Genomic DNA, 57671 nt, shown 5'->3' with positions numbered 1-57671 from the left:
AGGCCAAGCGTGCATGTACGAGCACGTCGAGTGACGAGATCACCTTACCGTTACTTGACCAACACGATACGTCATCATGCCATTCTTCTCCGGGTCAGGAGGGGTGGGACCAGCGGGGGCCGGTGGGGGTGTCCTCGATGGTGATGCCGCCTCTGGTCAGCGCGGCGCGCAGCGCGTCGGCCACGTCGTACGCGCCCTTGTCCCGCAGCTCGGCCCGCAGCTCCAGCAGGGACTCCGCCAGGGCGGGCAGCGCCCGGGCGCGCTGGTGGGCCGTGGCCGCCAGGTCGCCCAGGCGGCCCACCAGCAGCCGCATCAGCTCCCTGGCCTGCTCCACCCCGCCCGCGTCCTCCTCCGTGTCGGCCGCCCACTTGACGATCTCCGCCTCCAGGTCGAGCACGGCCTGCGCGGCCGCCACCGGGTCGGAGCGGTCGGCGGCGGCCTTGAACCGCTCCTCGCACGAGCGGATCGACTCCTCCAGCGTCGCCTCGGCGGGCGCCTGCGCCGCGGATGAGGGGGCGGGAGGGGGCGGGGCGGTCGTGCCGGCGCGGCCCTCGGCCAGGTGGCGCAGCTCGGCGAGGGTGGTGCTGGTGCCCGCGGGCAGGACGGCGAGCGAGCCGGGCCGCCGCACGGTCAGGCCGCCCCGGCCCGCCACGCGTACCGACTCGTCGTCGAGGCCGATGAGCAGCGCCGTGTGCTCGTCGAGCCCGAGGACCGCGGTGCCGGGCGGCAGCTCGCGCTCCATGCGCGAGAGCCGGCGCTCGCCGAGGTAGCAGTAGCGCGTGTCGTGGGTGCCGCCCTCGGCGTTGTCGAAGTGCGGGATCAGCACCGCCTGCAGCCCCAGCGGCTCCAGCAGGTCGATGCCCTCGCGCCAGTGCGGCTCCGCGCCCACCTTGTAGATCTCGTACACCGGTACGGTGGCCAGCCCCGCCGTGCAGGCCGCCGCCGAGGCCAGCACGGTCACGCCCTCCCTGGCCCTGATCCTGGCCCGCAGGTCGCCGGCCAGGCCGGAGCCGGCCCACCGGTCCAGCGCGTACGTGGGGCTGCCCGGCCCGGAGAACACCCAGTCCGCGCCCGTGATCGCCGACCCCACCTCGACGTCCAGGCCGACGCTGCGGGCGAAGTACCGGCAGGCGCGGGCGGAGATGTCGGCGCGGTTCTCCTGGAAGGCGTAGGGCGTGTCGAGCAGCACGGCCCGCGCCCCCGGCCGCAGTGTCCGCGCCACGGCGCGATGGACCTCGACCATGGTCGGGCTCGTCTCGCCAGAACCCATCAGCACCAGCAGACCGGGCATGGATGTCGACCCTCTCTCTCGCACGCCATCGACTACAACCCGGCCCACCGTGAAGTTTCAAGAGCGGGACTCGAATGCCCAGGGTGTGTACCTGCACATGATTGGCAGTAAGTTGGTGGTGGTGACGGGAAGACACGTGGTCTCGGTTGAGACGCTCATGCTACGGGTGGGGACCGGCGGTCGCTGGTCGTACCGGCATGCCATGACCCAGCCGCTCCATGGGGAGAGCCCCGACGAGACGGCCCGCAGGCTCAGCGGCGTGGCGGCCGGCGACCCCGGCACCGTCGTGCACTCCACGAGCTGGCGTCACGAGCCGGATGAGGGGATCGTGCTGACCTATGCGGTCTGCCCCGATCCCGAGCCCTGGCTGCCGGCGGTCGAGGTGCCGGTGCTGGAGATCGCCCGCGGCGCGGCGCCCGCGACGCCGTCACCCGAGCGGGTCGATCTGGCGCACGTGGTCGCGCACGCGGTCAGGCACCTGGCCTTCCTGCTGGCCGAGGACCCGGTGGTCGCGCGGGTCCTGAGGCGTGACCCGCGCCTGGCCGCCGCCCTCGGCCCCGCCCTGCCCGGCGCCCTGGCCGGCGCGGCTCGCGCCTGACACACCGCGGGCCTCGGCCCCGCTCCGGCCGGCGCGGCTCCGGCGTGACAGGCGGCGTGACAGACGGCGGCCCAGCGCCTGCATGGGACGCTCCACGTAGCGGTAGGTCAGCGCGCTGACGCCGACGACCGCGGCCACGGCCAGCGCCGCCATGCCGAGCTGCTGCGCCAGACCGGCCCGGCGCAGGTCCCCGCTGATCTCCACGAAGTACTTCAGCAGCGGATGGTGCACCAGGTAGAGCGAGTAGCTGATCAGCCCGAACCACACGAGCGGCCGGGGCAGCCGCCGCCCGCGCAGCGCCATCCCGCCCGCGAACGTGGCCGCGGCCAGCACGATCGTGGTGATCCACACGTCGGCCCGCACCCACCACCAGCCGCTCGTGACGGCCCACACGGGCGCGATCGCGACCAGCGCCGCGGTGACCGCCACCGGCCACAGCCCGCCCGTGCCGCGCTCCCACCGGTAGACGGCCGTGCCCGCGAACATCACCGCCAGCACCGCGACGCCCAGCCACGGCACCCGGCTGCTCGTCACCAGCAGCACCACGGCCATGAGGCCGAGCGCGCAGGCCGCCGCCGTGCGGAACCTGCCCAGCAGCACGCCCGCCAGGCCGGCGACGAACACCGCGCACGACACGTACGCGGGCCACCCGCCGCCCAGCACCGCCCCCGACGCGACCAGCCCGACCACCACGGCCCCCGCCGCGAACACCATCGACCACAGCCCGCTGCGGCCGTGCCCCCTGGTCAGGAAGAGCGCGGTGACCACCAGGTAGAACACCATCTCGTACGACAGCGTCCACATCGTGTCGGCCACCCCGCCGACGCTGACGACGTCGAGCAGCATGGTCGCGTGCGCCGCCACCGCGCTGCCGTCGCGCGGCACCGCCTCGCGCACCGGCACCCACCACGCCAGGCCCAGCACGAGCGCGATGATGGCCAGGTAGAGCGGGTAGAGGCGGAAGAAGCGGCTGATCCAGAAGGCGCGCACGTCGCCGTGCCGCTCCAGCGAGGCCGGAATGATGTAGCCGCTGACCAGGAAGAACACCAGGATGCCGTAGACGCCCAGGCTGAACCAGTAGGGCCGCAGCCCGGGGACGAACCAGGGCAGGAGGTGCTCGGCGACCACGGCCAGCGCGCCGATGCCACGCAGCGCGTCGAGCCACGCGAGCCTGGCGGCCGGGGCGGCCGGAGAACTGGCGGCGGGCAGGGCGGCGGCGGACACTCGCCACAACCTACCCGTTCCCGGAGGAGTGATGCCAAGGGTCTCCCGAGGCCCCCATCCGCCCGTGGGCGCGCCGAGATCAGGGACGCCAGGTGGCCGGCGTCCGGCTCTGGGGGCGGTGGGTGGTCAGGGAGGCGTGGTGGTCGGCGCCGTCCGGGCCGTCCGGGTCGGTGTGCACGGTGGCGGCCCGCAGGCGCGGCAGCTCGTGGATGAGCCGGTGCTCGGCCTCGACCGCCACCCTGTGCGCCGCCACGACCGACATGTCGTGATCGACGAGGATCTCCACCTCGGCGTGCAGCGCGTGCCCGATCCAGCGCAGCCGTACGGACTCCACCCGCCGCACCCCCCCGACCGTGGCCAGGACGCGCTCGGCGGCGTCCACCAGGGACGGGTCCACGGCGTCCATGAGCCGGTGGTAGATCTCGCGGGCCGCGTCGCGCAGCACGAAGCAGATGGCGACCGTGATCAGCAGGCCCACGACGGGGTCGGCCAGGGGGATGCCGAGCGCGGCGCCGCCCGCGCCCAGCAGGACGGCCAGCGAGGTGAAGCCGTCGGTCCTGGCGTGCAGGCCGTCGGCCACCAGGGCGGCCGAGCCGATCTCCCTGCCCACCCTGATGCGGTAGCGGGCCACCCACTCGTTCCCGGCGAACCCGGCCAGCGCCGCCCCGGCCACCCAGCCGACGGCCCTGATCTCCTGGGGGTCCAGCAGGCGCGTGACGGCCTCGTACCCGGCCAGGGCGGCCGAGGCGGCGATGAGCGCGACGATGACGATGCCCGCCAGGTCCTCCGCGCGGCCGTACCCGTAGGTGTAGCGCCGGTTGGCCGCGCGGCGGCCGAGCGAGAACGCGATCGCCAGCGGTACGGCGGTCAGCGCGTCGGCCAGGTTGTGCAGCGTGTCGCCGAGCAGCGCGACCGAGCCCGAGGCCACGACGATGACGGCCTGGACGGCGGCGGTGAGCATGAGGACGGCGAACGAGACGGCCAGCACGCGCATGCCCCGGTCGCTGCCCTCCAGGGCGCTGTCGGTCTTGTCGGCGGTGTCGTGGCCGTGCGGCGCGACGGCGTGCCCGACCCGGGCCAGCACCACCCCGATCCCCCACCGCGACGAACGCCCGCCCCCTTCGCCGTGCCCATGCCCGGCAGCGTGCCCGTGCCCGGCGCCACGACCGTCACCGCGATCATGCCCATGACCGTGCCCATGCTCGTCAGCGTGCCCCTGACCGTGGCCGTCGCCATGGTCGTGCTGGTCGGACATGGCATCCCTCGCTTGCGCAGCTCATCCCTTCTTATCAGGACGCCTGCCGCGGGCCGGGCGGCGGCACACCCCGGCCTACCAGCCGATCTTCCCCTTGCCCGAGACGAGCGAGCGGGCGATGACCATGCGCTGCACGTCGTTGGTGCCCTCGCCGATGGCCATCAGCGGCGCGTCCCGGTAGAGACGCTCGACCACGTACTCCTGCGAGTACCCGTAGCCGCCGTGGATGCGCATCGCCTCCAGTGACGCCTTCAGCGCCACCTCCGAGGCGAAGTACTTGGCCATGCCCGCCTCCATGTCCACCCGCCTGCCCCCGTCGGCCTGGGCGGCGGCCCAGTACGTGAGCAGCCGGGCGGCCTGGATCTCGGTGGCCATGTCGGCGAGCTTGAGCTGGATGGCCTGGAAGTCGGCGATCGGCTGCCCGAAGGCGGTGCGTTCGCGGGCGTAGCCGAGTGCGGCGTCGTACGCGGCCTGGGCGACCCCGACGGCGCGGGCGGCGATGTTGACGCGGCCGATCTCCAGCCCGCCGAGCACCTGCTGCATGCCGCGCCCCTCGACGCCGCCGAGCAGGCACGACACCGGCACGCGCACCCCGTCGAGCACCACCTCGCACGTCTCGGTGCCCTTGTAGCCGAGCTTGGGCAGGTCGCGGCTGACGCTGAAGCCGGCCGAGCCGGGGTCGACCAGCAGCACCGACATGCCCTTGTGGGCGGGCTCGGTGATCGAGGTCTTGACCAGCACGGGCAACGGGTCGGCGTGGCGGGCGTTGGTGATCCACGTCTTGGTGCCGGTGACGACGTAGTGGTCGCCGTCGCGTACCGCGCGGGTCTGGATGCCCTGCAGGTCGGTGCCCGCGCCGGGCTCGGTCAGCGCGATCGCGGTGCGGCGCGCGCCGGTGGCCAGGTCGGGCAGGTGCCGCCGCTTCTGCTCCTCGGTGCCGTGGCGGGCGATCACCCAGCAGGCCAGCGAGTGGGAGCCGATCGTGCCCGCCACGCCCATCCAGCCGCGCGCGATCTCCTCGAAGACCAGCGCGAAGGAGACCATGTCGGCCGCCAGGCCGCCGTACTCCTCGGGCACGGACAGGCCGAACAGCCCCATCTGCTTCATCTTGTCGACGATCTCGGTGGGATAGCGCCCCGAGTGCTCCCACTCGGTCGCCACCGGCACGATCTCCTTGTCCACGAACGCGCGCAGGGTCTCGCGGAACGCCTTCTGCTCGTCGGTCAGCTCGAAGTCCATCCACCGCCTCGATTCCTCAGAGCGGGCCGCTCTTGGCCTGGGGGAAATAGCCCTTGTCGTGCGGGGCGTCGCGTTTGTAGACCATGACGGTCCGCGTCCAGGACATGACCTCGTCGCCGTCCTGGTTGAGCCCGCGGGTGAAGCAGGTGACGATCCCGGCGTACGGACGGGACTTCGACTCGCGTTTCGCCATGACCTTCGACTCGGCGTAGAGCGTGTCGCCCACGAACACCGGGTGGGTGAGCGTGATGTCCTCCCAGCCCAGGTTCACGATCGCGGTCTGGCTGACGTCGATGACCGACAGCCCGAGCACGATGGCCACGCTGAGGCCGGAGTTCACGATGATCTTGCCGGTCGGGGACCTGGCGGCGAGGTGGGCGTTGAAGTGGTTCTGGTTCGTGTTCATGGTCAGGAGCGTGAACCAGGTGTTGTCCGACTCGCCGATCGTGCGGCCCATGGGGTGCTGATAGACGTCCCCGACGACGAAGTCCTCGTAGTAGCGGCCGATGGCGGGCTCGTGCACGGTCACGCGCTGCTCCTGTTCGCACGTCAGGACGCCCACGTTAACGACCAGATGAATGTTCGGTCAATCACCTCACGGGGCGCGGGCGGCGAGCTTCGAGACCACGTCCACGATGCGGGTGGCGCGCTCCACCTCCGCCCGGTGGAACTCCGGCCCCTCGGCCCTGGCGACGACCAGGTGCAGCCCGGCCGCGACGACGGGCAGCAGCATGAGTCGCAGCTCCTTGGCCTCCAGGGTGATGGCGCGCGGCGGCGGCTCGGGCAGCTCGAACTCGGCGGGCGCGGTCACCGAGGCATGCCGTACGGCGCCGTCCGGGGCCACCGCCATCGACCACTCCGCCCCGCACAGTCCGGGCAGGGCGTCCACCAGCGTGGCGAACCCCCTGCCGGGCTCGGCGGCCACATGCATGAGCAGGTCGTAGTCGGGCGCCGAGCCGGGCACCTCCCTGGTGGCCCAGACCCCCTCCACCCGTACGCCGGGCACGGCGGACAGCCGCTCGCGTGCTTCCGCCGCGGTCACCGGACCCGGCCAGGAGACGGTGAAGTCGTCCACGGCACGTCCGGCCTCGCGTTCGAGCACGGTGACCTGAAGAATGTCGGCTCCCAGCGCGCCCAGCGCCTTGGCGACCTGACCGAGACCACCCGGCCGGTCCGGCAACGACACCCTCAGTCGCAGCAGCATGGCCGCCCCCTTTCCCAGAGGCTCTCACAGTGCCGTGGAAAGGTTTCGAGCATGTTCCACGGACATGTCGCACATGCTGCGGTTATATCCAACAATGCAGTGTTAAGACCGAATTGTCGATAAAGGGAAGGTGAGGGTTACGGCAGGTCCTCCTGTGGTCACGCGGCGGACCGACCGTGGCCGCGCCGGCCCCGTCCTCGGCCGGGGCGCCGTCATCAGCGCCCGTCAGGCGAAGACGTCCTGCTGGTAGCGCCCGTCCGCCTCCAGCCCGGCCAGCCAGGCCGTGCCGTCCTCGCCGGTCTTCTCCCGGTGCAGGTCGAGCAGGACCCGCCGGACGGCCGGGGCCATCCGCAGGCCGTCGCCGCACACGTACACGTGCGCGCCCTGCCCGAGCAGCTCCCACACCTCGTCGCCGTGAGCCGCGACCGCGTCCTGCACGAACCGGTACGGATGCCCCGGCACGGCCGAGTACGCCCGGTGCACGCGCACCTCGTCCGCCGCCTCCCAGGCGGCCAGCTCCCCGGCGTACAGCAGGTCGTGCTCGGGATGGCGGCAGCCGGTGAACACCTCGGCCCGCCCGCTCGCCCCGCGCAGCGCCCGCTCCTCCAGGAACCCGCGCAGCGGCGCGAAGCCGGTGCCGGGGCCGACGAGGATGACCGGCGTGGCCGGGTCTTCCGGCAGCCGGAACGGCGGCGCGGGCACCCGGATGTAGCCGTAGAACACCTCTCCTTCCCGCAGCCCCGCCAGGTACGCCGAGCACATGCCCTGGTAGGTGCCGCTGCCGGACCAGGCGGGCCCCTCGACCAGGCCGACGGTGAGCCGTACCAGGCCGGGGTCGGCCAGCGGCGAGGAGGAGACGGAGTAGTAGCGCGGCCTGATCGGCCCGGCCATCTCCAGGAACACCGGCAGCGGCAGCTCGATCGCCGGGAAGCGCTCCAGCAGGGCCAGCGGCGACAGCCGCTTGGCCAGGACCTCGTCGGCGTAGTTGGCGGTCAGCTCGGCGAGCCGGCCCGTGGTCCACGGGCAGGCGGTGTGTGCGGCCAGCGCCTCCAGGTCGGCCCTGGTGGCCACCTCCTGCAGCTCGGCGAACTCGGTCAGCAGCAGCCCGGCCGTGACCGGCGTGCCGACGGGCAGGTGCGTCGAGCCGGCGGCGCGCAGGCGCACGACCTGCTCGCGGGGGACGCGCAGGCAGCGCAGCGCCCACTCCACCAGCTCGGGGTCGTTCTTGGCGAAGACGGCCACGTGGTCGCCGGCCGAGTACGTCACGCCTTCGGGCAGCCTGGCCACGATGGAGCGCACGCCGGGGCGGGGCGCCTCGGCCGAGAAGTCCCACAGCCCCTCCGGGTCGCCGGTCAGCTCCTCGTTGGCGACCACGGTCAGCGGGACGGCCCGCTCGGACACCACCGACGGCCTGACCTCGGCCTCGGTGAGCACCTCCATCTCGTAGCGCGGCTCGGCGGCGCCGGGGGCGGCGCTGTACTCCTCGGCCAGCGCCGCCCACAGGCGCGCCGTCCACGCGGACACGTCGCCGTCGAAGTCGCCGTCCGTGTCGGCCTCGCCCCGCTCCACGAGCGGGACGGCCCCCGCCGCCGTCAGCTTCTCGAAGGCGCGCCGCGGGAAGTCCTGGTACGTCGGCCACTGCGTGTTTCCGCAGCCCAGCACGGCCAGGCGCACCCCGGACAGGTCGGGCAGCGTCTCCAGCGCGTCGAAGCGCTGCGCGTTGTCGGGGGCCTTGCCGTTGTAGGAGGAGGCCACCACGACCAGCAGCCCCTCGGCGGGCGGCGTCAGCTCGTCCAGCGTGGTCAGCGTCGTCGCGAACCCGGACCGCCCGGCCCGCTCGGCCAGCCGCTCGGCGATGTCGGCGCTGGTGCCGAGGTTGGAGCCGTAGGCGACGGTGAGCGGCACGCCGGTCACCGCGATGTCCTGCTGCTCGCTCTCCCGCTCGGGCAGCGCGGTCACCACGGCGCGCTCGTGCGCGCGCCGCTCGCGGACCCTGAGCGTGAACCCGTCCGGCTTCAGCGTCAGCGTCTGCTTGATCTTCATGCGGTAGACGCCCGGGTCGGACAGGGCGAAGCGCCGCAGGATCATCGCCAGCGCCAGCCGGGCCTCGGTGAGCGCGAACTGGCGGCCGATGCAGGCCCGCTCGCCGTTCCCGAACGGCTTGTACGCCCCGGGGTGGTGCTCCTTCTTGTTCTCCGGCAGCCAGCGGTCGATGTCGAACTCGTCGGGCCGCCGCCACGCCTTGGGGTGGCGGTGCAGCGGCGGCAGCAGCACGCCGACGCCCTGGTTCTCGGGGATGAGGTAGTCGCCGATCATGGTGTCGCGGATCGCGCTCACGCTGAAGGCGGGGATCGGCGACCAGATCCGCAGCGTCTCCTCCAGGATGCGCGGCACGACGTCCAGCTTCATGATCTGCTCGTACGTCGGCGGCTCGTCCCCCGGCAGCAGCCGGTCCACCTCGTCGTAGGCGCGGGCCAGCACGTGCGGCTCGCGCAGCAGGTTGTACAGGGCGAAGGAGAGCAGGCCGCTGGTGGTCTCGTGGCCGGCGATCAGGAAGGTGAGGACCTGGTTGCGGATGTTCTCGTCCGACAGGCGCACGCCGGTCTGCGGGTCGGAGGCCTCCAGCATCAGGCCCAGCAGGTCTTTCGTGCCCCCGCCGCCGTCGGCGCGGCGCTGCTTGATCACGTCGTCCACCAGCGCCTGCATGGTGGCGATGTCGCGCCGGTAGGTCTCCTCCTGGCGCTTGCGCAGCTTCGTGACGAAGGGCAGTTGCTGGTTGCGCAGCATCGCCTCGGTCAGCGCGCCGCCCATGGCCTCGAGGAACGGGTGCAGCTCCGGCGAGCCGAACGAGTCGAACCGGTAGCCGAACCCGGTGAGCGAGATCGTGTCGAGGGTGAGCCGGGTCATGTCGTCGGCGACGGGCAGGTCCTCCCCCTGGCGGGCCGCCCAGGACTCGACGAGCTGCTCGGCCACCTCGAGGAACTGCGGATAGTACGCCTTCATCGAGCGCTGGCTGAAGGCCGGCATCAGGATGCGGTGCGCGTGGCCCCACACCGGCTCGTCCGCGTCGGCCGTGAACAGGCCGTCACCGCCGAAGTCGCGCACGATCGACAGCGGGGGCTTGATCCGCTTGACGAACCTGCTCTCGTCGCACACCTCGGCCACCAGGTCGGGGTCGTAGACGAGCACGATCCTGCGCCCGGCGACCTCGAGCTGGAAGATGCCCTCGTCGTACTGCGAGGCCACCTTGACGAAGTGCTCCATGGGCGTGTCCGAGGGGATCTGCAACGTGTTCCCCAGGATCGGCAGTCCCTGAGGGGCGGGGATCCGGGCCATGAGTGCTCCCTTCCATAGCCATACACCGTATGGCTGACGCTACCATACGGTGTATGGCAGTGAGCGCGCGCAGGGGTGCACCCCTGACACTCGAAGAGATCACCACGACGGCCCTGCGCCTGATGGACGAGGGCGGGGTGGAGGGGTTCTCGATGCGCAAGCTCGCCGGCGAGCTCAACGTCAACCCCATGTCGCTCTATCACCACGTGGAGAGCAAGGAGGCGCTCATCGCGCTGATCTGCGCCACGGCCGCGCGGCGCATGGACCTGCCGCCCGACGACGGCTCCCCCTGGCAGCAGCAGCTACGCGCCCTCGCCCTGGCCTACCACCGGCACGTGGTCGCGCATCCGGCCCTGTGGAGCTACCTGCACAGCAATCCCGAGCTCATCGCGGACAGGAAGCTGGAGATCTGGCAGACGCTCTACCGCATCCTGCGCCAGGCCGGGGTGCCGGAGGCGGAGCTGCGGCGCACGAGTGACGTGCTGCACGCGTTCGTCACGGGGTTCGTCGTCGCCGAGACCCAGGGGCACCTGCCGGCGGAGCCGGAGGAGATCGAGCGCGACTTCGACACGGCCATCCACCTGATCATCCACGGCCTGGCCAGTTTCACCGGCTGACCAGGGCGGCGCACGGACCGGACCCGCCCCGCGTTCCCGGCACGCCCGGCTTCCCCCGGGGCTCAGCCCGCGGCCTCCCAGACCGCTTCGAACGCCTCCGGGGGGATCTCGGTCAGCTCCCAGATCTCCAGCGGCTGGTCGGTCAGGAAGCCGTGCTCGTCCTGCAGATGCCGCCACCAGTAGCGGCGCGCCGCCCGGTCGGAGCCCACCTCGACCTGCCGGACGGCCCAGTGCTCGCCGTCGCCCTCGACGCTCTCGAACAACCAGGCGCGGCCGTCCTCGTCGCCCATGTGCCAGTAGTGGCGGGGGGCGTCGGACTCGGCGAGCTGCCGCACCAGCGGCTGGCGAAGATCTGGAACCACAGCCTTCACCTTAGGGCGTCGGGCCGGCGGGCGGGGGGATCGGGTGCAGGCCCCAGTGCTCCCTGATCCGGCACAACGAGATCCTGGCCTGGTGGTCGGCGGTGCCGATGCGGCTGCCGGTCCTGGCCAGCGCGGTGAAGGAGCGCTCGGTCATGGCGGCCCTGACCCGCTCGCCGTCCAGCTCCCCGGAGAAGACGCCGAGGATCGTGTCGAGGAAGTACAGCCGGTTGGCGATGGTCAGGTCGGAGGTCCGCTCCCCCAGCTCGCGCAGCCGTCCGTACCGGATGTCGGGCTCCGCCAGCTCGACCGCCTCCGGCGGCACCCGGCTGTCACCGGTGCCGGCCAGCCGGTGCAGCTCCCTGGCCACCAGCCGGCGCGCGGTGTCGGGCAGCTCCTCCGCCTCCGGCCGGGCTTCGTGGGGCCGGTCGTCGTGGGAGCGGTCGCCGTCCGGCCGGTCGGTACGGGGCCGGACGGCGAAGAGGATCGCGGCCCTGGCGATGCGCAGCAGGTCGCGCGGGATGCCGCCGGCCAGCGCGTTGAACAGCGCGGTGAAGGCCATCGGCAGCCCGATCACCCGGGAGTCCAGCAGCCGGGCCGCGTCCTCCTGGCCCAGCGGCTCGACCCTGACGACCTCGTCGATGGCGCTGTCGAAGACGTCGCGCCCGCCCACCGGCGCCAGGTCGGCCGCGCGCAGCGCCTCGTCCGACACCGACAGCACGAACAGGCAGCCGGGCACGTCGAAGATGACCTTCAGCTCGTTGAGGAAGTCCTGGGCCGCGGTGGCGGGCTGGATCCGGTCGAGCTCGTCGATGCCGATCACGAGCTGGCCGCCGCCGCCGTCGAGCGCCGCCCCCACCCGCCGCAGGAACTCCTTCAGCTCGTGCACGATCTCGGGATAGCTGAGCGGCTGGCGGGAGCGGTTCCTGCCGCGCATGAGCGACAGGCCCACGACGGGCACGCTGAGGGTGGCCTCGGTGGCGTGCGACTGCAGGTACCAGATCCGGTGCAGGCGCTGGCCCGCCGGCCGGCGCAGGGAGCGCGGGCCCTCGCGGATCACCAGCTTGCACACCTCGGCGAACAGGTGCAGCGCGAAGTCGCGCCGGTCGTACAGGACGGGCGCGTCCACGATGACGCTCAGCCGCTCGCCGCCGCGGCAGTAGGCCGTCAGCAGCTCGGTCTTGCCCACCCCGCGCGGCCCGGACAGCGCGATGCTGCCGTCGTCCATGCCGCGCGACACGACCTCCAGCCGCTCGTCGGCGGGTGTCCTGACGTGGCCCTCGCCGCGGGCCCGCTTCAGGCTCAGCGTGCGCTGGACCGCCAGCCGGACCGAGACCGAGCGCTCGGCCGCGGCCTGGACGTGCGGGCGCAGCACCTTGCGCATGCTCTCCTCCAGCTTCGCGCACCATGCCTGGCGCAGGTTCCGCAGCTCCTGCCGGTCCTTCTCCGCGGCGCCGGGATGGGCCAGCGACAACCACCACACGCGCACGGGGGGCGCGAACGCCGCCGCCCACGCCCCGCCCGCCGCCACCGCCACCGCCGCCGTCCAGCCGCCCTGCTGCGCGGCGAGGAACGCCAGGCCGCCGGTGGTGACCAGCGCCACGAGCGCGGCCGCGGCCAGGAAGGCGGCGTCGGGCGGGCTGCCGCGCTCGGCGTCGGGCGGGGACAGCAGCCACGCCGCCGCGAACACCAGCAGCCCGGCCAGCACCAGCACGAGCAGCGCGATGCCCGCGCCGGGCAGCGGGGACCCGCCGGCGGTCGTCCCCGCCTGGCCCGTGGTGGCCAGGCCGTAGAGCACGCAGGCGGCGATCGTGGCCGCGCCGCAGGCGGCCGGCACGACGGCGCGGAGCAGGAGCGGCCACGGCCCGCCGGCCGGCACCCGGGCGGCCACCCTCTCGTAGTCGGCGCGGTAGCCGTCGCCGAGGCCGTCCATGAGGGAGTCGCGCTCCTGGTCCAGGATGGCGCGCAACTGGCCGGCGGAGGGCAGCGCGAGCCGCTCGGGCGCCGCGGTGGCCGCGGCCGCCGCCTCCTTGAGGACCGCCGCGATCGCCGCCTCGCGCGCCTCGGCGAACAGCCCCTCGTGCCGGCGCCCCTGCCCCGCCGCCGCCCCGGGCCGCGGGCCGGCCTCGGACGGCGGGCCGGTCTCGGACGGCGGGCCGGTCTCGGACGGCGGGCCGGTCTCGGACGGCGGGCCGGTCTCGGGCAGCGGGCCAGGGGCAGGAGGTCCGGTCATGAGGGGCTCCTCACGTGACCCAGTACGGCGTGAAACCGGCCGGCATGTCCTGCACGACGTCCGTGCCGAGCTGCTTGATGGGGATCATCCGGTCCACCGCCCTGCCGTTCTCCTCCTTGGGGAAGCTGAGATCGCCCGACGCCCCGCGTACGGCGTAGGCGAGCACGAGGTTCTCGATGGCCGGCGGGATGTCGGCCGGGGTGGGCACCGCGGGCCCCAGCCTGGCGGCGGCGGCCAGCACGGCCAGCGCGTCGTGGTGCGCGATGGCCATGCCGTCCCTGAGGTCCGCCGGCGGGAAGCCGTGCCCCTGGTGGGCGGCGGCGAACTCCGGGAAGCCGCCGGGCCGCCCGGCCGTCGCGCCCCGCCAGGACTCGGAGTCGGCGGAGGTGGCGTAGACGACCTTCACGTTGGCCTGCTCCAGCACGGGAAGGAGGTCGGTGGTGGAGGCGAACCCGGTCGCCGCGGCCAGCACGGTCAGCGGTTCGCTGCGGCACGGCCGGTCCTTCAGCGCCCGGGCGAAGTGCTCGAAGTCCGCGCCGCGGCCGGCGTACAGGACGGTGTCGAGCGGGTGGTCGTCGGAGTTGACGGCGACGCAGAGGTTCGTGACCACCGTGGCGAACAGGTTGGGGGTGCCCACCCGGTCGATGGTGGCGCCCACATATGACAGGTCGGGAAATTTCAGATAGGTCCGCAGCTCCTGCTGGTAGGCGGTGAAAAGGGAATTGGTGTAGGGGTCGGGATTGCGGTCGTAGACCGCGATCGCCGATTTGAGGGACTTCCGGGCGTCGAGGTAATGCCGCAACGCGCGAGAATACTGGACATTACTGGGCGAGACGCTCCAGAAATTGGGCAGGCCGGTCAGGGTGTCGGCGGAGGTGATGGCGCTGACCATCGGGATGCCCTCGGCGCCGAGCCTGCGCACGACCGTCTCGGTGCCGGCCACGCTGGAGCCGAGCCCGATCACGCCCACCAGCGGATGCTCCTCCTCCGAGACCTCCAGCACCTTGCGCAGCAGCCGCTCGCCGGAGCTCTGCCTGCTGCCCTGGTTGGCCAGGAGCAGTTGCAGCCCGAGCTTGTTGTGGTCGCCGTAGACGGTCGTGGTGTTGGCCCTGATCAGCGCGGTGTAGATGCCCTGCAGCGCGTGCTCGATCTGGTGCAGGGTGATGGCCGACGGCGCGCCGGCGGAGACGGTGAGCGGCATCAGCAGGACGACCTTGACGTAGGGGCCGCCGTCCTCGGCGACGCGGTCGTTCTCCTGCTGGATCTTGGTCTGGATGCGGTTGATCCGCTCCATGACCACCGCCTGGCCCTTGCCCGCGGCGGCGGGGTCGTTGAAGAACGTGCCGCCGTGGCTGATGCCGAGCAGCTCCTGGTGCGGGTCGCCGCTCCACCAGACCGACCGGGCGTTGTCGTGAATCCGCCAGCCACCGAAGATCACCACGCCGACGACGAGCGCCACTATTCCCACAATGGGCCATTTGTGTTTCATCGTCATCCCCCGGGGGGCATTGGGGCCGTGTGCAATTATTCTCGCCCCTCGCGCACACGAAAAAGGCGGAAACGGAGTTGCCGTTCCCGCCTTTCTTCGGTGGCCTCTAGTGCTGGTAGGCTCCCGCGTCCGGCGTGCCGGACAGGGCCTTGCCCCTGGCGTCCTTGGCGAAGGCCTTGCCGCCGTACCACCTGGGGGTGAGCGGCACGCCGCGGCCGAGGGCCGGGGAGCCCGGGCGCAGCCGCAGGTCGGTGCGGGAGACGAACCGGGGGTCGGCCACGACCGACTTCGGGCCCAGCTTGAACCGTTTGGTGCGGCCCAGGTAGACGCTGCCCGCGTCGTCGGCGCCCGCGCCGTCCTCCCAGCCGGCCTCGCCGCCGACGGCGATGACGTTGTTGCGCAGCTTGAGGATCGACGGGGAGCAGCCGTCGTGGCAGGACCAGCCGATCGTGGCCTTGCCCGGGAGGTAGACCGAGTTGTGCACCGCGATCGTGCCCTTGACGGGGCCGACGATGTGGCGGGGGCCGCGGGTGACGAGGAAGGAGCCCCGGGCGCGGGTGGAGGTGACCACGTTGAAGGCGAAGACGTTGCCGGTGGCGGTCTTGCCGTCCTGGGCGCCGAGTTCGGTGAAGGTCACGTTGTCCCTGGCGACGTTGCGGACGATCCGGTTGCGGTCGCCGTTGAAGATCTCGATGGCGGCCCCGTCGTGGCCGTAGTCCTTGCTCCTGGCGGAGCTGCCGGTGATGGTGTTGCCGGTCACCACGTTGTCGTCGCCGTTGAGCAGCACCCCGAACGCGCCGGAGTCGTTGTCGTGGCCCGCGTCGTTGACACTCATCCGGTTGTTGTCGCTCAGCACGCTGTCGCGGATGGTGTTGTGCGAGCCGGAGGGCGTGACGTGGACGCCGGCGATGTTGCGGTCGGCCCGCACGCCCTTCAGCTCGTTGTGGTCGCCGCCGATCTCGAACCCGGCCCAGCGGCAGTTGGAGGCGTGCAGCCCGCTGATGCGCCAGTGGTCGCCCTTGACGACCACGCAGTCGGTCTCGGCGCCGCTGATCCTGGCCAGCGGGCCGCTGCCGTAGGCCGTGATGCTGATGGGCCGGGCGGCGGTGCCGTCGGTCTCCAGCGTGAGCGGCCCGGTGAAGCTGCTGCCGCGCTTGACGGCCACCGTGTCGCCGGGCTTGAGCTCCGCGGTGGCGAGCTGCTCCAGCGACTTCCAGGCGGTGGCGGCGCTGGTGCCGGCCGCCGCGTCGTCACCGGCGCGCGAGTCGACGTAGTAGGTCGTGCCCGCGCGGGCTCCTGTGCGGGCGACGGCCTCGGACGGCAGCACGGCAGGCACGAGCGTGGCCAGGACGGCTACGGAGAGCAACCTCATACGAGCACACCACTATCTGGGTCGGGGCAGGAGGGTCAGCAGAGGCCACCGTAGCGTGATCAGCGCGTGAGGCGCCACATACGCAGTGAAGGTCCTTCGCCCGGGATGACGTCCCCGTCGGCGGCGTTGTGGAGGCCGGTGGCGTGCGCGCCGATGGCCAGCGGCCGGCCCGGCGCGCGGCGCACGCACACGAGGATCGACTCCTCGTACGTCTCGCGCGCGAACACCAGGCAGTCGGCGTCGGCGTGCAGCCAGCGCAGCCCGCCGTGACGCAGCGCGGGCTCGGCCCGGCGCAGCCCGAGCAGCTCGCGGTAGCCGGCCAGCGTCTCCAGGTCCTGGTCGGCGGGCCGGTTCCAGGGCATCGGGGTGCGGGAGTGCTCGCCGTTCACGCCGGTCAGGCCGTACTCGCTGCCGGCGAACACCATCGGCGTGCCCGGCAGCGTGGCCTGGAGGCCGAGGGCGAGCAGGTGGCGCTCGCGCGAGCCGGTGACGGTGCGGATGCGGGGCGAGTCGTGGGAGTCGAGCAGCTGCCAGGAGTGCACGAGCGAGCGCCACGACATCTGGGAGGCGAACGCCCGGAAGGTGGCCAGGGTGGCCAGGCCGTCGCGCTCGGGCACGCCGCCCGGCACGCCCATGAAGTGCTCCAGGTCCAGCTCCGGGCCGCGCAGCCAGGCCCAGACGGGCCGGGTGAAGCCGCCGTAGTTCATGGTGCCCTGCCAGCCGTCGCGGTCGAGGTCGTGCGAGGCGTCGTGGTTGTGCTCGGCGATGAGCGCGGCCTCGGGGCCCAGCCCGGCCCGCAGCAGCGCGGCGACCTCGTGGGCGTAGTCGTCGGCCGCGCGCCTGCCGGTCATGTTGGCCACGTCCACCCGCCAGCCGTCGAACGGGCCGAGCCACCGCTTCAGCACGGCCGTCATCCTGGTGCGCACCAGCTCGCTGCCCCAGTTGAGCTTGGGCAGCGTCTTGTAGCCCCACCAGGACTCGTAGTCGCCGGTCTCCGGGTCGAAGTAGAACATCTCCCGCTCCGGCGCGTTCACGTCGGAGACGGCGGCGGTGAACCATTCGTGCGTGTCGCCGCAGTGGTTGGTGGTGATGTCGCCGAGCAGCCGCATGCCGCGCGCGTGCACCGCGCCGGACAGGCGGTGCAGGGCCGCGTCGCCGCCGAGCAGCGGATCGACGTGCTCGAAGGTGGAGGCGTTGTAGCGGTGGTTGGAGCGGGCCGGGAAGATCGGCGTCAGGTAGACGGTGTCCGCGCCGAGGCTCTGGATGTGGTCGAGCCGGCCGGCGATGCCGTCGAGGTCGCCGCCGTAGAACTGCTCGGAGGTGCCCGGGCCGTGGGGGATGACGGGGTCGCGGTCCCAGTCGCGCGGCAGCGCCCAGTCGGGCAGGTCGTCCGGTGCCGGGGCGGGGCCGGAGCGGTCGTAGCGGTCGGGGAAGATCTGGTAGACGATCGCGTCCGACATCCACTCCGGCGGGGCCTGGTGGCAGACCAGGCGGAAGTCGCCGGCGTCGGTGGGGTCGTGGCCCACCGGGCCCGCCGCCGTCAGCCACGAGCGGCCGCTCCCGGTGTGGAGCAGGAAGCGGTAGGGGGTGACGGGGTTGACCGCGGTGATCTCGGCCCGCCACCAGACGTCGGTGGCGCCGTATCCGCCCGCGTCGCGGCGCGAGCGGTCCACGGACGCCTCGACGTAGCGCGGCTCGCCGTCGTGGACGGCGCGCACGTGCACGGCGGTGACGCCGGCGGCCAGCGGCGCCCGCAGCCAGAGCGTGACCCGCGAGCCGAGCCCGGGCCGCTGGTCGGAGACGTACAGAGCCGAGCCGTCGTGATGCGGCTCCCCCAGAAAACGCAGCACTGCACCTTATCCCTTGACAGCTCCGGCGGTCAGGCCGGAGACGATGTACTTCTGCAGCCAGAGGAACACGCCCACGGTCGGAATCGCGGTAATGAGCGTGGCCGAGGCGAACATGCCGAAGTTGGCGTTGCGGTGGTCGCCGGCGATCATGCCGTACATGCCGACGGCGAGGGTCTTGCTCTCGGGGTCGCGCAGGAACACGTTGGCCATGAGGAACTCGCTCATGGTGCCGATGAAGGCCAGCAGCGCGGTGACCGCGAGGATCGGGGTGACCAGGGGCATGATGACCCGCCAGAAGATCTGGGCGTGGGTGGCGCCGTCCATGGTGGCGGCCTCGTCCAGCTCCTTGGGCACGGTGTCGAGGAAGCCCTTCATCAGCCAGGTGTTCACGCCGAGCGCGCCGCCGAGGTAGAGCAGCAGCAGGCCCCAGACGGTGTTGAAGCCGAAGGCCGGGTAGAGCTCGGTCACCTCGGTGAAGATCATGAAGATCGTCACGATGGCGAGGAACTGCGGGAACATCTGGATGAGCAGCAGCGCCAGCATGCCGACCCGGCGGCCGGCGAAGCGCATGCGGCTGAAGGCGTACGCGGCGAACATCGACAGCAGCAGGGCCGCGAACGACGACACCAGCGCGATGAACACCGAGTTGAAGAACCACCGGGCGAACGGGTACGTGTCGGAGGTCAGCAGGTCGGCGACGTTGCCCAGGCTCGCGCCGGTGGGCAGCAGGTCGGTGGAGGCGAGCGTGCCCATCGGGTTGATCGCGGCCGAGACCACGAACAGGATCGGGAACACCGCGAACGCGCACACGAGCAGCACGAAGACGTGCCGCAGAGCCATCTTCACGCGTAGATCTCCTCCTGCTTGCGGCTCCGCCGGAACGCCACGGCCGAGATGACGGCCACGATGGCGAAGATGAACACCGAGATCGCCGCCGCGAAGCCGAACTGCGCGCCGCCCGCGCCGAACGCCAGCCTGAAGGTGTAGGTGATGAGCAGGTCGGTGCCGCCCACCTGCGGGCTGTCGGCGGGGAACGGGCCGCCCTCGGTGGTCAGGGCGATGGCGTTGTAGTTGTTGAAGTTGAAGGCGAACGCCGAGATCAGCAGCGGCGTGAGCGCCACCAGCAGCAGCGGCAGCGTCACCCGGCGGAAGGCCCGCCACGGCGTGGCCCCGTCGATGGCGGCGGCCTCGGTCAGCTCGCGCGGGATGGCCTGCAGCGCGCCGGTGGTGACGAGGAACATGTACGGGAAGCCGAGCCAGAGGTTGACCAGGATGACGCCGAAGCGGGCGGTCATCGTGCCGCCGAGCCAGTCGATCTCGGTGCCGAGCAGCTGGTTGATCAGGCCGAAGTCGCGGTTGAACATGTCGCGCCAGACCAGCAGCATGGCGAAGGCGGGCATCGCGTACGGCAGGATCAGCACGATCCGGTAGACGCGCGTGCCGCGCATGCGTGGATGGTGCAGCGCCAGGGCCGCCGACATGCCGAGCGCGAAGCAGCCGAGCACGGAGGCGAGGGCGAAGACGAGGTTCCAGCCCAGCACTCCGGCGAAATATCCGGAGATCGTGGGGTTGGTCAGCACGCGCAGGAAGTTGTCCAGGCCGACGTTGACCTGCCAGCCCTGCGCCAGGTGCTCGCCCCTGGCGTTGACGAAGTAGCCCTGGCTCTCGTCGGCCGTCCAGGTGTCGCCGTTGCCGCGCACGCAGTCGCAGGCGGCGTCGTACACCAGGGTGGCCTTGCCCTCGACCGCGCGGCTGAGCCCGTTCGCCTTGATCAGGCCGCCGGCGGTCGGCACGGCCAGCGCGGAGATCTCCTGCCCGCGGGCGGCGGCCTGCGGCGCGGTGAGCACGCTCACGCCGGGCGCGCTCAGCACCTTGCCGGTCGCGCCGAGGCGGGCGCCGTCCAGCCGGGACAGCCCCTCGGCGCTGCCCAGCGAGACCTGCTTGGTCGCCGGGTCCACCAGCAGGAACACCAGCTCCTCGCCGCGCAGCGCCGCGGTCATCGTGTACTCGGGCGAGCCCGGCGCCTGCCGGACCGAGCCGGTCTGGATGGCCTCGACGGCGGCGGCCTTGTCGCCGCGGTGCCCGTCGCCGAAGTTGGTGAACGCGGTGGTGACCGTGTAGACCACCGGGAACACCTGGAAGGCCAGCAGGAAGACGGTGCCGGGGATGAGATATTTCGCGGCGACGAACCGGCGGGTCAGGTAGAGGTAGGCGATGGCGGCGCTCGCGGCGGCCAGCACCCCCAGCGGCACCCACGACCCGGCGGCGATGAGCGGCGGCACGGCGTAGAGCAGGATCGCGGCCGCCACGGCGAGCACCGCGATCCTGCTCACCACGAACGCCGTGGTGATCTCCCGGCGGGGCCGCCCCGGCCCCTGCGCCCGGGCGGCCTCACGCACGTCCACAGCCATGTCGTCAGTTCTTGAGCGAGCCGTCGATGGCCTTCTGGGCCGCCGCGGCGGCCTCGGCCGGGTCGCCGCCCTTGACCACGGCCGTCTCCGCGATGCCGAACGGCTCCCAGATGGCGGCCATCTCGGGGATGGCGGGCATCGGCATGCCCTCCTTGCCGGCCTCCATGAACTTGGCGGCGTCGGGGTCGGCGGCCTGGACCTCCTGCAGCGCGGCGGTCAGCGCCGGGGGCCGCGGGTCGGCCTCGTACAGGGCCTTGGCGACGTCCTTGTTGGTCACGTAGTTGGCGACGAACTCCTGGGCCAGGGCCTTGTTCTTGCCCTTGGAGGCGACGAAGAAGCTCTGCACGCCGACGAACGGGGTGGCGGGCTTGCCGTCCTTGAACGACGGGACGGCGCTGATGTCGTACGTGACGCCGCCCTTCTTGACCTCGCTGATCGCCCACGGGCCGGAGACGAGGTAGGCGCACTTGCCGCCGGCGAAGTTGACGATGTAGTTCTCGTTGGTCAGCGAGGTGCGCAGCGCGCCGTCGCCCTTCTCGCCGAGGTCCTTGAGCTTGCCGAACGCCTTGACCGACTCCTCCGAGCCGAGCAGCACCTGCTTGGGGTCGGGGTCGCCGGCCGGCGTGGTGCCGAACAGCGCGCCGCCGCCGGAGGCGAAGATCGGGTAGACGTGGAAGGCGTCGCCCTTCTGGCCGACGGGGATGCAGAGCACCTCCTTGACCTTGCCGGCCTTCTTCAGCTCCTTGCCCTTGTCCAGCATCTCCTCGATGCTGGCCGGCGCGTCGGGGGCGAGGTCGGTGTTGCGGATCAGGGCGATGTTCTCCACCGCGTACGGCGCGCCGTAGATCTGCCCGTTGAACGTCACCGCCTGGATCGCCTTGGCGGAGAAGGCCGCCTTCTGCTCCTCGGTGAGCGTGACCGGGTCGATGGCGCCGTTCTGCACCAGGTTGCCGATCCAGTCGTGCGCGCCGATCATGACGTCCGGCCCGCTGCCCTGCTGGGAGGCGGTCAGGAACGTCATCTGGTTGTCCTTGCTGATCTCCTTCACCTCGACGGTCACGCCGTTCTCGGTGCCGAACTGCTCGGCGAAGGGCTGCAGCGGCTTGACCCGCATGGGGTCGGCCCAGATCACCAGCGTGCCGCCCGCGGCCGGGGCGGAGGCGGAGCCCGAGGCCGGCGCGCTGGACGCCGCCGGAGAGGCCGACTGGGAACTACCGCACGCCGTCGCGGCGAACGCCAGGGTCGCGAGTGTTGCCACACCCAGAGCCCGCATGCGCATGGGGGACCTCCCGAGGTCACGGAGGAACGGCGGCGCCGCACGCGCCACCGTCGAAGGAGAAAGCTCGAACGTTTCCGGGACGTTAGCGGCTCTTTGCAAGAATTGGAAGAACTTGCGCAAGAGCGTTACCGGATGCACACCCGTTCCGCGCTTTCGACCTGCCGGGTACCCTCGACCAACGAGATGGAGGCCCTCTGCAAGTTTCCGAAACTTGCACTTGACCGTCCACAGGTGATCGCGACATCGTTGATCAGACCATCACCCGACATCTCGGGTCATCCGGGGGAAGGACAACCATGCTCGGCAATGACGACTGGTGGCGTGATGCCGTCGTGTACCAGGTGTACCCGCGCAGCTTCGCCGACGCCAACGGCGACGGCACGGGCGACCTGGAAGGCGTGCGCCGCCGCCTGGACTACCTGGCCGAGCTGGGCGTGGACGCCATCTGGCTGAGCCCCTTCTACACCTCCCCCATGGCCGACGGCGGCTACGACGTGGCCGACTACCGCGACGTGGACCCGATGTTCGGCACGCTGGCCGACTTCGACGCGCTCGTCGGCGACGCCCACGCCAAGGGCATCAGGGTCATCGTGGACCTGGTGCCCAACCACTCCTCCGACCGGCATCCCTGGTTCCAGGCCGGCCTGCGCGACCGGTACGTCTTCCGCGACCGGCCCAACGACTGGGAGTCCATCTTCGGCGGCCCCGCCTGGACCCAGGTCGAGGACGGGCAGTGGTACCTGCACCTGTTCGCGCCCGAGCAGCCCGACCTCAACTGGGACAACCCCGAGGTGCGCGCCGAGTTCCGCGACATCCTGCGCTTCTGGCTCGACCGGGGCGTGGACGGCTTCCGGGTGGACGTGGCGCACGGCATGGTCAAGGCCGAGGGGCTGCCGGACGTCGGGCGGAAGGACGGGCCGCAGGCCGAGATGCTGGGCGACGAGCAGGTGCCGTACTTCGACCAGGACGGGGTGCACGACATCTACCGCGAGTGGCGGCCGATCCTCGACTCCTACCCCGGCGGGCGCATGGCCGTCGCCGAGGCGTGGGTCTCCTCGCCCGAGCGGCTGGCCCGCTACGTGGGGCCGGACGAGCTGCACCAGGCGTTCAACTTCGAGTTCATGATGGCCGACTTCCACGCCAAGTCGTTCCGTACCGTGATCGAGAAGTCGCTGAAGGAGGCCGACCTGGTCGGCGCGCCCACCACGTGGGTGCTGTCCAACCACGACAAGCCGCGCCACGTCACCCGGCACGGCGGCCTGGCCCGCGCCCGCGCCGCCACCCTGCTCATGCTGGCCCTGCCCGGCTCGGCCTACCTCTACAACGGCGAGGAGCTGGGCCTGCCCGAGGTGCTCGACCTGCCGGACGAGCTGCGCCAGGACCCGGCGTTCCGGCGCCGCGGCGAGAGCCGCGACGGCTGCCGGGTGCCGCTGCCCTGGACCTCCTCCGGCGACCTCGGCTGGCGCGACCCGTGGCTGCCGATCCCGGCCGGCTGGGCGGCGCTGTCGGCCGAGGCCCAGGAGGACGACCCCGGCTCCACGCTCAACTTCTACCGGGCCGCGCTCAGGCTGCGCAGGCGCCACCCCGCGCTCGGCGGCGGCACGCTGAGCTGGCTCGACACGCCGAAGGACGTGCTGGCCTTCGAGCGCGACCCCGGGCTGGTCGTGGTGCTCAACACCGGCGAGCAGCCGGTGCGCCCCGGCGTGACGGGCGAGGTGCTGCTGGCCAGCGGCCCGCTGCCGGACGACGGCACCGTCCCGCCCGACACGACCGTCTGGCTCCAGCGCTGACGATGGAGGAGACCTTCCGGGCCGGCCCGACCGTCTGACGGCGGAAACCCTCCCGCCTGGCTCCAGCGCTGACCATTGGGGAAACCTTTCCCCTTACGCGGCAATTGTCAGTGATCACGCTCGGTAGCCTCGTGGGATGGCACCCTGGTGGGCCAGGTCCCTGCGGGGACGCGTCACCCTCATCGCGACGGCCGTTGCGGCCCTCGTGCTCATCCCCGTGGCCATCGTCGGGGTGATCCTGACCAGGTCCGTGGTCGCCTCGGCCGTGTTCGCCCAGACGCGCGACACGGCCGAGCGGGTCGCGTTCGAGATGCGCGGGGGCGCGCTGCCCATGGGCTCCACCGTGCCGGTGCCCAACCCGTCCGTGGACCTGATCCAGGTGGTCGGGTCCGACGGGCGGCTGCTGTCCACGAGCGACGCGGCCCGGAACCTGCCGCCGCTCAGCGACGTGCGCCCGAGCGCGGAGAACCGGGTCGTCAACACCACGAACTGCCTGCCGACCGAGTGCGTCCACCTGTCGGCGGTACGCGTCAGCATGCACGCCGGCTCCCCCATCGTCTACGCCGGCCGCAGCACCCCCGGCGTGCTGCGCACGCGCACCCTCGAAGCCGTCGTGATCGCGGAGGTCGCGCTGCTCATCGGGCTGGCGGCGGCCGCCACCTGGCTGGTCACCGGGCGGGCGCTGCGGCCGGTGGCGACCATGCGCGCCGAGCTGGACGCCGTACACGCCGGCGACCTCAGCCACCGCGTCACCCAGCCGCCGGGCGACGACGAGGTGGCCCAGCTCGCCCGCTCCGTCAACGGCACCCTGGCCCGCCTGGAACGCTCCGCCGAGCAGCAGCGCCAGTTCGCCTCCGACGCCTCCCACGAGCTGCGCACCCCCATCGCCGGGCTGCGCGCCCAGCTGGAGAGCGCCCAGCTCTATCCGGCGGACACCGACGTGGAGGCGCTGGTCACCAGCGCCCTGCGCGACACCGACCGGCTGGAGGCCATCATCACCGACCTGCTGCTGCTGGCCAGGATCGGCTCCCGGGTGGACGTCGTCAGGGAGCGCGTGGACCTGGCCGACCTGGTGCGCAAAGAGCTGGCCGTGCGCAGCGACAAGCTGCCCGTGCGGGTGGACCTGGCCGAAGGGGTCGTGGTGGAGGGCGTACGGCTCCAGCTCGCCAGGGTCCTGTGCAACCTGCTGGACAACGCCCAGCGGCACGCCGAGCACACCGTCCGCGTCACGGTCGCCAGGGAGAGCGGCCGGGACGGCCGCGCGAACGGACGGAACGGCCGCGCGAAGGGACGGAACGGCCGCGCGAGCGGACGGGAGAGCGGCGGTGACGGCGGGGACGTCGCGGTGCTGGCCGTGGAGAACGACGGCGCCGAGATCGCCGAGGCCGACCGCGAGCGCATCTTCGAGCGCTTCACCCGCCTCGACGCCGCCCGCAGCCGCGACGCGGGCGGCACCGGGCTGGGCCTGGCGATCGCGCGGGACGTGGCGATGGCGCACCGCGGCCGCATCAGCGTGGAGGACCTCCCGGGCGGCGCCCGCTTCGTCCTGCGCCTCCCGGCCGTGTGACCCCGCGTCGTCCTGCGCCTCCCGGCCGTGTGACCCCGGCCTTGCCGGAATACGGCCCGCCGGAAGGGACGATTCGGTGGATTTCCCTCGCGGTGGTAGTGGATCATGGGGCGCATGACGGAGCAGGCCCCGCAGGGCGTGAACCCCCACATTCCCAACGCGGCGCGGATGTACGACTACTTCCTCGGCGGCAAGAACAACTTCAAGGCCGACCGTGACCTCGGCGACATGGTGCTGGGCGTGATGCCCGAGGTCCGCGACGGCACCAGGGAGAACAGGGCGCTGATCGGGCGCGTGGTGCGGTACCTGTGCGAGCAGGGCGTCACGCAGTTCCTCGACCTGGGCTCCGGCCTGCCGGCCCAGGAGAACGTGCACGAGGTGGCGCTGCGCCACGCCCCCGAGGCCCGCGTGGTCTACGTGGACAGCGACCCGGTGGTGGCCGCGCACGGCAGGGCGCTGCTGGCCGACCCCGACCGCGTGGCGATGGTGCTGGGGGACGTGCGCAGGCCGGAGGAGATCCTGTCCGCCCCCGAGGTGCGCGAGCTGCTCGACTTCGACCGGCCGGTGGCGGTGCTCATGATGTTCGTCCTGCACCTCATCGGCGACCAGGACGAGCCGCAGCGCTTCGTGGCCGCCTATCGTGACGCGCTCGCGCCCGGCAGCTACCTGGCCGTCTCCCACGTGACCAACGACGTCGCCACCGAGCGGACCGCCCAGGTCACGGAGTTCTACCGCAAGGCCGACGCCGACTTCACCCCGCGGCCGGGCACCGAAATCCGCGCCTTCTTCGGCGACTTCGAGCTCATCCCGCCGGGCCTGGCCACCGGGCTGCCGCCGCACCAGGTCTGGCCGTTCGCCGACCCGCTCAACCCGGTCTTCGTGGACGAGGACCTGGCCCGCATGGCGTACGCGGGCATCGGCCGCAAGCCGTGACCCGGGCCCGTCCCGGCCCTCGCGTGCCCGGCCGGGCCCGTCGTCACGTCCGCCGTGACCTCATGGCCTCACATCAGTGGCGGGCCGCCGCCGGGACGCCCGCGGCGGCGTCCGCCACGCCGGGCGGGTCATCGTCGTCGTCGAGCAGGGTGGCCTCGTCGAACGGCGCCTGCCCGGCCAGCACCCGGCCCGCGCGCTCCCGGTCGAACCCGCCGGTCCAGGTGCCGACGAGCACGGTGGCCACGGCGTTGCCGGCGAAGTTCGTCAGCGCCCGCGCCTCGGACATGAAGCGGTCGATGCCGACGATGAGGCCCACGCCGTCCACCAGCTCGGGCCGGTGCGCCTGGAGGCCGCCCGCCAGCGTGGCCAGCCCGGCGCCGGTGACGCCCGCCGCGCCCTTGGAGGCGATCATCATGAACAGCAGCAGCGCCACCTGCTCCCCGAACTCCAGCGGCGACCCGGTGGCCGTGGCGATGAACAGGGTGGCCATCGTCAGGTAGATCGCGGTGCCGTCGAGGTTGAAGGAGTAGCCGGTCGGCACGGTGATGCCGGCCACGGCCTTGCTCACGCCCAGGTGCTCCATCTTGGCGATGAGCCGCGGCAGGGCGGTCTCGGAGGACGAGGTGGACAGGATGAGCAGGAACTCGCGGCCCAGGTAGCGCAGCAGCGACCACAGGTTGATCCGGGCGACCAGCCACAGGATCGCGCCGAGCACCACGCCGACGAACAGCGCGCACGTCACGTAGAAGGCGATCATGATGATGGCCAGGCTCTTGAGCGCCTCGATGCCGGTGGCGCCCACGACGGCCGCGATCGCCCCGAACGCGCCCACCGGCGCCGCCCACATGATCATGGCGAGGATGCGGAACACGAGCCGCTGGAAGTGCTCCACGCCGCGCAGGATCGGCGCGCCCTTGGGCCCCATGGCCTGCAGCGCGAAGCCGGTGAGCAGCGCGACGAGCAGCGCCTGCAGCACGGAGCCGTCGGTCAGCGCCGACACGACCGTCTCGGGGATGATGCCGAGCAGGAAGTCGACCGTGCCGGACTCGGCGCCCTTGGCCGCCTCGGCCTCGGCCGCCTGCCTGGCGCTGTCGGTGAGCTGCAGGCCGGAGCCGGGGTCGATGACGTTGCCCACGATCAGGCCGATGACCAGCGCCACCGTGGACATGACGATGAAGTAGCCGAGCGCGAGCCCGCCGACCTTGCCGACCTGGGCCGCCTGGCGGACCGAGCCGATGCCCAGCACGATCGTGCAGAAGATGACGGGGCCGATCACCATCTTGATCAGCGCCACGAAGCCCGTGCCGAGCGGTTTGAGCTCCTTGCCGACGTCCGGCCAGACGAAGCCGACCAGGATGCCGAGCAGGACCGCCACGATGACGGCCAGATAGAGATAGCGAGTGCGATCGCGCATAGGGGGGTTCTCCGTGCATTTGGAGGGACCTTTTCGTTGTGCGACTATGCGCCTCACCAGTGATGCAGGTCACTATTGCGTAAGTTTCGTACACGGAGGGGTGTGAGCATGCGGCGCTGGAGCCTGGCGGGGCAGATGCTGGTCCTGCAGTTGCTCGTGGTCGCCGTCACCGCGGCGGGCGGCGCGGTGCTCGCCCTGGTCCAGGCGCACCGGCTGCTCACCGAGGAGGCGGGGGCCACGGCCACGGCCGTGGCGGTCAGCGTGGCGGTCTCGCCCGACGTGCTGGCGGCCCTCGCCGGGGGCGATCCCAGCGCGCGGCTGCAACCGTACGCGGAGCGCGTCCGGACGGCGACGGGAGTCGACTTCGTCACGATCATGAAACCGGACGGCACCCGCTACACCCACCCGAACCGGGCCGAGATCGGCAAGCGGTTCCTCGGCCACATCGAGCCGGCGTTGCGGGGCGAGACGTTCACCGAGACCTACACCGGCACGCTGGGCACCTCCAAGCGCGCGGTCGCGCCGGTCATGACCGGCGGGCGGGTGCGGGCGCTGGTCAGCGCCGGCATCACGGTCGACCGGATCAGCGCCAGGCTGCGCGACCAGCTCGCCTGGGGCGGCCTCATCGTGGCGCTCGCGCTCGGTCTGGGCGCGGCCGGCACGTGGCTGGTCACGGCCCGGCTGCGCCGCCAGACGCACGGGCTGGGCCCGGTCGAGCTGGGCCGCATCCACGAGCACCACGACGCGGTCCTGCACGCCGTCAGGGAGGGCCTGCTGCTGATCGGCGGGGACGGCACGCTGACGCTGTGCAACGACGCGGCCCGGCTGCTGCTCGGCCTGCCCGCCGACGCCGAGGGGCGGCACGTGGGCGAGCTGGGCCTGGGCGAGGTGGTGGCCTCCGACGAGGAGCGCATCCACCTGGTGGGCGACCGGGTGCTGGCCGTCAACAGCGCGGCGAGCAGGCTCGGCACGGTGGTCACCGTACGCGACCACACGGAGCTGCAGGCGCTGACCGGCGAGCTCGACGCCGAGCGCGGCTTCGCCGACTCGCTGCGCTCGGCCGCGCACGAGGCCGCCAACCGGCTGCACACGGTGATCACGCTGGTGGAGCTGGGCCGTACCGAGCAGGCGGTGGCGCTGGGCACGGCGGAGTTGCGGGCCGCCCAGGAGCTGACCGACCGGGTGGTGGCCGCGGTGCGCGAGCCGGTGCTGGCGGCGCTGCTGCTGGGCAAGAGCGCCGAGGCGGCCGAGCGCGGCTGCGAGCTGGTGATCAGCCGCGACAGCGAGCTGGACGACCCGGGCCTGGACGCCCGGGAGCTGGTCACGATCGTGGGCAACCTGATCGACAACGCCATCGACGCGGCCGGCCGGGTGGAGGTGCACCTGGGCACGGACGAGCACGGCGTGCTGATCAGGGTGGCCGACGACGGGCCGGGGCTGACCGGGCCGGCGGCGTTCGAGAAGGGCTGGACCACCAAGGGCGACGGGCACGGGCTGGGCCTGGCGCTGGTGGGGCAGGCGGTGCGGCGGCTGGGCGGCACCATCGAGGTGGCGGGCTCGGTGTTCACGGTGCGGCTGCCGGTGCCGGAGCGGCGACGATGACGGGCCGGGGCGCGGCCATCTCCGTGCTGGTCGTCGAGGACGAGGAGATCACCGCCGAGGCCAACCGCATCTACGTGGAGCGGGTGCCCGGCTTCGAGGTGGCCGGGGTGGTCAGGTCGGGCGGCGAGGCGCTGCGGTTCCTGCGCGGCCGGCCGGTGGACCTCATCCTGCTCGACCTCTACCTGCCGGACATGCACGGGCTGGAGGTGTGCCGGGCGGTGCGGGCGGGCGGCCTCATGTGCGACGTGATCGCGGTCACCTCCGCGCGCGATCTGGCCATGGTGCGTTCAGCGGTGAACCTGGGCATCTCGCAGTACCTGCTCAAGCCGTTCACGTACGCGACACTGGCCGAGAAGCTGGCGCGTTACGCCCGGTTCAAGGAGGAGTCGGGCCTGGCGGCCGGGCAGGGCGACGTGGACCGGGTCCTGGGCACCCTGCGGGCCCCCTCGGAGCTGCCCAAAGGCATGGCCCGCGACACCCTCGGCACCGTCGCCGCGCGGCTGCGGGAGCGGCCGGAGGGGGTGGGGGCGCAGGCGGTGGCGGACACGATCGGGGTCTCCCGCGTGACGGCGCGGCGCTACCTGGAATACCTGGTGGAGCTGGGGGTGGCGGTCCGTGTCCCGCAGTACGGCGGGGTGGGCCGGCCAGAGTTGCTCTACCGGATCCCCATGGAAAGTTAATGACGGTGACGCTGGCCGTTCAATCCGGCCCTCTAGCTTCTGGGTGCAATCCGATGCACTGAGGAGACACACCTTGCGAGTCCTGGCCGTAGTTCCCGCCCGCGGAGGTTCGGCGGGCGTACCCCTGAAGAACCTCGCCCTGGTCGGGGGCGTCCCGCTGGTCACCCGGGCGGTGCGGGCGTGCCTGCGCGCCGAGCTGGTCGACGAGGTCGTCGTCAGCACCGACCACGACGGGATCGCCGAGACCGCCAGGCAGGCGGGCGCGACCGTGGTGGAGCGCCCCGCGGAGCTGAGCGGCGCCACGGCCTCCAGCGAGTCGGCCGTGCTGCACGCGCTCGACACCCTGGGCGAGGACCCCGAGGTCGTCGTGCTCGTCCAGTGCACCAGCGCGTTCATCGACCCCGAGGACCTGTCGGCGGCGGTGCGCAAGGTGCTGGACGGCGAGGCCGACTCGGTCGTGTCCGGGCTGCCCACGCACGAGTTCCTGTGGACGGCCGCCGGCGCCGGCGTCAACCACGACCCGGCCGTGCGGCAGCGCCGGCAGGACCGCGAGCCGGAGTACCGCGAGAACGGCGCGTTCTACGTCATGCGCACCGCCGGCCTGCGCGAGCACGGCCACCGCTTCTTCGGCGAGGTCGCCGTGCAGCCGGTGCCGGCGCGGCACGCCATCGAGATCGACAACCCGGAGGACCTGGAGCTCGTGCGCGCGCTCGCCCCGTTCATCGACCGGCCCGAGCCGATCGACGTGGACGCCGTCATCACCGACTTCGACGGCGTGCACACCGACGACCGCGCCTACGTCGACTCCGAGGGCCGCGAGATGGTGCTGGTCAGCCGCTCCGACGGGATGGGCGTGTCGCTGCTGCGCCGCTCCGGGGTGAAGGTGCTGATCATGTCCACCGAGCAGAACCCGGTGGTGGCCGCCCGCGCCCGCAAGCTCGGCGTGCCCGTGCTGCAGGGCCTGGCCGACAAGCGCACCGTGCTGCGCGACTGGCTGGCCATCGAGGGCCTCGACCCGGCGCGCGTCGCCTACGTCGGCAACGACGTCAACGACCTGGGCCCGATGGCCGAGGTGGGCTGGCCGGTCGCCACGCCCGAGGCGCACCCGAAGGTGCGCGCCGCCGCCCGCGTGGTGCTGACCACACCCGGTGGGTCCGGCGCGGTGCGCGAGCTGTGCGACCGCGTCGTGGCCGCCCGGCCCGAGCCGGCCGCCGCCCTCACCGAGGTGCGCGAGCGGCCCAGGCTCGGCCCCGTGGCGATCGGCGACGTCCTGGTCGGCGACGGCGAGCCGGTGTACGTGATCGGCGAGATCGGCATCAACCACAACGGCGACATCGATCTGGCCAGGAAGCTGATCGACGTGGCGGCCGAGGCGGGCTGCCAGGCGGTCAAGTTCCAGAAGCGCACCCCCGCGATCTGCGTGCCCGAGGAGCAGAAGGGGCAGATCAGGCAGACGCCGTGGGGCGAGATGACGTACCTGGAGTACAAGGAGCGCACCGAGTTCGGCCGCGACGAGTACACGCAGATCGCGAAGTACTGCGACGAGCGCGGGCTGCACTGGTTCGCCTCCCCGTGGGACGTGCCGTCGGTGGAGTTCCTGGAGGAGATGGACGTCCTGGTGCACAAGGTGGCCTCGGCCAGCGTGGCCGACCACGAGCTGCTGCGCGCCCTGGCCGCCACCGGCAAGCCGATCATCCTGTCGACCGGCATGTCCACGCTGTCGGAGATCGACGCGGCCGTGGAGATCCTGGGCACCGACCGGCTCATCATGATGCACGCCACGTCCACGTACCCGCTGCCTCCGGAGGAGGCGAACCTGCGCACGATCATCACGCTCAAGGAGCGCTACGGCGTGCCCGTCGGCTACTCCGGGCACGAGCGCGGCCTGCAGATCTCGCTGGCCGCCGTCACGCTCGGCGCGGTGTGCGTGGAGCGGCACATCACGCTCGACCGCACCATGTGGGGCTCCGACCACGCCGCCTCGCTGGAGCCGTCCGGGCTCGAGCACCTCGTCCGCGACATCCGCATCATCGAGCAGGCCATGGGCGACGGCGTCAAGCGCGTCTTCCCCGGCGAGGAGGCTCCGAAGGCCCGCCTGCGCCGGGTGACCGTCTGACCGTTCCCACCAGGAGACACATCCCTTGATCACGCTCTCGGTCGTCGTGCCCGTGCGGGACGGCGAGCGCTTCATCGCCGACGCGCTCACCTCGCTGTCCCGCAACGCGCGCCCCGACTTCGAGTTCATCGTCGTGAACGACGGGTCCGTGGACGCCACGGGCGACATCATCGACGACTTCATCGGTGAGCTGCCCGGGCTGGTCGTCGTGCGCAACCCCGCCCCGGTGGGGCTGGCGGACGCGCGCAACACGGGCCTGTCGGCCGCGACCGGCCGGTACGTCACGTTCATGGACGGCGACGACTGGCTCGCCCCCGGCTACCTGGCACGCCTGGTCGAGGCCATCGACGGGCTCGGCTGCGACTTCGTCCGCGTCGACCACGTGCAGGTCGAGGGCCGCAAGCGGGTCGTGCACCGCGCCCCGCTGGCGCGGCGGGGCGCGGTGCTCGACCCCCGCGACGCGATCCTGCCCGCCGGGGTGCGCACCATGGTCGACTACCCGTACGCGTGGGCCGGGATCTACCGGCGCTCGCTGCGCGACCTGCTGCACTTCCCCGGCTCCCTGCACACGGCCGAGGACCGGCCGTGGATCTGGCGGCTGCACCGGGAGGCCGCCACGTTCGCGGTGGTGTCGCTGGCCGGGCTGTTCTACCGGCGGATGGTGCCGGGCTCGCTGACGCAGGTGGGCGATGAGCGCCAGCTGCACTTCTTCGACGCCTTCGAGCTGGTCATGAAGGACCTGGAGCCGGAGTTCCTGCCCAAGGCGGTGCGGAACTTCTGCGCGCTGCTCGCCCACCACCTGGAGATCGGCGAGCGGCTCACGCCGGCGCTGCGCGCCCGCTTCGAGGAGCGCGGCGCGCAGATGGTGCGCGGGCTGCCGCCGGACCTGGTGTCGGAGTCGGTGTCGCGGATGTCCGCCGAACGCGAGGCCACCCTGCGGGCCCTGGTGCCCGACCTGCCCCCCAGCCCGCACGTCCGGGTCCGCCGCGACCGGGAGGAGTCCTAAAGGTGAAGCTCTTCTACGCCTCGACGTTGTTCGGGGCGATGTCGCTGGCGGCCGCGATCGACGACGGCCGGTTCGGCGACGGCCGCCGCGTCCTGGTCGTCTCCAACAACGCGGCCATCCCCGAGGTGGCGACGCCGCTGGACGAGACGCCCGGCTTCGCCGTGCTGCGCTCCCGCTTCGACGCCGTGCACTCGTGGAACGAGCTGATCGCGCCGCTGCACCCCTCCGACTGGCGGGCGCGCGTCATCGAGGTGCCGATGATGGAGCGCCTCATCCGCTCCCACTGGGGGCTGGAGGAGGTGGAGGAGCTGGTGCTGGAGTCGATCGCGGTGCCGCCGGCGCGGACGATCGCGGGGCTGGTGCGCGACTGCCCGATCTCGGTCTACTCCGACGGGCTGATGAGCTACGGCCCGACCCGCGACCCGCTGCCGGCCGAGATCTTCCGCCGCATCGGCCGGCTGATCCACCTCGACCTGGTGCCGGGCCTGAAGCCGCTGCTGCTCAGCGAGTACGGCGTCACCCCCGAGATCCTGCCCGAGGAGCGTTTCCTGTCGGTCGTGCACGAGGTCACCGCCACGGCCCCCGACATGCTCGCCGGGCAGGCGATCATCCTCGGCCAGTACCTGTCGGCGCTGGAGATCGTCACGCCGGAGGAGGAGGCCGGCCTGCACGAGAGCATGCTGAAGGCGCTGGCCGCGCGCGGCTGCACCAGCGTCGTGTTCAAGCCGCACCCGGCGGCGGGCCGCCGGCACGCCCAGCTCATGCGCGCCGCGGCCGAGCCGCTGGGGGTGCGGCTGTCGGTGGCCGGGGAGAGCGTGCCGGCCGAGGTGTGCTTCGCGGCGCTGCGGCCGGAGCTGGTCGTGGGCTGCTTCTCGACCGGGCTGGTGACCGCGCAGCGCTACTTCGGGCTGCCGGTGGCCTCCTACGGGACGGACCTGGTGCTGGAGCGGCTGACGCCGTACGAGAACAGCAACAGGATCCCGGCCACCATCGTGGACGCGATGCTGCCCCGGCTGTCGGCGCAGGGGCACATCGAGCGCCCGCCGGTCACCGACCTCCAGGCGCTGGTGCGCTCGGTCGGCTACTGCATGCAGGCCGACACCTATCCCGATCTGCGGCCCGAGGCCATCACGTTCGATCCGCGCTACTACAAGCGCAAGCGCCTGGAGACGCTGGGCTTCGCCGACAAGCCCAGCGCGTTCACCAGGTTCCGCAGGAAGATCAGGTCAGCGATCTGAGGTAGCGGCGCATGCGGCGCTTGGCCCGGTATCCCGCCCGCAACATCCTGGGCGGCACCTCCACCCGGAGGCGGGCCCGGCGCCGCGCCGCCGCGTGCTCCGGCCCGTCGAGCAGCGAGACGGCGGGCGTCCGCGGCCCCTCGGCCACCAGCCCGCCCAGCAGGGCCGCCCAGTCGTCGCGCTCGGCCGGGTGGAAGTAGTTGGCCGCGCACCAGGCGGCGGAGGCGGCGCGGAAGTCGCCCTGCGCCAGCTCGTCGAGCGTGCCCAGCAGGTCGCTGCCCTCGAACACCAGGTTGATCATCTCGGCGCTGACGCCGAAGTCGCTCAGCACCAGCGACGGCACGCCCATCGCGACGGCCTCCAGCGCCGCCGTCGAGCTGACCGTGACGAAGCCGGCCGCCTGCCGGAGCTGGTCGTGCATGGACCCGGCGGCGAACCTCAGCCGTCCCGGCTCGCCCATCTCTCGCCACAGCCGCTGGTAGTGGAAGCGCTCGTTGTGCGTCTGCCGCTCGTCCTCCAGCGCGCGCAGCTTGACCACGACGTCCAGGTCGGGGCGGCGGGCGGCCAGCTCGGCCAGCGACGTCAGGATGCGCTCGCGCTGCTCGCGCTCGCGCGGCACCTTGGCCTGGGTGGCGAACACCACCCGGTCGCCGCCCCGCGCGGTCAGTTCGGGCCGCAGGAACGGCAGCCGGGCCAGGCCCACCGCCCCTCCCCCGCCGAGCCGGGCGGCGATCCGCGAGAACTCGGCCACCTCCCGCTCGCTGTGCACCACGAACAGGTCGCAGCCGCTGCGGAACAGCCACGCCTTCTCCGTGGCCGGCACCGAGATGCCCGGCAGCCCGCTGGCGAACACCGGCCGCGGGCTCAGGTCGCCCAGCACCTCGGCCACCAGCACGTCCACCACCGGGCCCGTGCAGGCCACGAGGATCACGTCGGGACGGATCCGCTCGGCCAGGCGGCGCACCGAGCGCGCCGACAGCACCGGCGGGGCCGGCCGGCCCTCGACCGCGGCGGCGATCTGCTCGGGCGAGGGGGCGATCGGGGTGCGCACCACGACCAGCTCCGTCACGCAGCCCGCGGGCAGGTCACCGAGCAGGCAGGCCGCCCATTTCAGATACGAGTCGGAGTCGGCGACCGCCAACACTTTCACCTAGGACACTCCGGTCAAATGCGAGCGCAGGGCGGGCGCCGCCCTGCTGGTCCACCAGTCATCGGGAACGTCCACGGGCTCGACGGCGACGCCGCGCGGGGTGAGCAGCACCCGCAGCGAGGTGATCGCGGTCGAGGGGAGGCTGAGCACGCGCTGGCCGGACTCCAGGCCGCGCAGCGTCAGCTCGGCCGGCACGCCGACGTCGTGGACGGTGATGCCGGGGCGCTCCCGGATCAGCGCGACGTCCACGGGGTCCTCGCGGCGGTGCGGATAGTACGCCAGCGGCTCGCGGGCGGCCAGCTCGGTCAGCCAGCGCAGGTAGTGGTCGCGGTGGACCAGGCCGTTGCGCACGAGCGAGGTGCCGAGCACGACCGTGCGCTCGGCGGGGCCCTGGGCGCTGGGCGGCTGGGAGCGCAGCCAGGCGAAGTCGTGGCGGACGAGGTGCACGCCCGCCTCGCGGACGGCCTGTTCGAGCTTGTCGTCCACGGTCAGGGCGGTGAAGACGGAGACCTTGCTCAGGCGCAGCCGCAGCGCCGCCGCCAGGCCCAGCGCGGCGCGCAGCCTGGTCGGCCGGGCGCGGGCGCGCAGCAGCGGCTTGCGCGGCCCGCCGGCGAGCAGCTCCAGCAGCCGCAGCGTGGCCAGCCCGTCGTCCACGATGACGATGCGGCCGGGGCTGGAGACGAGCCAGCGCAGCTGCACCTTGCCCGAGAAGGCGTCGCCGACGGCCTGCACGCGCCTGGGCATGCGCTCGCGCGGCTCGGCCAGCTCCAGGCCCCCGGGCAGCCCCAGGGAGCGCAGCTCGCGCCTGGTCGCCTTCAGCGGCCGCAGGCCCGCGCGCGGCACGACGACCGTCTCGGGGCCGAGGAGCCCGGCGTGGTGGGCCTCGACGGCGCACAGCATCTGGAGCGGTGACTCCACCCAGGCCGACGCCTGTTCGACCACTCGTTGCCCTCCCAGCGGGGTGATGGCCCGTTCACGACCGCTTCAAGCTAGCCCCACCGGCTTAAGCCGCCAGAAACGCTGCGTGAACAATGGAGGGTATGAATTCGCTCATGCTCAGCACGACCGGCGTCCAGATCCCGCAGCTCGGGTACGGAGTCTGGCAGGTCCCGGCAGAGGAGGCCGAGCAGGCGGTCTCGACCGCCCTGCAGGCCGGATATCGGCACATCGACACCGCCGCCGCCTACGGCAACGAGGAGGGAGTGGGCCGCGCGGTGCGCGCGAGCGGGCTGCCGCGCGAGAAGGTGTTCGTGACCACCAAGCTGTGGAACGGCGACCACGGCCGCGCCGAGGCGGCCTTCGACGAGAGCCTGGCCCGGCTCGGCCTCGACTACGTGGACCTGTTCCTCATCCACTGGCCGGTGCCCGCGCAGGACAAGTACGTGCAGGCCTGGAAGGAGATCGAGAAGGTCCACCGTGACGGCCGGGCCAGGGCCATCGGCGTCTCCAACTTCACCGTGGCCACGCTCACCCGGCTGATGGAGGAGACCGAGATCACCCCGGCCATCAACCAGATCGAGCTCCACCCCTACCTGCAGCAGCGGGAGATGCGGGCCTTCCACGAGGCCAACGGCATCCTCACCGAGGCGTGGAGCCCGATCGGGCAGGGCAAGGGGCTGCTGAACGACCCGGCCCTGGCGGTGCTGTCCGGCAAATACGGCAAGACGCCCGCGCAGATCGTGCTGCGCTGGCATCTGCAGCTCGGCAACGTGGTCATCCCCAAGTCGGTGACGCCGGCGCGCATCGCGGAGAACATCGACGTCTTCGACTTCATCCTCGACACCGAGGACATGGCGGCGATCGGCGCGCTGAACAAGGGACAGCGGCTCGGCCCCGATCCCGAGACGTTCAACGCGGCCTGAGTGACGTTTGTGACTGACGTTCCATGATTTACTCCGGAGTGGTCCCGGAAAGGTAATGCCGATTCATCCCGACATGACCGGAATTTTACCTTTCGGGATACGATCTGCCGCGTGCGAGATTTCACTTGGGGAATTGCGGCGACCGGCGGCATAGCCCGCACCGTGGGCGCCGCCATCGTGGCGGAGCCCGGCATGCGGGTGGCCGCCGTCGGTTCGAGAGACCTGGCCAGGGCCCGTGCCCTGGCCGCCACGCTGGGGGCGGAGTCGGCGTACGGCTCGTACGAGCAGTTGTGCGCCGACCCGGCCGTGGACGCGATCTACGTGGCCACGCCGCACGCCCAGCACCTCCAGGTCGCCGAGGCGGCCATCGCCGCAGGTAAAGCCGTGCTCTGCGAGAAGCCGCTGGCGGCCACCGTGGACGACGCGGAGAAGATGGTGCGCCTGGCGCGAGAGGCGGGCGTGTTCCTCATGGAGGCCATGTGGATGCGCTTCAACCCGCTCATCCAGCGCATCGCGGCCGACGAGCGCTTCGGCGACCTCCGCTCGGTGCAGGCGAGCTTCGGCTTCGCCGCGCCCTACGACCCGGCCCACCGGCTGTGGGCGCCGGAGCTGGGCGGCGGCGCCCTGCTCGACCTGGGGATCTACCCGTTCGGGCTGGCCCAGCTGCTGCTGGGCATGCCCACCGGCCTGCACGTCACCGGCTCCCTGGCCCCGACGGGAGTGGACGCGGAGGTGGCCGGCCTGTTGCATTACCCCGGCGGGAGACACGCTCTCGTGGCCGCTTCATTGCTCGGGAATTACCCCAACCAGGCGTGTGTTGTAGGTAGTCAGATGCGGGCGGACCTCCAGGCGCCGTTCTGGGCACCGCAGCGAATCGTCCTCACCGGGCCCTCCATGGAGCCGGAAGAGCATGTGCTCGATCCGGCCGACAACGGATACGCCGGTGAGCTTCGAGAAGTCCGCGCCGCCACGGCCGAGGGCAGGACCGAATCCTCGATCATGCCCCTTGACGAATCCCTTGCGATGATGGGACTTCTGGCCGACGCTCGCAGGCAACTTGCCTAGCTGCGCTTTATGGATTTGTAATCCTCTTGCCTCATGTATTACCTTATGAGGCACCTTGAGGCATACGTCCGGTTTGTCCGGCTATGTCTGACCATCGCACGATAGATCACAGGATCGTCCTGTGACCGCTGAATCCGCTTCACGCGGAACCGGGGACCCATGTCCTTTGGGGTGAATCGGCACCTAGGTGCCGTAGGGCAGCTTCCACGCCCGAACCCGTCAGCTAACCCGGTAAGCGGCATGGAAGCAAGGAGTAACCCCCTCGATGGCCAAGCACCGTATCGACGCTGTCAAGAAGAACCTCACGCGCGCCGCTCTCGGCGCGACCGTCCTCGCCTCGGGCCTCGGCGTCACCGCCGCCGCCCACGCGGACACCGCCACCGGAGTAGCCGCGGCCACCGCCGCCAAGCACCCGGCCACGGCCGTCGCCGCCCACAAGGCCGCGACCGACGACCGTACCGAGACCAAGGTCAACGTCACCGCCGACCAGGTTCTGGCCCTGGCCAAGTCGCAGGTCGGCACCTCGGAGAACGCCGCCGGTGGCGGCACCAAGTACCAGCAGTGGTACGCCGCCTCGCAGCGCGCCGCCGAGACCATCGCCCGTGACGGCGGCAACCGCACCGCGTACGTGAACGCCCCCTGGTGCTCGATGTTCGTCTCCTGGGTCGGCGAGCAGACCGGCGCCCGCCCGCAGGTCGGCTGGGACGCCTACACCGTCGCCCACGCCAAGTGGTTCGCCGCCAACGACCGCTGGGGCACCGTCGCCAAGCCCGGCGCCGTGGTCTTCTTCTCGTGGAGCGGCAGCAAGAGCCTCAGCGACATCCAGCACGTCGGCTTCGTCGTGAAGGACAACCAGAACGGCACCATCTCCACGATCGAGGGCAACACCGGCAACGGCAAGGTCGAGGAGCGCATCCGTCCCAAGTCGCAGGTCGTCGGCTACGGCTACCCGCAGTACGCCGGCTGACGGCGCCTGGCCTGACAGGCTCTTTGCCTTCCGTGTGACTTCCGAGCGCGCGTCCCCTTGCGGGGGCGCGCGCTCGTCGCGTTCCCGGACGCGTCACACCGGCCCATCGGACCGGCCCGTCGCCACCGACGTGTCAGCCTGCCTGCCGGACCGCCTGTCACACCGGGCCATCGGACCGGCCCGTCACGAGCCGGTGCACTCCAGGAAGAACTCGGCCAGCGCCGACGCCACCCGCTCCGGGTCGTTCTCCATCGGGATGTGGCCCGCCGCCGGGACGCGCACCAGCCGGGAGCCGGGCATCTCCGAGACGAAGCGCTCCGCGTGGCGCACCTCCTGGAAGGTGTCGTCCTCCCCCCACACCAGCAGCTTGGGCGTCCGGTCCGCCCTCAGCGCGGGCACCAGGTCGAGGGTGTAACGGCTGTCGGCCGCGCCCGCCAGCGCCAGCCACGACCGGCAGACCCGCGGGTCGTGCCAGGGCGAGAGGTAGTCGGCCAGCTCCTCCTCCGTCGCCGGGCGGGCCAGCGCGGCCGTCACGGCCGTGCGCCGGGCGGCCAGCACCTCCTCGGCCGTCGTCGCCGCCACCACCTCGGGATCGCGGAACCTGGCCACCCCCGGCACCGGCCAGGAGTCGTAGGTGACGGAGTTGACCAGCGCCAGCCCGGACACCTTCGCCACCCCGCCGGCCAGCAGGTGCTGGGCGATCGCGCCGCCGATGTCGTGCCCGGCCACGGCGAGCGGCTCCGCCGCCCCCACCGCCGCCGCGAAACGGCCCACCCACTCCGCCAGCGCGGGCACCGTCGCGGTCTCCGGCGTCAGCTCTCCCTCCGAGCGTCCCAGGCCCGGCAGGTCGACCGCGACCGGCCGCAACCCGGCCGCCGCCAGCCGGTCGATCACCGGCTCCCACACCCTGCTCCAGTACGTGCCGTGCACCAGCAGCACCACCGGGCCCCGCGTGCCCGCCGTCAGATAGCCTGCCTGCCGCCCGTCAACGTCGATCGTCATTCGCTTGGACATGCCATAACCATCGTGTTCTGCTCTATGCCCCGTCAAATACCAACTAAGGTATGCCGGTATGACATTGGCGCAGCTCCGCGTGCTGGTCGCGGTCGCCGACCACGGCGGCTTCACCGCCGCCGCCGAACAGCTCGGCATGTCCCAGCCCGCCGTCAGCCGGGCCGTCGCGACCCTGGAGCGCGAGCTGGGCGGGGCCCTGTTCGTACGCCACCGCGACGGCATCGCCCTGACCGAGGCCGGCCGCCGCGCGCTGGCCCGCGCCCGCGCGGCGCTGCGCCACCTCGACCTCATGCGCGCCGACGTCGCCGCCGCCACCGGCAGCATCACCGGCGAGCTGCGCCTGGCCAGCCTGCCCAGCGCCACCGGCACGCTCGTCGCCCGGCTGCTGCGCGCCTTCACCGACCGCTACCCGCAGGTCCGCGTCCGCCTGTTCGAGGGCGTGGACGACGACATCCGCGAATGGCTGCGCCGTGGCGCCGCCGAGGTCGGTGTCGTCACCCTGCCCGCCCCCGGTTTCCACACCGCCCACCTCAGCACCCACGACATGGTGGCCGTGCTACCGGCGGGCCATCCGCTGGCCGGCCGCAGGGCCGTGCGCCTGCCCGACCTGGCCGGACGGCCGTTCATCCTGACCACCGCCGGCTGCCGGCCGCTGATCATGGGGGCGGCGCAGGCGGCGGGCGCCGACCTGGAGGTCGCCTACGAGGCCAGCGGGCCGGCCGCCATCCTGGAGATGGTCGCCGCGGGGCTGGGGGTCAGCATCGTGCCCACGCTCGGTTTGCCCGCCGACCTGCCCTCGGTGGTCACCCGGCCGCTGGAGCCGGCGATGACGCGGTCGCTGGCGCTGGCCGTCCCGTCGCTGTCGGACTGCGCGCCCACGGCACGCGCCTTCCTGGACGAGCTGGCCGCCTTCGCCGTGTAGACCCGGCACACGCCTTCCCGGGCGAGCCGGCCGCCTTCACCCTGCAGATCCGGCAGGCGCCTTCCCGGGCGAGCCGGCCACCTTCGCCCTGCAGAGCCCGTGCCGACGCCGCCCGCCCCGCCAGGGGCGTGAGGCTCGGGTGAGAATTCTTCTGACTCTGTGTGAATGGCCCACAGCGGAGCGTTCCCGGAGGGAGAATGGGCGGCGAAACGCGGACGCGCCTGTCCGCCCTCCCCGGGCGAGAAAGGGACACGCGATGCCACCCCCCGATTTTCCTCCCTGCGCCGTACGGCCCGGCACACCGTCATGGGCCCCGCTCCCGGACCCGCCCGCCGGCGGCCCGTCCGCCACGCCGCCCCGGCCCCGGCCGCCGGCTCGGGCGGATCGTTCACTCCCGTCCCGCGGTCCCGACGATCGGAAGGCTCAAGGCGTGGCTGAGGCCCGGATGCGCGATCACTGGTGGTGGCGGCCCGGATGGCGGGCCGGCCGCCGCACCTACGCCTTCCACCTCACCTTCCAGGACCAGCCGGCGCTCCACCGGCTGGTCGCCGCCTATCAGGCGCCCCTGTCGGCCCTGGACGGCCTCGACCTGATCCCGTACCGCTGGCTGCATCTGACCCTCCAGGACGTCGGCTTCACCGACGAGGTGGGCGACGCCGACCTCACCGCCGTCGCCGGGGTGGCGGCGGGCCGGCTGACCTGCGCGGCGCCGATCCGGCTGACCTTCACCCGGCCGGTCATCGCCCCGGAGTCGCTGCGGTTCGAGGTCCGGCCGGCCGGGCCGCTGCGGGCGCTGCGGCGGGCCCTGCGCGAGACGATCGCCGGCGTGCTGGGCCACGGCCGGGTGCCCGGCCGTGAGGAGCGATGGGTCCCGCACGTGAGCATCGCCTACAGCAACGCCGACGGCCCGATGGAGCCGTACGCGCGGGCGCTCGGCGGCGTGCGGTCCGAGCCGGTGACGGTCACCGTGCGCGGAGTCCAGCTCATCGTCCTGGAGCGCGACGACCACCTCTACCGCTGGGCCACCAAGGCGACCCTCCCGCTGTCCGCCACCGTGCCGGGGCAGCGCCCGGGGCCTTGAGAGCGCTTCCTCCGAAGCCCCGCGGGGCCGGAAGGGCTCCGCGGGTCAGCGGAAGGAGGTGGTCACCGTGCCGGGGGCCGGCGCCTTGATCGACACCTTGCCGCCCCACCCGGTGTAACGGCTGTCCACGGTGACGATGTTGGGCTCCCCCTCCACCTTTATGGCGTACGTGCTCTGCACCCTGCTCACCAGCCCCGACGCGGCCAGGGTGAGGGTGTAGTCGACCTTGACGCCGTGGTCCTCCTTGCGGATGCCCGCCCGGGCGACCCAGTCCGAGACCTTCCTGAGCTCCTTGACCGTGATCGTGCCGGTGACGGAGCGCCCCTTGGTGCTGCCGTTCCCGATGAGCTTGGCGAGGGTCTTGGGCTCGGCCGGGTTGATGAACTGCGCCCAGGAGTCGGGCATGCCGCCACCGGCCCTCTTGAACCAGGTCTTGCCCTCGGGCATCAGCCTCGCGTAAACGCCGCCCGAGTGGTAGGCGGTCTTGCCGATGGCGATCGTCCGCCGCTGCTCGTCGCCGTACTTCCAGGAGAAGTCGAAGCCGACGACGCCCTTCTCGCCGAACTGGAAGGAGCCCTTGCTGTCCCGGGTGCCCTGCGAGTTGGTGCCGTCGGACCAGGTGACGGTGTCGGTGAAGTGCACGCCGCGGCCGGGGGCGAGCTTGGCCTTCAGCGCGGCGACCGGGTCCTTGGGCGCGGCCTGGGCGGGCCCGGCTTGGGTTGGCGCGGCCTGGGCGGGCGCGGCGGCCGTCGTCAGCGCGGCGGCGCAGGCCACCGCCAATAAGATCGTCTTCTTCATGGCAGGCGATCATGCCGGAGCGGGGTCACGACCTGGAGCCCAAGCTCCGGCCCGCCGGCAATCGTTACCCGGATGATGCGCGGCGCCGCGCGCCCGCGGCGACCCCGGCGATCGGGGGGTGACCGGGGGTGTGACCGGGGGAAAGGGCGCGGTGTTGCGGGTGACATGCCCTTGATGTGACACAAAAGGTGCCTCTTGAGGTGGGAGCGCTCCCAATCAGCTCTTTGGGTGTTTTCGCGCCAAAAATCCTGTTTTTGAGTGCTAAACCGCACCATTGGTAACGGTTACGTTTCGCGGGATTGACGCGCAGACCCCACAAGTGCACCCTTTGTGGGAGCGCTCCCAAAGACTCCCACCGCGGCTGAGTGCATGCCGCGGTGCTTCCCCCCACCATTCACCCGAGAAGGGGTCCACCATGATGATCAGCAAGCGCCGTGGTCTCGCCGCGGCCTCGGCCCTGGCCGCGGCGGCGCTGGCCGTCGCGTCCTGTAGCAGCTCCGGCACCGGCACGCAGTCCAGCGCGCCGGCCTCCTCCGGAGCGGCCGAGCCGATCACGATTCGCGTGCAGACCTTCGGCGGCGGCAGCAACTTCGGCTACAAGAACGCCGTCGAGAAGTGGAATGCCGAGCACAAGGACATCCAGATCAAGCACGAGAACCTGACCGACCAGTTCGAGCAGCAGTACTGGCCCCAGATGATCCAGTGGCTGACCTCGGGCAGCGGCGCGGGCGACGTGGTCGGCATCGACGAGGGCGGCATGGGCCTGGCCAAGGCGCGCACCGAGTGGTGGGCCGACCTGAAGGAGTACGGCCTGGAGTCGCGCAAGGGCGACTTCCCCGCCTGGAAGTGGGAGAACGGCGTGGCCGCCGACGGCAAGCTGTTCGCCCTGGGCACCGACATCGGCGGCATGAGCATCTGCTACCGCAAGGACCTGTTCGAGAAGGCCGGTCTGCCGACCGAGCGTGACGAGGTCAGCGCCCTGTGGCCGACGTGGGACGAGTACATGAACGTCGCCAAGAAGTTCCAGGACAAGGTGAAGGACACCAAGTTCGCCGACGGGACGAACACCCTCTACCAGGTGGTCCTGTACCAGGAGGCGGCCAAGAACGGCAACGTCACCTACTTCGACAAGGACAACAACCTCATCGTCGACAAGAACCCGGCGGTGAAGGCGGGCTTCGACTTCGCCCAGAAGATGAGCCAGCAGGGCCTGACCGCCAAGCTGCGCAACTTCACCGACGAGTGGGCGACGGGCACCCAGAAGGGCTCGTTCGCCACGGTCGGCTGCCCGTCCTGGATGCTCGGCGTGGTCAGCGGCAACGCGGGCGACGACGCCAAGGGCAAGTGGGACGTGGCCTCGGTGCCCGGCGGCGGCGGCAACTGGGGCGGCTCCTGGCTGGCCGTGCCCAAGCAGTCCAAGCACCCGAAGGAAGCGGCCATGGTGGCCGACTACCTGACGCAGGCGCAGACCCAGGCGAGCATCTTCACCGACTTCGGCAACATGCCGAGCAACACCAAGGCCCAGCAGGACCCGGCGGTGCAGGGCGCGAAGAACGAGTTCTTCGACGACGCCCCCATCGGTGAGATCTTCGCCAAGTCCGCCTCCAGCCTCCAGCCGGTCTTCCTCGGTGTGAAGCACGCGCAGGTCAAGAACGCCATCGAGTCGGTCATCCAGGGCATGGACGACGGCTCCGTCCCCTACGACAAGGCCTGGCAGCAGCTGGTCGACGACGCGGTCAAGGCCGCGGGCTGATCCTCCCGCCCGGCCCGCCGAGCGCGGGCCGGGCTTGTTGCCGCCGAAAGGTCTGACATGAGTCTCGACACCCTTCCACGGGCGGCGCGGAACAACCACCGCCGTGCCCGCCCGCCCGGCCGCCGCTGGCGTTCCCGGCTGGACGTCAAGGCGATGCCGTACGCCCTGGTGTCCCCGTACTTCATCCTGTTCGCCGCCTTCGGGCTCTTCCCGCTGGCCTTCACGCTCTACTACTCGCTCTACGACTACGACCTGACCGGGACGGTCGAGTGGGCCGGGCTGGGCAACTACACCTCGCTGCTGAGCGACGACGACTTCTGGCGCGCCACGGTCAACACGGTGAGCATGTTCATCATCGCCACCGTCCCCCAGATGCTGCTGGCCCTGTTCCTGGCCAACGCGCTGAACAAGCGCCTGAAGTTCCGCCTGGCGATCCGGATGAGCGTGCTGCTCCCGCTCGTCACGTCGGTGGTCGCGGTCGCGGTGGTGTTCACGCAGCTCTTCGCCCGTGACTGGGGCCTGGTCAACTACATCCTGAGCTGGTTCGGGGTCGACGCCACGAACTGGCGGGCCGAGCGCGTCCCGTCGTGGATCGCGATCGCCACGATGGTCGACTGGCGCTGGACCGGTTACAACGCGATCATCTTCCTGGCCGGCATGCAGACGATCCCGCGCGACCTGTACGAGGCCGCCTCGATCGACGGCGCGTCCCGGCGCCGGCAGTTCTGGCAGATCACGCTGCCGATGCTGCGCCCGACCATGATCTTCGTGGTGCTGAACTCCACGATCGGCGGCCTGACGCTGTTCGCCGAGCCCATGACGTTCTACAACGGCAACCCCGACGGCGGGTCGCAGGGCCAGTTCCAGACGGTGGCGATGTTCATCTACAAGGAGGCCTTCCGCGAGTTCGACTTCGGTTACGCCTCCGCGGCCGCCTGGCTGCTGTTCCTGCTCATTCTCATCGGGGCGGCGATCAACTTCCTGTTCGTGCGCAGGATCGGGGGCACGAAGTGACCATCTGGAAACCCACCGTCCTGACCAGGGTGATGCTGGGGATGGCCATCGTGCTGTCGGCCTTCCCGCTGTACTGGATGCTGGTCATCGCCTCGCGCACGAACTCCGACGCGGTGAGCGTGCCGCCGGCGCTGCTGCCGGGCGGCAACCTGGGCGACAACATCGTCGCGGTGCTCACCCACCCCGAGGCCCAGTTCGTGCAGGGCCTGACGAACTCGTTCATCGTGGCGACCGTCGTCACCATCTCCGTCATCTTCATCTCGACGCTGGCCGGCTTCGCGTTCGCGAACCTGAACTTCAAGGGCCGCAACGCGCTGCTGCTGCTCGTGCTGCTGACGATGGCGGTGCCGCTGCAGCAGATGGGCGTGGTGCCGCTCTACCGGCTCATGGTGGCGCTGGACTGGACGAACACCCTCAAGGCGGTCATCCTGCCGTACCTGCTCAACGGGTTCGGCGTGTTCCTGATGACGCAGTACACCCGGCAGTCCGTGCCGATGGAGCTGGTCGAGGCCGCCCGGGTGGACGGCGCGGCGACCCTGCGCATCTGGTGGAACGTCGTGCTGCCCGCGGTGCGGCCCGGCATGGCGGTGCTCGGCATCAACACGTTCATGCTCATGTGGAACGACTACATGTGGCCGCTGATCGTGGCCAACCAGAACCCGACGGTGCAGATCGCGATCAACTCGCTCAACGCCCGGTTCTCCACGGAGTACTCGTTGATCTTCGCGGGCACGGCGTTGTCCATCATCCCGCTCATCGTGGTTTTCGTCCTCTTCGGCCGTCAGATCGTCGGCGGACTCATGGAAGGTGCGGTCAAGGCGTGACGACTCAAGAAGAACAGACGCGTACCGGGCTGCGCTTCCCCGCGGGCTTCGCGTGGGGGGCCGCGACGTCGGCGTACCAGATCGAAGGGGCCGTCGCCGAGGACGGGCGGGGCACGTCGATCTGGGACACCTTCACCAAGACACCGGGACGGGTGCTCAACGGGCACAACGCGGACGTGGCCATCGACCACTACCACCGCTACCGGGAAGACGTGGCCATCATGGCGGACCTGGGCCTGTCGGCCTACCGGTTCTCCGTCTCCTGGCCCCGCATCCAGCCGACCGGCTCGGGGCAGATCAACCAGAAGGGCCTGGACTTCTACAAGCGGCTCACCGACGAGCTGCGCCAGAACGCCATCGACCCCTGGCTGACCCTCTACCACTGGGACCTGCCCCAGGCGCTGGAGGACCAGGGCGGCTGGCCCAACCGGGACACGGCCTACCGCTTCGCCGACTACGCGGCGGCGGTGCACGACGCGCTGAAGGACTACGTGCACACCTTCAGCACCGTCAACGAGCCATGGTGCGCCGCGTTCCTCGGCTACGCCTCGGGCGAGCACGCCCCGGGCAGGCGTGAGCCGGAGAACGCGATCAGGGGCGCGCACCACCTCAACCTGGCGCACGGCCTGGCCGTGCAGGCGATGAACGCCCGGCGCGTCGGCGGCTGCGTGAACCTGTACGCGATCTCGCCGGCCACCGACAGCGAGCGCGACCTGGACGCGGCCCGGCGCATCGACGGCCTGCAGAACCGGTTCTTCCTGGACGCCCTGCTGCTGGGCCGCTACCCGGAGGACGTGCTCGCCGACCTGCCCTTCGACCTCGGCTTCATCGAGCCGGGCGACATGAAGACCATCGGCGCCCCGATCGACGTGCTGCTCGTCAACTACTACAGCCGCTTCACGGTCTCCGGAGCACCGGGCGGCGCGCAGTCGGCGGCGGCGGCCCCCACGGACACGGGTTCTCCGTGGGTCGGCAGCGAGCACGTCTCGTTCGTCAACGGCGGCCGGCCGGTCACCGCGATGGGCTGGGAGATCGACGAGGGCGGCCTGACGGAGATCCTCACCAGAGTGGCGCGGGAGTACCCGCCGATCCCGATGGTGGTCTCCGAGAACGGCGCGGCCTTCGACGACGTGCTCGACGAGGGCCGCGTCCACGACCGGGAGCGGCAGGCGTACGTGGAGGCGCACCTGGGCGCCTGCAAGGAGGCCATCGACGCGGGCGTGCCCCTGGAAGGCTATTTCGCCTGGTCGCTGATGGACAACTTCGAGTGGGCGTGGGGCTACGGCAAGCGGTTCGGCCTGGTTCGCGTGGACTTCGAGACGCAGGAGCGGGTGGTCAAGGACAGCGCGCTCTGGTACTCGGAGATCATCCGGCAGAATAGGCGCCATGAACCGACCGACTCTTGAGGCAGTCGCGGCTCGGGCCGGGGTGGGCCGGGGCACGGTGTCGAGAGTCATCAACGGCTCGCCGAACGTCAGCGCGAAGGCCCGCGAGGCCGTCGAGCTGGCCATCCGCGAGCTGGGCTATGTGCCCAACCGTGCGGCGCGGGCCCTGGTCACGCGCCGCACGGACACGGTCGCGCTGGTGGTGTCCGAGTCGCAGTTCCGGCTCTTCGACGAGCCCTACTTCGCGGGCACCATCCGCGGCATCGGCTCGGCGCTGGCCGAGACCGGGCTGCAGCTCCTGCTGGCGATGGCCCGCACCCCTGAGGAGCACGCGCGGCTCGAGCACTACCTGACGGGCCAGCACGTCGACGGCGTGCTGCTGCTGTCGCTGCACGGCGCCGACCCGCTGCCGGGCAGGCTGGAGGCGATGGGCGTGCCGACCGTGCTGGGCGGCCGCCCCGTCGGCCTCGATCCCTACAGCTACGTCGACATGGACAACCGGGCGGGGGCCCGGCAGGCGGTCAAGCACCTGCTGAGCCTGGGCCGCACCCGCATCGCCACGATCGCCGGCTCCCAGGACATGGGGGTGGGCGTCGACCGTCTGTCGGGCTACCGCGACGCGCTGCTGCCCTCCGGCCTGCCGGAGCTGGTGGCGTACGGCGACTTCTCCGAGCACAGCGGGGCCGCGGCGATGACCGAGCTGCTGCGGGCCCATCCCGACCTCGACGCGGTGTTCGCCGCGTCCGACCCGATGGCGCTGGGCGCGATGCGCGTGCTCAAGGCCGCGGGGCGGGCGATCCCCGGCGACGTGGCGGTGATCGGGTTCGACGACTCCAAGGCGGCGCTGCACGCCGACCCGCCGCTGACCACCGTGCACCAGCCGACCGAGTCCATGGGCCGGCAGATGGCCCAGCTGCTGGTGGCCCGGATCAACGGCGAGGAACTGCGCCAGCCCGTCGTCATCCTCGACACCCACCTGGTGCGCAGAGAGACCGCCTGAGACACCGAGAGAGGTTCCGTGGACAGCAGGACGAAGCGCCGGTTATCGGATGCCGAGCTGGATGCTCTCATCCGCCGCGCGATCGGCTCGGGCGTCACGTCGGCCACCGAGCTGACCGACGGCTACGCCAACGCCGTCTGGCGGCTGAAGCTCGACGACGGGCGCGAGGCGGTGCTCAAGCTGTCTCCCCCGCCCGACCTCCAGCAGCTCAGCTACGAGCGCAACCTGCTGCGCATGGAGGCCGACGCGATCGGGCTGGCCGCCGCGGCGGGCGTGCCCGTGGCCGGGCTGCTGCGGGCCGGGTTCGACGACCCGGTGCTGGGCGGCGACTACCTCCTGCTGTCCGCGCTGGACGGGGTGTCGTGGAACGACGTCAAGCCCGACGGCGGCGACGCGCTGCGCAGGGAGCTGGGCGGGCATCTGGCCCGGTTCAACTCGGTGACCGGCGAGGTGTTCGGCTACCCGCACGCCGGGATCACGGGCGCCACCTGGCGCGCGGCGTTCCTGGCCATGGTGCGGGCGCTGCTCGGCGACACCGAGCGCTACCCGACGGCGCTGCCCCGGCCGGTCGCCGAGATCATGGCGGTGTTCGAGGCCGCGGCGCCCGCCCTCGACGAGGTGACGACGCCGCGGCTGGTGCACTTCGACGTGTGGGCCGGCAACGTCTTCCTCGACCTGAGCGGCACGCCGCGGATCCAGGCGATCATCGACCACGAGCGGGCCTTCTGGGGCGACCCGATCGCGGAGTTCGTCACGCCGACGATCTTCGGTGAGCTGACGGAGGACGACCCGCTGCTGGCGGGCTATCGCGAGGTCACGCCGCTGGAGCTGACTCCGGCGGCGCTGACCAGGCTCGACCTCTATCGTGCCTACCTCTATCTGATCCTGCTCATCGAGAACGGGCCCCGGCAGTATCCGCCCGACGACTACGCCAGGATCCACCGGGCCGCGACGGCCTCACTGACCGGCGTGCTGGACCGCCTCGTACGCACCTCCCCCGGTTCCGCCGGCCCGGCCGGTCTCCCGGGCTCCGGTCCGGTCGGGGCCGGTCCGGTCGGGGCCGGTCCGGTCGGGTAGGTCGCCGCACGCGTCGCCGCCCTTGACCGTGTTGGGCACGCCGAGGTCCGCGGGCGGCTCGCCGGCGCACGCGAGCGCGCCCCTGACCGTGCTGCCCGACAGGATCGCCGCCGCGTTCCCGGCCAGCAGCGCGGCGCCGCGCAGGTCGGCCCCGACGATCGTGAGGGTGGCGGCGCCGCGCACGCCGAGCGCCCCGTCGACGCGCCCGCCGAGCAGGTGCACCTGGCCGGGGCCGGCCGCGTCGAGCGCGCCGGTGATCCGGCCGCCGGTCATCACGAGCGAGGCGCCCGGCCGGACCGTGACCGCCCCCGTGACCTCGGCGCGGTCGAGGCAGGTGACGCCGCCGGCGACGACGAGCGGGCCCCGGTGCGCGCCGGTGAGGGTGCGGGTGCAGGCGGGCGGCGGGGCGATCGTCGTGACGGTGAAGCTCCCCGCCGCGCCGTAGTTCCCGGCGGCGTCGATCGAGCGGTACTCGATCGTGTGCCGGCCGCGCGGCAGCCTGCCGTACACGAGGGAGTCGATCACCGTGCCCTGCTCGGAGAACGTCCACGGCAGCTTCGAGGAGGTGGGCCAGCCGAAGTAGTTGAACCAGCCGTCGCCGTCCACCCGCGACTCCGAGACCACGTGACCGTCGCGGTCGTCGTCCCCGGTGAGCCGCATGGTGAAGGGGCCGTTGTAGACGTAGGTGTCGCCGGACCTGGCCAGCGGGCGCGACAGCTCGTACGCCGTGGCCGGCCCGGTGGCGTCGATCGTCCAGGTCAGGCTGCGCCCGGCGAGGCTCGCGGTGAGGGTGTGCGTGCCCGGCTCCAGGTCCAGCTCGCCCAGGTCGAGGTCAGTGCCCGTGTGGCGGACGCCGTTCAGCGTCCAGGTCACCTCGGGGACGGTGGCGGCCGGGTGGGTGGTCTCGACGTACACGACGTCGTCGCGGCCGAGCGGCCGGTCGGTGGGGGTGGAGGAGACGAACGCGGGCTGCGTGCCGTCGGGCGGGGTGGTGATCGAGGTGTCCACCGTCCAGGTGCGGGTCCTGGTGATGGCCGCCCGGATCGCCGGGTCCCTGACGAACGCGGTCGGGTCGGAGACGGTGGCGGTGACCGTGTGCGTCCCCGGGGACAGGCCGAGCGTGCGCAGGTCGAGGGAGTCGCGGTCGCCGGGCAGGTCCCGGCCGTCCACCCGCCAGGTGGTGGTCAGGGAGTGGCTGACCGGGCGCATCGGCTCCACCCACAGGACCCGGTCGGCCCCGACGGGCCTGTCCGACGGCGTGGCGTCCTGGATGACCATGGTCTTGGCGGTGATGCGCTGCACCATGACCTCGCGGCTGACCTGGTCGAAGTAGTAGCCGAGGGTCTTCATCATCGAGTGGGCGCTGGGCCGCCAGACGCCGCCGGTGTAGTAGAGGCCGCCCTCGTAGCGGCCGATCGGGCCGCCCGACTCGCTGGGCTCGCCCAGCCAGCGCCACCACTTGCGCCGCTGGTCGCGCATCTCCTGCTCGGTCAGCAGGGTGTGGTGGGCGCTGGACGGCTCGGGGCCCGGGTACGTGCCGCCGGGGACGCCGCGCTGGTAGTAGTCGTACTCGTCCTGGAGGCCGCCCAGGGAGTGGCCCAGCTCGTGCGGGCTGATCAGGGCCGACATGCTGTTGCTGCCCGAGGCGGTGGCGTACGCGCCGCCCGCGCCGCCGTACGTGCCGCTGTTGGCCAGCGCGAGGATCTGCCGGTTGCCCGCGGAGGTGCCGGTGACCAGGTCGGCGTAGCGGGTGGCGGCGGCGTTGTCCATGGTGATCAGGCGCTGCACGCTGTCCGGGTTGCACCGGCCCCAGAAGCCCATGCTCAGCGGCGTCGTACGGCGCGGGGCGTCCAGGCCGGGGTCGCAGCTGATGCCCGACTCCCCCGAGACGATGTCCACGCGGTAGACGTTGACGTAGTTGCGGTAGGACTTGAACGGCTCGATCGACCACATCACGTTGAGGTGCCGGTCGGCGTCGGCACGGAACTCGTCCTGCTCGGCCTCGGTGTAGCCGTCGCCCATGATGATCAGGTTGAACCTCTTCGCCGGCGCGCCGGTGACCTGCACGGGCACCACGCTCGCCGCTTCCGGCCCGGCGGCGGTCTGGGCGGCGGCGGGGGTTGCGGGGGTTGCGGATAACAGTGCGGCGGCCAGTGTCAGGGCCGCGAAGGTACGCATGATCGCACTATCGGACCACCCGGCCCCGCCCGTCCACCCGGCACGCCGGTCGAGCAGCCCGGCGGGACGCGGCCCGTCCGGGCCCATCAGCCACAACGCGTACCCGCGCGACTCGGGCAGTTCCGGCAGGCCCGAAGAGGCGAAGACCAGGCGCCCGCGCGAGCGCGAGATCACGACCGTGCCCGTGCCGCCGGAGGTGATGGGCCGGCGCACGGTCTCGGCGTCGGGCGCGGCCAGCACCGCGGTGAGCTCCATGAGCTCCTCTGTGGCCTCCTCAGTCACCTCCTCAGTCACCTCCTCAGTCACCTCCTCAGTCACCTCCTCCGTGACCTCCTCCGTGACCTCCTCCGGGCCGGCGCGCAGGGGGCGGGTGGGTGGAGCGGCGGGCGGCGTCGAGAAGGCGCGGGCGCAGCCGGGCGGGCGGCGGCTGGGCGACGGCCTCCGCCAGGCGCGCGGCCGTCTCCCGCAGCCGGCGCACCTCGGTCGCGCAGCCGGCGCACGCGCGCAGGTGCCGGTCGAACCGCACCCACTCGGCGTACGGCAGTGCGTGCACGGCGTAGGCGCCAGAGAGGGCGTGGAGCTCGTCGTTCATCGTCCACTCCCGGTGTGAGAGGCGGCTCACGCCTGTACTTCGGCCGGTCGGGCATGCCGGATGGCCGGGAGCCTTCCCTTTTCGCATCGCATGAGAGACAATCTCATCGGATGATGAATTATGGGATGTGTAATAGCCGGCGGCGGTCCCGCCGGGGCGATGCTGGCGCTGCTGCTGGCCAGAGCGGGCGTCGAGGTGACGCTGCTGGAGAAGCACGGCGACTTCCTGCGCGACTTCAGGGGTGACACGATCCACCCCTCGACCCTCCAGGTGCTCGACGAGCTGGGACTGGCCGGGGAGTTCCTGCAACTCCCGCACCGGAAGGCCCGCTCCCTCAGCCTCGTCTCCGACCGGGGCGACATCAAGCTGGCCACCCTGGAGCGGCTGCCGGGCAGGTTCCGCTACATGGCCTTCGTGCCGCAGTGGGACTTCCTCAAGCTCCTCACGTCGGCCGCCGGGCGCTACCCCGGCTTCCGGCTGCTGATGAACGCCGAGGCGTACGACCTGATCCGCGAGGGCGGCGCGGTGCGCGGGCTGCGCTACCGGGACGGGTCGGGCGAGCACGAGATCAGGGCGGAGCTGACGGTGGCCGCCGACGGCCGGCACTCGGTGCTGCGCGAGCCGGCGGGCCTGCGGGCCGAGGAGCTGGGCGCGCCGATGGACGTCGTGTGGTTCCGGCTGCCGCGCCACCAGGACGATCGTGACGACACGTTCCTGCGGGTCTCGCCGCCGCACATGATGGTGGCGATCAACAGGGAGAGCTACTGGCAGCTGGCGTACCTGATCCGCAAGGGCGGCTACGACGAGCTGACCGGGCAGGGCATCGACGCGCTGCGCCGCCCGGTGGCCCGGCTGCTGCCGTGGCTGGCCGACCGGGTCGGGCAGATCGAGGGCTTCGACGACGTCAGCGTGCTCACGGTCGCGCTCAACCGGCTGCGCCGCTGGCACCGGCCCGGCTTCCTGTGCATCGGCGACAGCGCGCACGCCATGTCGCCGGTGTTCGGGGTGGGCATCAACCTGGCCGTGCAGGACGCGGTGGCCGCCGCCAACCTGCTGGCGGGCGCGCTGCGGTCGGGCGCGCCGATCCCCGAGTCACTGCTCCACCGGGTGCAGCGCCGGCGCATGCCGCCGACCCGGATCACCCAGGCGGCGCAGCGGCTGGTGCAGAGCCGGGTGATCACTCCCGCGCTGACCCGGCGGCTGGACCCGACCCGGCTCCCGCGCGACCTGACGAGGATCCCGGTGTTCAAGCGGGTGGCCCCGCGATTTCTGGGGCAGGGCGTGCTGCCGGAACACGTGCGGGTAAAGGAACTTTGACCTGCCCTGGGTTCGTGCGCGCACAACCGCATTCTCACAACGTGGACAAGGGGGTCGGTGGGACGGACCCAGTGGCATACCCTCGTATCTCGTGAGCAGCAATCTAGTGGATCTCGATTCCTGGCGAGCCCTCCCCGCGGCGCAGCAGCCCGACTGGCCGGACCGCGGCGAGCTCGACAAGGTTGTCGCCGAGCTCGGCGGCCTGCCCCCATTGGTCTTCGCCGGCGAGTGCGACCAGCTCAAGGAGCAGTTGGCCGCCGTCGCCCGCGGCGAGGCGTTCGTCCTTCAGGGCGGCGACTGCGCCGAGACCTTCGCCGGCGCCACGGCCGACAACGTGCGCCAAAAGCTGAAGACGTTGCTGCAGATGGCCATCGTGCTGACCTATGCGGGCCGGGTGCCCGTGGTGAAGATCGGCCGGGTGGCCGGTCAGTTCGCCAAGCCCCGGTCCAAGGGCACCGAGGTGCGCAACGGCGTCGAGCTGCCCGCCTATCGTGGCGACATGGTCAACGGGTTCGACTTCACCCCCGAGGCCCGCAGGCCCGACCCGTGGCGGCTGCTCAAGGCATACCACTCGTCGGCCGTCACGCTCAACCTGGCGCGCGCGTTCACCAAGGGCGGTTACGCCGACCTGCGGCAGGTGCACGCGTGGAACCAGGACTTCGTGGCCGAGTCGCCCGCCGGGCGCCGCTACGAGCAGCTGGCCAGGGAGATCGACCAGGCGCTGGCGTTCATGCGGGCCTGCGGGGCCGATCCCGAGGAGTTCCACACGGTCGAGTTCTACTCCTCGCACGAGGCACTGATCCTCGACTACGACCGGGCGCTCACGCGCATCGACTCGCGTACGGGGCTGCCCTACGACGTGTCGGCGCACATGGTCTGGATCGGCGAGCGCACCCGCCAGCTCGACGGCGCGCACGTCGACTTCTTCGCCAGGATCCGCAACCCGATCGGCGTCAAGCTGGGCCCGACCACCACGCCCGACGAGGCGCTGGCGCTGATCGACAAGCTCAACCCGGCCAACGAGCCCGGGCGGCTCACGTTCATCACCCGGATGGGCGCCTCCAAGATCCGCGAGCACCTGCCCGCGCTGGTCAAGGAGGTCACCGCGACCGGGGCCAAGGTGGTGTGGCTGTGCGACCCGATGCACGGCAACACGTTCGAGGCGCCGAGCGGGCACAAGACGCGGCGCGTGGACGACGTGCTCGACGAGGTGGCGGGCTTCTTCGAGGTGCACAGGTCGCTGGGCACGCACCCGGGCGGCATCCACATCGAGTTCACCGGCGACGACGTGACCGAGTGCGTGGGCGGCGGCCACGAGATCAACGAGGCCGACCTCGCCACGCGCTACGAGACGGCGTGCGACCCGCGGCTCAACCGCGGCCAGTCGCTGGACCTGGCCTTCCGGGTGGCCGAGCTCTACCGCGGCTGACACCGCCCCTCAGACACCCGATTCCCCGACGCGGGCCGGAGAGCGCTCCGGCCCGCGTTTCGTCGTGCGGCGGCGTCACGAGCGCCGTCGAGTGATTCAGGTCTCATTCACGAGCGGGACGAAAACCCCGTGGTGGGCGGGGTTCCGCGGCTATGATCGCCCGAAAGAGACCATATTTCGGGAGAAAACGTGGATAGTGCTCCGGAGGGGGTCGACCCGAACGTCCCCAACGTCGCACGGATGTACGACTACTACCTCGACGGCAAGGACAACTTCGCGGCCGACCGGGCAGCGGCGGAGCAGATCCTCAAGACGTTCCCCCACACCAAGGAGGGCGCCCGGGCCAACCGGGCGTTCCTGCGCCGCGCCGTCCGGTACGTGGTGGACCAGGACGTACGGCAGATCGTCGACCTCGGCGCCGGCCTGCCGACCCAGGGCAACACGCACGAGATCGCGCCGGAGGCGCGCGTGGTCTACGTGGACTACGACGCCGTGGTGTGCGTGCACGGCAGGGCGCTGCTGGCCAGGAAGGACAACGTCGACTTCCTCCAGGCCGACGTGCGCGACCCGGACGCGCTGCTGGACCGGCTGGACGGCCTGGTCGACTTCAGCCGGCCGGTGGCGTTCCTGATGCTGGCGATCCTGCACTTCATCCCCGACGAGATCGCCTATGACGTGGTGACGAAGCTGCGCGAGCGCAGCGCCCCCGGCAGCCACCTGGTGATCAGCCACGCGGTGGACACCACGCCGGACACCACCCCGCAGGCGCTGGAGATCTACAAGAAGGCCACGGCCTCGCTGAACCTGCGCACCCGCGAGGAGATCGAGCGCTTCTTCGACGGGTACGAGCTGGCCGAGCCCGGTCTGACGGTCCCGGGCGCCTGGCGTCCCGGCGACACCGACCTCTTCGACGACAACGTCACCTTCGGCTACGTGGGCGTCGGCCGCAAGCTCTGACGCCCGTGCCGGGTCACGAGGGCGCTGACGCCGGCGCGGTCGCGAGCTCTGGTGCCGGTGCCGGCCGCAAGCACGGACAGTCGCAAGCACGGACACCGGCGGCTGGCCGTGCGAGCCATGACGCCTGAGAGGTGCCGGTGACCGATCGCGGTCACCGGCGCCTCGCGTGCGGGGCCCCGGGAACGCGAAAGCCCCGCCGGAAGAGGACGGGGCGGGTCGCGGGTGTCAGTTCTGCTGGGCCTTCTTCAGCTCCTCGCTGAGCTCGGCCCGGATGGCGTCCATGTCGAGCTCCTTGACCTGCCGGATCAGGTCCTCCAGCGCGGGCGCGGGAATGGCGCCGGCCTGGGCGAAGACGACGATGCCGTCGCGGATGGCCATCAGCGTGGGGATCGAGGTGATGTCGAACCCCTGCGCGAGCCCCTGCTCGGCATCCGTGTCGATCTTGCCGAAGGTGATGTCCGCGTGCTTGTCCGACGCCTGCTCGAAGATCGGCCCGAACTTCTTGCACGGCGGGCACCACTCTGCCCAGAAGTCGAGCAGCACGATCCCCTTGTCGGCGATGTCGTTGAAGTTCTTCTCTGTTACTTCGATAGTCGCCACAAGTGGCTCCTCGCTCGTCGTCGCTAGTAGGGCATCCGTCTCAACCACGTACCCATCACCAGCATTCCATGCTCCCGCGGCGGGCGCGGCCCGTTGTGAGGACCGCGCCCGCGGGGGTTCAGCGTCCTCCGGGCAGGGTCAGTCCGATGACCAGCGGGTCGTGGTCGGAGGAGCGGTAGGCGTCCGGCCGGTAGAGGCCGGGCGGGTTGTATTCGAGGTTGTAGTCGCGGACGCGCGGCTCGTCGGCGTTGATGTGCCAGATCGTCGCGCTCGTCACCCGCTTGAGCAGCTGCCGGCCGACCATGGCGTGGTCGAGCTCGCCCGCGAGCCCGTCGAACAGGTAGCTGTAGCGCAGATGGGCGGGCACGAACCGCTTGGTCACGCTGGTCAGCCCGCCGGCCTCCAGCGTGCCGATGGGGTCCTCCTCGCCGTAGGCGTTGAGGTCGCCGAGCACGATCGGGCCGGGCAGGTCCCGCTCCTCGATGAGGCCGAGCAGGGCCTTGGCCTGGGCCACGCGGGTGGGGTTCCAGCAGCTCTGGCCGTCGCCCTGGTCGGCGTCGGGGCCGCCGGACGGGCAGCTCCC

47 protein-coding genes and 1 riboswitch (1 of these 48 only partly in view) are annotated in these 57671 nt (G+C 71.8%); of the genes, 23 read left to right on the top strand and 24 right to left on the bottom strand.

Annotated elements, in window-relative coordinates; translation table 11 throughout:
- Window positions 1-94: 94 nt before the first annotated feature.
- The 7 genes from IO39_RS46975 to IO39_RS46945 all read right to left on the bottom strand — a co-directional run bounded on the left by IO39_RS46975 (window position 95) and on the right by IO39_RS46945 (window position 10147).
- Window positions 95-1291 (bottom strand): CysS/YqeB C-terminal domain-containing protein, encoded by a 1197-nt coding sequence (locus tag IO39_RS46975; protein WP_043639404.1) that lies wholly within the window; start codon window positions 1289-1291, stop codon window positions 95-97.
- 427 nt (window positions 1292-1718) lie between these two features.
- Window positions 1719-3113, bottom strand: a complete 1395-nt coding sequence (locus IO39_RS46970; RefSeq protein ID WP_245642649.1) for an acyltransferase family protein — start codon at window positions 3111-3113, stop codon at window positions 1719-1721.
- Between the two features lie 79 nt (window positions 3114-3192).
- Window positions 3193-4197, bottom strand: a complete 1005-nt coding sequence (locus IO39_RS46965; RefSeq protein ID WP_052424288.1) for a cation diffusion facilitator family transporter — start codon at window positions 4195-4197, stop codon at window positions 3193-3195.
- Between the two features lie 246 nt (window positions 4198-4443).
- Window positions 4444-5607 carry an acyl-CoA dehydrogenase family protein gene (locus IO39_RS46960; RefSeq protein ID WP_043639401.1) on the bottom strand — a complete coding sequence of 388 codons (1164 nt, stop codon included), beginning with the start codon at window positions 5605-5607 and terminating at the stop codon, window positions 4444-4446.
- 16 nt (window positions 5608-5623) lie between these two features.
- The gene (locus IO39_RS46955; protein ID WP_043639957.1) at window positions 5624-6136 is read right to left on the bottom strand and encodes a MaoC family dehydratase; all 513 of its coding nucleotides are present in this window, start codon (window positions 6134-6136) and stop codon (window positions 5624-5626) included.
- 66 nt (window positions 6137-6202) lie between these two features.
- Entirely contained in the window at window positions 6203-6811 is a 609-nt protein-coding gene (locus tag IO39_RS46950; RefSeq protein ID WP_043639398.1) for an ACT domain-containing protein, read from the bottom strand.
- 225 nt (window positions 6812-7036) lie between these two features.
- Window positions 7037-10147, bottom strand: coding sequence for a bifunctional cytochrome P450/NADPH--P450 reductase (locus tag IO39_RS46945; protein ID WP_043639394.1), 3111 nt, complete (start codon window positions 10145-10147; stop codon window positions 7037-7039).
- Between the two features lie 53 nt (window positions 10148-10200).
- On the opposite strand from IO39_RS46945, the gene IO39_RS46940 reads away from it, so the two are divergent.
- Window positions 10201-10764 (top strand): TetR/AcrR family transcriptional regulator, encoded by a 564-nt coding sequence (locus tag IO39_RS46940; RefSeq protein WP_169789243.1) that lies wholly within the window; start codon window positions 10201-10203, stop codon window positions 10762-10764.
- 62 nt (window positions 10765-10826) lie between these two features.
- Here the strand turns inward: IO39_RS46940 and IO39_RS46935 are convergent, their stop codons facing one another.
- The 8 genes from IO39_RS46935 to IO39_RS46900 all read right to left on the bottom strand — a co-directional run bounded on the left by IO39_RS46935 (window position 10827) and on the right by IO39_RS46900 (window position 21736).
- On the bottom strand, window positions 10827-11126 hold the full coding sequence (locus tag IO39_RS46935) for a hypothetical protein (RefSeq protein ID WP_043639391.1): 300 nt from the start codon (window positions 11124-11126) through the stop codon (window positions 10827-10829).
- A 10-nt stretch (window positions 11127-11136) separates the two neighbouring features.
- Complete coding sequence (locus IO39_RS46930) at window positions 11137-13356, bottom strand: AAA family ATPase (protein WP_043639388.1); 2220 nt, start codon at window positions 13354-13356, stop codon at window positions 11137-11139.
- 10 nt (window positions 13357-13366) lie between these two features.
- The gene (locus IO39_RS46925) at window positions 13367-14815 is read right to left on the bottom strand and encodes an ABC transporter substrate-binding protein (protein WP_043639385.1); all 1449 of its coding nucleotides are present in this window, start codon (window positions 14813-14815) and stop codon (window positions 13367-13369) included.
- A gap of 136 nt (window positions 14816-14951) precedes the next feature.
- Window positions 14952-16217 carry a right-handed parallel beta-helix repeat-containing protein gene (locus IO39_RS46920; protein WP_043639382.1) on the bottom strand — a complete coding sequence of 422 codons (1266 nt, stop codon included), beginning with the start codon at window positions 16215-16217 and terminating at the stop codon, window positions 14952-14954.
- A gap of 59 nt (window positions 16218-16276) precedes the next feature.
- Entirely contained in the window at window positions 16277-18067 is a 1791-nt protein-coding gene (locus IO39_RS46915) for a glycoside hydrolase family 13 protein (RefSeq protein WP_245642648.1), read from the bottom strand.
- A 6-nt stretch (window positions 18068-18073) separates the two neighbouring features.
- Window positions 18074-18907, bottom strand: a complete 834-nt coding sequence (locus IO39_RS46910; RefSeq protein ID WP_043639950.1) for a sugar ABC transporter permease — start codon at window positions 18905-18907, stop codon at window positions 18074-18076.
- 2 nt (window positions 18908-18909) lie between these two features.
- Window positions 18910-20478 carry an ABC transporter permease subunit gene (locus IO39_RS46905; RefSeq protein WP_084774667.1) on the bottom strand — a complete coding sequence of 523 codons (1569 nt, stop codon included), beginning with the start codon at window positions 20476-20478 and terminating at the stop codon, window positions 18910-18912.
- A gap of 4 nt (window positions 20479-20482) precedes the next feature.
- A complete protein-coding gene (locus IO39_RS46900) occupies window positions 20483-21736 on the bottom strand; it encodes a sugar ABC transporter substrate-binding protein (RefSeq protein ID WP_245642647.1) in 1254 nt (417 codons plus the stop codon).
- A 317-nt stretch (window positions 21737-22053) separates the two neighbouring features.
- On the opposite strand from IO39_RS46900, the gene IO39_RS46895 reads away from it, so the two are divergent.
- The 3 genes from IO39_RS46895 (at window position 22054) to IO39_RS46885 (ending at window position 26047) form a co-directional block, all read left to right on the top strand.
- Window positions 22054-23547, top strand: a complete 1494-nt coding sequence (locus tag IO39_RS46895; RefSeq protein WP_043639375.1) for a glycoside hydrolase family 13 protein — start codon at window positions 22054-22056, stop codon at window positions 23545-23547.
- Window positions 23548-23683: 136 nt separating this feature from the next.
- Complete coding sequence (locus IO39_RS46890; protein ID WP_043639372.1) at window positions 23684-25114, top strand: HAMP domain-containing sensor histidine kinase; 1431 nt, start codon at window positions 23684-23686, stop codon at window positions 25112-25114.
- 114 nt (window positions 25115-25228) lie between these two features.
- Window positions 25229-26047, top strand: a complete 819-nt coding sequence (locus IO39_RS46885; protein ID WP_052424287.1) for an SAM-dependent methyltransferase — start codon at window positions 25229-25231, stop codon at window positions 26045-26047.
- Window positions 26048-26120: 73 nt separating this feature from the next.
- On the opposite strand, the gene IO39_RS46880 is transcribed toward IO39_RS46885, so the two are convergent.
- A complete protein-coding gene (locus IO39_RS46880) occupies window positions 26121-27461 on the bottom strand; it encodes a cation:dicarboxylate symporter family transporter (protein ID WP_043639369.1) in 1341 nt (446 codons plus the stop codon).
- 108 nt (window positions 27462-27569) lie between these two features.
- Here IO39_RS46880 and IO39_RS46875 point away from each other — a divergent pair, with 108 nt between their 5' ends.
- From IO39_RS46875 to IO39_RS46850, 5 genes are all read left to right on the top strand, one after another.
- Window positions 27570-29063, top strand: a complete 1494-nt coding sequence (locus tag IO39_RS46875; RefSeq protein ID WP_052424251.1) for a sensor histidine kinase — start codon at window positions 27570-27572, stop codon at window positions 29061-29063.
- Window positions 29060-29743, top strand: coding sequence for a response regulator (locus IO39_RS46870; protein ID WP_043639363.1), 684 nt, complete (start codon window positions 29060-29062; stop codon window positions 29741-29743). Before IO39_RS46875 ends, IO39_RS46870 begins: the two co-directional genes overlap by 4 nt.
- A gap of 73 nt (window positions 29744-29816) precedes the next feature.
- A complete protein-coding gene (locus IO39_RS53900) occupies window positions 29817-31859 on the top strand; it encodes an N-acetylneuraminate synthase family protein (protein ID WP_084774666.1) in 2043 nt (680 codons plus the stop codon).
- 25 nt (window positions 31860-31884) lie between these two features.
- Window positions 31885-32865, top strand: coding sequence for a glycosyltransferase family 2 protein (locus tag IO39_RS46855; protein ID WP_052424250.1), 981 nt, complete (start codon window positions 31885-31887; stop codon window positions 32863-32865).
- A gap of 2 nt (window positions 32866-32867) precedes the next feature.
- Window positions 32868-34103, top strand: a complete 1236-nt coding sequence (locus IO39_RS46850; protein ID WP_043639360.1) for a polysialyltransferase family glycosyltransferase — start codon at window positions 32868-32870, stop codon at window positions 34101-34103.
- Here IO39_RS46850 and IO39_RS46845 read toward each other — a convergent pair.
- Both IO39_RS46845 and IO39_RS46840 read right to left on the bottom strand, forming a co-directional pair.
- On the bottom strand, window positions 34087-35253 hold the full coding sequence (locus IO39_RS46845; RefSeq protein WP_043639358.1) for a DUF6716 putative glycosyltransferase: 1167 nt from the start codon (window positions 35251-35253) through the stop codon (window positions 34087-34089). The genes IO39_RS46850 and IO39_RS46845 overlap by 17 nt on opposite strands.
- Window positions 35254-36195: a hypothetical protein gene (locus IO39_RS46840; RefSeq protein WP_052424249.1), complete on the bottom strand. Its 942-nt coding sequence runs from the start codon at window positions 36193-36195 to the stop codon at window positions 35254-35256.
- A 110-nt stretch (window positions 36196-36305) separates the two neighbouring features.
- On the opposite strand from IO39_RS46840, the gene IO39_RS46835 reads away from it, so the two are divergent.
- The 3 genes from IO39_RS46835 to IO39_RS46825 all read left to right on the top strand — a co-directional run bounded on the left by IO39_RS46835 (window position 36306) and on the right by IO39_RS46825 (window position 39147).
- The gene (locus IO39_RS46835; protein ID WP_439331509.1) at window positions 36306-37115 is read left to right on the top strand and encodes an aldo/keto reductase; all 810 of its coding nucleotides are present in this window, start codon (window positions 36306-36308) and stop codon (window positions 37113-37115) included.
- Between the two features lie 111 nt (window positions 37116-37226).
- A complete protein-coding gene (locus IO39_RS46830; protein ID WP_169789242.1) occupies window positions 37227-38180 on the top strand; it encodes a Gfo/Idh/MocA family protein in 954 nt (317 codons plus the stop codon).
- Between the two features lie 116 nt (window positions 38181-38296).
- Window positions 38297-38433: riboswitch (cyclic di-AMP (ydaO/yuaA leader) on the top strand.
- Between the two features lie 12 nt (window positions 38434-38445).
- A complete protein-coding gene (locus tag IO39_RS46825; RefSeq protein WP_043639346.1) occupies window positions 38446-39147 on the top strand; it encodes a CHAP domain-containing protein in 702 nt (233 codons plus the stop codon).
- Window positions 39148-39330: 183 nt separating this feature from the next.
- On the opposite strand, the gene IO39_RS46820 is transcribed toward IO39_RS46825, so the two are convergent.
- Window positions 39331-40161 (bottom strand): alpha/beta fold hydrolase, encoded by an 831-nt coding sequence (locus IO39_RS46820; RefSeq protein WP_084774664.1) that lies wholly within the window; start codon window positions 40159-40161, stop codon window positions 39331-39333.
- 58 nt (window positions 40162-40219) lie between these two features.
- On the opposite strand from IO39_RS46820, the gene IO39_RS46815 reads away from it, so the two are divergent.
- Together IO39_RS46815 and IO39_RS46810 are read left to right on the top strand one after the other, a co-directional pair.
- Entirely contained in the window at window positions 40220-41083 is an 864-nt protein-coding gene (locus tag IO39_RS46815; RefSeq protein ID WP_043639340.1) for a LysR family transcriptional regulator, read from the top strand.
- Window positions 41084-41513: 430 nt separating this feature from the next.
- Window positions 41514-42164 (top strand): 2'-5' RNA ligase family protein, encoded by a 651-nt coding sequence (locus tag IO39_RS46810; RefSeq protein ID WP_169789241.1) that lies wholly within the window; start codon window positions 41514-41516, stop codon window positions 42162-42164.
- A 45-nt stretch (window positions 42165-42209) separates the two neighbouring features.
- On the opposite strand, the gene IO39_RS46805 is transcribed toward IO39_RS46810, so the two are convergent.
- On the bottom strand, window positions 42210-42962 hold the full coding sequence (locus IO39_RS46805; protein WP_043639335.1) for a hypothetical protein: 753 nt from the start codon (window positions 42960-42962) through the stop codon (window positions 42210-42212).
- Window positions 42963-43377: 415 nt separating this feature from the next.
- Between IO39_RS46805 and IO39_RS46800 the strand changes: the two genes are divergently transcribed.
- From IO39_RS46800 to IO39_RS53895, 6 genes are read left to right on the top strand one after another with little or no spacing between them, the layout of a single operon-like run.
- Window positions 43378-44715 carry an ABC transporter substrate-binding protein gene (locus IO39_RS46800; RefSeq protein ID WP_043639333.1) on the top strand — a complete coding sequence of 446 codons (1338 nt, stop codon included), beginning with the start codon at window positions 43378-43380 and terminating at the stop codon, window positions 44713-44715.
- 57 nt (window positions 44716-44772) lie between these two features.
- Window positions 44773-45729: a carbohydrate ABC transporter permease gene (locus IO39_RS46795; RefSeq protein ID WP_043639331.1), complete on the top strand. Its 957-nt coding sequence runs from the start codon at window positions 44773-44775 to the stop codon at window positions 45727-45729.
- A complete protein-coding gene (locus IO39_RS46790) occupies window positions 45726-46553 on the top strand; it encodes a carbohydrate ABC transporter permease (protein ID WP_043639327.1) in 828 nt (275 codons plus the stop codon). The genes IO39_RS46795 and IO39_RS46790 overlap by 4 nt, the downstream gene beginning before the upstream one ends.
- Window positions 46550-47959 (top strand): GH1 family beta-glucosidase, encoded by a 1410-nt coding sequence (locus tag IO39_RS46785; RefSeq protein WP_043639323.1) that lies wholly within the window; start codon window positions 46550-46552, stop codon window positions 47957-47959. Before IO39_RS46790 ends, IO39_RS46785 begins: the two co-directional genes overlap by 4 nt.
- Window positions 47940-48938 carry a LacI family DNA-binding transcriptional regulator gene (locus tag IO39_RS46780; RefSeq protein ID WP_043639321.1) on the top strand — a complete coding sequence of 333 codons (999 nt, stop codon included), beginning with the start codon at window positions 47940-47942 and terminating at the stop codon, window positions 48936-48938. Before IO39_RS46785 ends, IO39_RS46780 begins: the two co-directional genes overlap by 20 nt.
- A gap of 18 nt (window positions 48939-48956) precedes the next feature.
- Entirely contained in the window at window positions 48957-50015 is a 1059-nt protein-coding gene (locus tag IO39_RS53895) for a phosphotransferase family protein (RefSeq protein WP_084774661.1), read from the top strand.
- On the opposite strand, the gene IO39_RS46765 is transcribed toward IO39_RS53895, so the two are convergent.
- Both IO39_RS46765 and IO39_RS59545 read right to left on the bottom strand, forming a co-directional pair.
- A complete protein-coding gene (locus IO39_RS46765; protein WP_157549889.1) occupies window positions 49896-52487 on the bottom strand; it encodes a M64 family metallopeptidase in 2592 nt (863 codons plus the stop codon). The two genes, IO39_RS53895 and IO39_RS46765, sit on opposite strands and share 120 nt — an antisense overlap.
- Before the next feature lie 16 nt (window positions 52488-52503).
- Entirely contained in the window at window positions 52504-52785 is a 282-nt protein-coding gene (locus IO39_RS59545) for a hypothetical protein (RefSeq protein ID WP_052424248.1), read from the bottom strand.
- A gap of 120 nt (window positions 52786-52905) precedes the next feature.
- On the opposite strand from IO39_RS59545, the gene IO39_RS46755 reads away from it, so the two are divergent.
- The 3 genes from IO39_RS46755 (at window position 52906) to IO39_RS46745 (ending at window position 56488) form a co-directional block, all read left to right on the top strand.
- Complete coding sequence (locus IO39_RS46755; protein WP_043639314.1) at window positions 52906-54102, top strand: FAD-dependent oxidoreductase; 1197 nt, start codon at window positions 52906-52908, stop codon at window positions 54100-54102.
- A gap of 91 nt (window positions 54103-54193) precedes the next feature.
- Window positions 54194-55531, top strand: coding sequence for a class II 3-deoxy-7-phosphoheptulonate synthase (locus IO39_RS46750; protein WP_043639310.1), 1338 nt, complete (start codon window positions 54194-54196; stop codon window positions 55529-55531).
- A gap of 189 nt (window positions 55532-55720) precedes the next feature.
- Window positions 55721-56488: an SAM-dependent methyltransferase gene (locus tag IO39_RS46745; protein WP_043639307.1), complete on the top strand. Its 768-nt coding sequence runs from the start codon at window positions 55721-55723 to the stop codon at window positions 56486-56488.
- A gap of 225 nt (window positions 56489-56713) precedes the next feature.
- Here IO39_RS46745 and IO39_RS46740 read toward each other — a convergent pair whose 3' ends face one another.
- Together IO39_RS46740 and IO39_RS46735 are read right to left on the bottom strand one after the other, a co-directional pair.
- Window positions 56714-57088, bottom strand: coding sequence for a thioredoxin family protein (locus IO39_RS46740; RefSeq protein WP_043639300.1), 375 nt, complete (start codon window positions 57086-57088; stop codon window positions 56714-56716).
- 118 nt (window positions 57089-57206) lie between these two features.
- Window positions 57207-57671 carry the end of an ExeM/NucH family extracellular endonuclease gene (locus tag IO39_RS46735; protein WP_043639297.1) on the bottom strand. It continues 1272 nt past the right edge of the window, so 465 of the gene's 1737 nt are visible here — the last part of the coding sequence; its start codon lies off the right edge, out of view — the gene reads right to left on this strand; the stop codon is at window positions 57207-57209.

Origin of the sequence: Nonomuraea candida (assembly GCF_000725485.1) — a bacterium.
In the GTDB taxonomy this organism is placed as follows: Bacteria; Actinomycetota; Actinomycetes; order Streptosporangiales; family Streptosporangiaceae; genus Nonomuraea; species Nonomuraea candida.
The sequence above is the reverse complement of the archived record's forward strand: the minus strand, read 5'-3'. Positions and strand labels throughout refer to the sequence as shown.

Bases quoted from the DNA above. Each gene is read 5' to 3' on its own strand.
- IO39_RS46945 (WP_043639394.1), bottom strand. From the start codon at position 10,147: ATGGCCCGGATCCCCGCCCCTCAGGGACTGCCGATCCTGGGGAACACG.
- IO39_RS46805 (WP_043639335.1), bottom strand. From the start codon at position 42,962: ATGAAGAAGACGATCTTATTGGCGGTGGCCTGCGCCGCCGCGCTGACG.
- IO39_RS59545 (WP_052424248.1), bottom strand. From the start codon at position 52,785: ATGAACGACGAGCTCCACGCCCTCTCTGGCGCCTACGCCGTGCACGCA.
- IO39_RS46885 (WP_052424287.1), top strand. From the start codon at position 25,229: ATGACGGAGCAGGCCCCGCAGGGCGTGAACCCCCACATTCCCAACGCG.
- IO39_RS46835 (WP_439331509.1), top strand. From the start codon at position 36,306: ATGCTCAGCACGACCGGCGTCCAGATCCCGCAGCTCGGGTACGGAGTC.
- IO39_RS46780 (WP_043639321.1), top strand. From the start codon at position 47,940: ATGAACCGACCGACTCTTGAGGCAGTCGCGGCTCGGGCCGGGGTGGGC.
- IO39_RS46825 (WP_043639346.1), top strand. From the start codon at position 38,446: ATGGCCAAGCACCGTATCGACGCTGTCAAGAAGAACCTCACGCGCGCC.
- IO39_RS46815 (WP_043639340.1), top strand. From the start codon at position 40,220: ATGACATTGGCGCAGCTCCGCGTGCTGGTCGCGGTCGCCGACCACGGC.
- IO39_RS46880 (WP_043639369.1), bottom strand. From the start codon at position 27,461: ATGCGCGATCGCACTCGCTATCTCTATCTGGCCGTCATCGTGGCGGTC.
- IO39_RS46975 (WP_043639404.1), bottom strand. From the start codon at position 1,291: ATGCCCGGTCTGCTGGTGCTGATGGGTTCTGGCGAGACGAGCCCGACC.
- IO39_RS46875 (WP_052424251.1), top strand. From the start codon at position 27,570: ATGCGGCGCTGGAGCCTGGCGGGGCAGATGCTGGTCCTGCAGTTGCTC.
- IO39_RS46895 (WP_043639375.1), top strand. From the start codon at position 22,054: ATGCTCGGCAATGACGACTGGTGGCGTGATGCCGTCGTGTACCAGGTG.
- IO39_RS46940 (WP_169789243.1), top strand. From the start codon at position 10,201: ATGGCAGTGAGCGCGCGCAGGGGTGCACCCCTGACACTCGAAGAGATC.
- IO39_RS46755 (WP_043639314.1), top strand. From the start codon at position 52,906: ATGGGATGTGTAATAGCCGGCGGCGGTCCCGCCGGGGCGATGCTGGCG.
- IO39_RS46950 (WP_043639398.1), bottom strand. From the start codon at position 6,811: ATGCTGCTGCGACTGAGGGTGTCGTTGCCGGACCGGCCGGGTGGTCTC.
- IO39_RS46820 (WP_084774664.1), bottom strand. From the start codon at position 40,161: ATGTCCAAGCGAATGACGATCGACGTTGACGGGCGGCAGGCAGGCTAT.
- IO39_RS46890 (WP_043639372.1), top strand. From the start codon at position 23,684: ATGGCACCCTGGTGGGCCAGGTCCCTGCGGGGACGCGTCACCCTCATC.
- IO39_RS46910 (WP_043639950.1), bottom strand. From the start codon at position 18,907: ATGGCTCTGCGGCACGTCTTCGTGCTGCTCGTGTGCGCGTTCGCGGTG.
- IO39_RS46920 (WP_043639382.1), bottom strand. From the start codon at position 16,217: ATGAGGTTGCTCTCCGTAGCCGTCCTGGCCACGCTCGTGCCTGCCGTG.
- IO39_RS46795 (WP_043639331.1), top strand. From the start codon at position 44,773: ATGAGTCTCGACACCCTTCCACGGGCGGCGCGGAACAACCACCGCCGT.
- IO39_RS46905 (WP_084774667.1), bottom strand. From the start codon at position 20,478: ATGGCTGTGGACGTGCGTGAGGCCGCCCGGGCGCAGGGGCCGGGGCGG.
- IO39_RS46930 (WP_043639388.1), bottom strand. From the start codon at position 13,356: ATGACCGGACCTCCTGCCCCTGGCCCGCTGCCCGAGACCGGCCCGCCG.
- IO39_RS46960 (WP_043639401.1), bottom strand. From the start codon at position 5,607: ATGGACTTCGAGCTGACCGACGAGCAGAAGGCGTTCCGCGAGACCCTG.
- IO39_RS46870 (WP_043639363.1), top strand. From the start codon at position 29,060: ATGACGGGCCGGGGCGCGGCCATCTCCGTGCTGGTCGTCGAGGACGAG.
- IO39_RS46800 (WP_043639333.1), top strand. From the start codon at position 43,378: ATGATGATCAGCAAGCGCCGTGGTCTCGCCGCGGCCTCGGCCCTGGCC.